The sequence below is a fragment of the Rothia sp. 27098_8_29 genome, from assembly GCF_041432785.1.
In the GTDB taxonomy this organism is placed as follows: domain Bacteria; phylum Actinomycetota; class Actinomycetes; order Actinomycetales; family Micrococcaceae; genus Rothia; species Rothia mucilaginosa.
This window is the reverse complement of record NZ_JAPWAI010000002.1, coordinates 115,344-173,014: the sequence shown is the minus strand read 5'-3', so window position 1 is coordinate 173,014 and position 57,671 is coordinate 115,344. Positions and strand designations below refer to the sequence as shown.

Annotated in this window: 48 protein-coding genes and 2 riboswitches (2 of these 50 cut by a window edge); of the genes, 25 read left to right on the top strand and 23 right to left on the bottom strand. The window is 59.7% G+C overall.

Annotated elements, in window-relative coordinates:
• Positions 1-160, bottom strand: partial view of an ammonia-dependent NAD(+) synthetase gene (gene nadE / locus O3649_RS05730; RefSeq protein ID WP_070629280.1) — the 5' portion only. 674 nt of this gene lie to the left of the window's left edge; the window shows 160 of its 834 coding nt (coding positions 1-160); its start codon is at positions 158-160; its stop codon lies off the left edge, out of view.
• Positions 161-459: 299 nt separating this feature from the next.
• Here nadE and O3649_RS05725 point away from each other — a divergent pair, with 299 nt between their 5' ends.
• A complete protein-coding gene (locus tag O3649_RS05725; RefSeq protein ID WP_070629316.1) occupies positions 460-762 on the top strand; it encodes a recombinase in 303 nt (100 codons plus the stop codon).
• Between the two features lie 119 nt (positions 763-881).
• Here O3649_RS05725 and O3649_RS05720 read toward each other — a convergent pair whose 3' ends face one another.
• From O3649_RS05720 to O3649_RS05700, 5 genes are all read right to left on the bottom strand, one after another.
• Complete coding sequence (locus O3649_RS05720) at positions 882-1,277, bottom strand: type II toxin-antitoxin system death-on-curing family toxin (protein ID WP_080974499.1); 396 nt, start codon at positions 1,275-1,277, stop codon at positions 882-884.
• Entirely contained in the window at positions 1,277-1,540 is a 264-nt protein-coding gene (locus O3649_RS05715; protein ID WP_049340141.1) for a type II toxin-antitoxin system Phd/YefM family antitoxin, read from the bottom strand. Before O3649_RS05715 ends, O3649_RS05720 begins: the two co-directional genes overlap by 1 nt.
• 129 nt (positions 1,541-1,669) lie before the next feature.
• Positions 1,670-5,710, bottom strand: a complete 4,041-nt coding sequence (locus O3649_RS05710; RefSeq protein WP_294632651.1) for a S8 family serine peptidase — start codon at positions 5,708-5,710, stop codon at positions 1,670-1,672.
• Positions 5,711-6,157: 447 nt separating this feature from the next.
• Positions 6,158-10,144 (bottom strand): S8 family serine peptidase, encoded by a 3,987-nt coding sequence (locus O3649_RS05705; protein WP_371573213.1) that lies wholly within the window; start codon positions 10,142-10,144, stop codon positions 6,158-6,160.
• A 244-nt stretch (positions 10,145-10,388) separates the two neighbouring features.
• Positions 10,389-14,336, bottom strand: coding sequence for a S8 family serine peptidase (locus O3649_RS05700; protein ID WP_371573273.1), 3,948 nt, complete (start codon positions 14,334-14,336; stop codon positions 10,389-10,391).
• 400 nt (positions 14,337-14,736) lie between these two features.
• Between O3649_RS05700 and O3649_RS05695 the strand changes: the two genes are divergently transcribed.
• The 7 genes from O3649_RS05695 to O3649_RS05665 all read left to right on the top strand — a co-directional run bounded on the left by O3649_RS05695 (position 14,737) and on the right by O3649_RS05665 (position 22,037).
• Entirely contained in the window at positions 14,737-15,408 is a 672-nt protein-coding gene (locus O3649_RS05695; protein ID WP_049340154.1) for a hypothetical protein, read from the top strand.
• Positions 15,405-16,055 carry a hypothetical protein gene (locus O3649_RS05690; protein WP_049340156.1) on the top strand — a complete coding sequence of 217 codons (651 nt, stop codon included), beginning with the start codon at positions 15,405-15,407 and terminating at the stop codon, positions 16,053-16,055. The genes O3649_RS05695 and O3649_RS05690 overlap by 4 nt, the downstream gene beginning before the upstream one ends.
• A gap of 99 nt (positions 16,056-16,154) precedes the next feature.
• Positions 16,155-17,135: a hypothetical protein gene (locus O3649_RS05685; RefSeq protein WP_070629271.1), complete on the top strand. Its 981-nt coding sequence runs from the start codon at positions 16,155-16,157 to the stop codon at positions 17,133-17,135.
• Between the two features lie 183 nt (positions 17,136-17,318).
• Positions 17,319-18,536, top strand: a complete 1,218-nt coding sequence (locus O3649_RS05680) for a pyruvate ferredoxin oxidoreductase (RefSeq protein WP_070629269.1) — start codon at positions 17,319-17,321, stop codon at positions 18,534-18,536.
• Positions 18,537-18,814: 278 nt separating this feature from the next.
• Entirely contained in the window at positions 18,815-19,279 is a 465-nt protein-coding gene (locus O3649_RS05675; protein WP_070615428.1) for a DUF4870 domain-containing protein, read from the top strand.
• A 235-nt stretch (positions 19,280-19,514) separates the two neighbouring features.
• Positions 19,515-20,807: an adenylosuccinate synthase gene (locus tag O3649_RS05670; RefSeq protein ID WP_070629267.1), complete on the top strand. Its 1,293-nt coding sequence runs from the start codon at positions 19,515-19,517 to the stop codon at positions 20,805-20,807.
• A gap of 204 nt (positions 20,808-21,011) precedes the next feature.
• Positions 21,012-22,037 (top strand): magnesium and cobalt transport protein CorA, encoded by a 1,026-nt coding sequence (locus O3649_RS05665; RefSeq protein ID WP_371573209.1) that lies wholly within the window; start codon positions 21,012-21,014, stop codon positions 22,035-22,037.
• Positions 22,038-22,074: 37 nt separating this feature from the next.
• On the opposite strand, the gene O3649_RS05660 is transcribed toward O3649_RS05665, so the two are convergent.
• The 3 genes from O3649_RS05660 to O3649_RS05650 all read right to left on the bottom strand — a co-directional run bounded on the left by O3649_RS05660 (position 22,075) and on the right by O3649_RS05650 (position 25,366).
• The gene (locus tag O3649_RS05660) at positions 22,075-22,758 is read right to left on the bottom strand and encodes an integrase (protein WP_371573207.1); all 684 of its coding nucleotides are present in this window, start codon (positions 22,756-22,758) and stop codon (positions 22,075-22,077) included.
• 258 nt (positions 22,759-23,016) lie between these two features.
• Entirely contained in the window at positions 23,017-24,069 is a 1,053-nt protein-coding gene (locus tag O3649_RS05655) for a FecCD family ABC transporter permease (protein WP_371573205.1), read from the bottom strand.
• Positions 24,070-24,094: 25 nt separating this feature from the next.
• Positions 24,095-25,366, bottom strand: a complete 1,272-nt coding sequence (locus tag O3649_RS05650; RefSeq protein ID WP_371573203.1) for a FecCD family ABC transporter permease — start codon at positions 25,364-25,366, stop codon at positions 24,095-24,097.
• A 123-nt stretch (positions 25,367-25,489) separates the two neighbouring features.
• On the opposite strand from O3649_RS05650, the gene O3649_RS05645 reads away from it, so the two are divergent.
• Together O3649_RS05645 and O3649_RS05640 are read left to right on the top strand one after the other, a co-directional pair.
• The gene (locus O3649_RS05645; RefSeq protein WP_315328922.1) at positions 25,490-26,512 is read left to right on the top strand and encodes an iron-siderophore ABC transporter substrate-binding protein; all 1,023 of its coding nucleotides are present in this window, start codon (positions 25,490-25,492) and stop codon (positions 26,510-26,512) included.
• Between the two features lie 280 nt (positions 26,513-26,792).
• Positions 26,793-27,692, top strand: coding sequence for a YwqG family protein (locus tag O3649_RS05640; protein WP_371573201.1), 900 nt, complete (start codon positions 26,793-26,795; stop codon positions 27,690-27,692).
• Between the two features lie 92 nt (positions 27,693-27,784).
• Here O3649_RS05640 and O3649_RS05635 read toward each other — a convergent pair whose 3' ends face one another.
• Complete coding sequence (locus O3649_RS05635; RefSeq protein ID WP_371573199.1) at positions 27,785-29,386, bottom strand: ATP-binding protein; 1,602 nt, start codon at positions 29,384-29,386, stop codon at positions 27,785-27,787.
• A 396-nt stretch (positions 29,387-29,782) separates the two neighbouring features.
• Here O3649_RS05635 and O3649_RS05630 point away from each other — a divergent pair, with 396 nt between their 5' ends.
• The 6 genes from O3649_RS05630 to O3649_RS05605 all read left to right on the top strand — a co-directional run bounded on the left by O3649_RS05630 (position 29,783) and on the right by O3649_RS05605 (position 35,793).
• On the top strand, positions 29,783-31,243 hold the full coding sequence (locus O3649_RS05630; RefSeq protein ID WP_371573197.1) for an O-acetylhomoserine aminocarboxypropyltransferase/cysteine synthase family protein: 1,461 nt from the start codon (positions 29,783-29,785) through the stop codon (positions 31,241-31,243).
• Positions 31,243-31,749 (top strand): CoA-binding protein, encoded by a 507-nt coding sequence (locus O3649_RS05625; protein WP_005509183.1) that lies wholly within the window; start codon positions 31,243-31,245, stop codon positions 31,747-31,749. The genes O3649_RS05630 and O3649_RS05625 overlap by 1 nt, the downstream gene beginning before the upstream one ends.
• A gap of 299 nt (positions 31,750-32,048) precedes the next feature.
• On the top strand, positions 32,049-33,053 hold the full coding sequence (locus O3649_RS05620; RefSeq protein WP_371573195.1) for an Abi family protein: 1,005 nt from the start codon (positions 32,049-32,051) through the stop codon (positions 33,051-33,053).
• Positions 33,054-33,535: 482 nt separating this feature from the next.
• Positions 33,536-34,354, top strand: a complete 819-nt coding sequence (locus O3649_RS05615; protein ID WP_049338280.1) for a transporter substrate-binding domain-containing protein — start codon at positions 33,536-33,538, stop codon at positions 34,352-34,354.
• A gap of 22 nt (positions 34,355-34,376) precedes the next feature.
• Positions 34,377-35,051: an amino acid ABC transporter permease gene (locus tag O3649_RS05610; RefSeq protein WP_049338279.1), complete on the top strand. Its 675-nt coding sequence runs from the start codon at positions 34,377-34,379 to the stop codon at positions 35,049-35,051.
• Positions 35,044-35,793 (top strand): amino acid ABC transporter ATP-binding protein, encoded by a 750-nt coding sequence (locus O3649_RS05605; RefSeq protein ID WP_371573192.1) that lies wholly within the window; start codon positions 35,044-35,046, stop codon positions 35,791-35,793. The genes O3649_RS05610 and O3649_RS05605 overlap by 8 nt, the downstream gene beginning before the upstream one ends.
• Positions 35,794-35,892: 99 nt before the next feature.
• Here O3649_RS05605 and O3649_RS05600 read toward each other — a convergent pair whose 3' ends face one another.
• On the bottom strand, positions 35,893-36,684 hold the full coding sequence (locus O3649_RS05600) for a trimeric intracellular cation channel family protein (RefSeq protein ID WP_371573190.1): 792 nt from the start codon (positions 36,682-36,684) through the stop codon (positions 35,893-35,895).
• Positions 36,685-36,931: 247 nt separating this feature from the next.
• Here O3649_RS05600 and O3649_RS05595 point away from each other — a divergent pair, with 247 nt between their 5' ends.
• Both O3649_RS05595 and O3649_RS05590 read left to right on the top strand, forming a co-directional pair.
• Positions 36,932-37,132, top strand: a complete 201-nt coding sequence (locus O3649_RS05595) for a hypothetical protein (protein ID WP_371573187.1) — start codon at positions 36,932-36,934, stop codon at positions 37,130-37,132.
• A gap of 97 nt (positions 37,133-37,229) precedes the next feature.
• On the top strand, positions 37,230-37,880 hold the full coding sequence (locus tag O3649_RS05590; RefSeq protein ID WP_371573185.1) for an L-alanine-DL-glutamate epimerase: 651 nt from the start codon (positions 37,230-37,232) through the stop codon (positions 37,878-37,880).
• Between the two features lie 138 nt (positions 37,881-38,018).
• Here O3649_RS05590 and O3649_RS05585 read toward each other — a convergent pair whose 3' ends face one another.
• From O3649_RS05585 to O3649_RS05575, 3 genes are all read right to left on the bottom strand, one after another.
• Complete coding sequence (locus O3649_RS05585) at positions 38,019-38,459, bottom strand: GNAT family N-acetyltransferase (protein WP_371573183.1); 441 nt, start codon at positions 38,457-38,459, stop codon at positions 38,019-38,021.
• Positions 38,460-38,604: 145 nt separating this feature from the next.
• Complete coding sequence (locus tag O3649_RS05580; protein WP_070634571.1) at positions 38,605-39,135, bottom strand: carboxymuconolactone decarboxylase family protein; 531 nt, start codon at positions 39,133-39,135, stop codon at positions 38,605-38,607.
• Positions 39,136-39,138: 3 nt separating this feature from the next.
• Positions 39,139-39,720, bottom strand: a complete 582-nt coding sequence (locus O3649_RS05575; protein ID WP_005509190.1) for a peroxiredoxin — start codon at positions 39,718-39,720, stop codon at positions 39,139-39,141.
• A 226-nt stretch (positions 39,721-39,946) separates the two neighbouring features.
• Here O3649_RS05575 and O3649_RS05570 point away from each other — a divergent pair, with 226 nt between their 5' ends.
• Positions 39,947-40,579: a GNAT family N-acetyltransferase gene (locus O3649_RS05570; RefSeq protein ID WP_371573180.1), complete on the top strand. Its 633-nt coding sequence runs from the start codon at positions 39,947-39,949 to the stop codon at positions 40,577-40,579.
• A 36-nt stretch (positions 40,580-40,615) separates the two neighbouring features.
• Here the strand turns inward: O3649_RS05570 and O3649_RS05565 are convergent, their stop codons facing one another.
• The gene (locus tag O3649_RS05565) at positions 40,616-40,933 is read right to left on the bottom strand and encodes an acylphosphatase (RefSeq protein ID WP_049327397.1); all 318 of its coding nucleotides are present in this window, start codon (positions 40,931-40,933) and stop codon (positions 40,616-40,618) included.
• Positions 40,934-41,198: 265 nt separating this feature from the next.
• Here O3649_RS05565 and O3649_RS05560 point away from each other — a divergent pair, with 265 nt between their 5' ends.
• Both O3649_RS05560 and O3649_RS05555 read left to right on the top strand, forming a co-directional pair.
• Positions 41,199-42,770 carry a DHA2 family efflux MFS transporter permease subunit gene (locus O3649_RS05560; protein ID WP_371573177.1) on the top strand — a complete coding sequence of 524 codons (1,572 nt, stop codon included), beginning with the start codon at positions 41,199-41,201 and terminating at the stop codon, positions 42,768-42,770.
• Between the two features lie 355 nt (positions 42,771-43,125).
• Positions 43,126-43,509, top strand: a complete 384-nt coding sequence (locus O3649_RS05555) for a hypothetical protein (RefSeq protein WP_371573175.1) — start codon at positions 43,126-43,128, stop codon at positions 43,507-43,509.
• Between the two features lie 145 nt (positions 43,510-43,654).
• Here the strand turns inward: O3649_RS05555 and O3649_RS05550 are convergent, their stop codons facing one another.
• A complete protein-coding gene (locus O3649_RS05550; RefSeq protein ID WP_060824001.1) occupies positions 43,655-44,263 on the bottom strand; it encodes a DUF1269 domain-containing protein in 609 nt (202 codons plus the stop codon).
• A 625-nt stretch (positions 44,264-44,888) separates the two neighbouring features.
• Between O3649_RS05550 and O3649_RS05545 the strand changes: the two genes are divergently transcribed.
• The gene (locus O3649_RS05545; protein WP_371573173.1) at positions 44,889-46,016 is read left to right on the top strand and encodes a zinc-dependent metalloprotease family protein; all 1,128 of its coding nucleotides are present in this window, start codon (positions 44,889-44,891) and stop codon (positions 46,014-46,016) included.
• Between the two features lie 103 nt (positions 46,017-46,119).
• Here the strand turns inward: O3649_RS05545 and O3649_RS05540 are convergent, their stop codons facing one another.
• Positions 46,120-46,971 (bottom strand): transcriptional initiation protein Tat, encoded by an 852-nt coding sequence (locus O3649_RS05540; RefSeq protein ID WP_371573171.1) that lies wholly within the window; start codon positions 46,969-46,971, stop codon positions 46,120-46,122.
• A 233-nt stretch (positions 46,972-47,204) separates the two neighbouring features.
• On the opposite strand from O3649_RS05540, the gene O3649_RS05535 reads away from it, so the two are divergent.
• Complete coding sequence (locus O3649_RS05535) at positions 47,205-48,290, top strand: C4-dicarboxylate ABC transporter substrate-binding protein (RefSeq protein WP_371573169.1); 1,086 nt, start codon at positions 47,205-47,207, stop codon at positions 48,288-48,290.
• A 163-nt stretch (positions 48,291-48,453) separates the two neighbouring features.
• On the opposite strand, the gene O3649_RS05530 is transcribed toward O3649_RS05535, so the two are convergent.
• From O3649_RS05530 to O3649_RS05515, 4 genes are all read right to left on the bottom strand, one after another.
• Positions 48,454-50,568 (bottom strand): AMP-binding protein, encoded by a 2,115-nt coding sequence (locus O3649_RS05530; RefSeq protein WP_371573166.1) that lies wholly within the window; start codon positions 50,566-50,568, stop codon positions 48,454-48,456.
• 444 nt (positions 50,569-51,012) lie between these two features.
• A complete protein-coding gene (locus tag O3649_RS05525; protein WP_049340216.1) occupies positions 51,013-51,855 on the bottom strand; it encodes an ABC transporter permease in 843 nt (280 codons plus the stop codon).
• Positions 51,855-52,919 (bottom strand): aliphatic sulfonate ABC transporter substrate-binding protein, encoded by a 1,065-nt coding sequence (locus O3649_RS05520; RefSeq protein WP_044150835.1) that lies wholly within the window; start codon positions 52,917-52,919, stop codon positions 51,855-51,857. The genes O3649_RS05525 and O3649_RS05520 overlap by 1 nt, the downstream gene beginning before the upstream one ends.
• 64 nt (positions 52,920-52,983) lie before the next feature.
• The gene (locus tag O3649_RS05515) at positions 52,984-53,820 is read right to left on the bottom strand and encodes an ABC transporter ATP-binding protein (protein WP_012904246.1); all 837 of its coding nucleotides are present in this window, start codon (positions 53,818-53,820) and stop codon (positions 52,984-52,986) included.
• 4 nt (positions 53,821-53,824) lie between these two features.
• A riboswitch (SAM riboswitch) is annotated at positions 53,825-53,921 on the bottom strand.
• A 175-nt stretch (positions 53,922-54,096) separates the two neighbouring features.
• Positions 54,097-54,205: riboswitch (SAM riboswitch) on the top strand.
• A 114-nt stretch (positions 54,206-54,319) separates the two neighbouring features.
• Between O3649_RS05515 and O3649_RS05510 the strand changes: the two genes are divergently transcribed.
• Both O3649_RS05510 and O3649_RS05505 read left to right on the top strand, forming a co-directional pair.
• Positions 54,320-55,747 carry an LLM class flavin-dependent oxidoreductase gene (locus tag O3649_RS05510; protein WP_296546985.1) on the top strand — a complete coding sequence of 476 codons (1,428 nt, stop codon included), beginning with the start codon at positions 54,320-54,322 and terminating at the stop codon, positions 55,745-55,747.
• A 122-nt stretch (positions 55,748-55,869) separates the two neighbouring features.
• Positions 55,870-56,313 (top strand): YchJ family protein, encoded by a 444-nt coding sequence (locus tag O3649_RS05505; protein ID WP_012904244.1) that lies wholly within the window; start codon positions 55,870-55,872, stop codon positions 56,311-56,313.
• A 216-nt stretch (positions 56,314-56,529) separates the two neighbouring features.
• On the opposite strand, the gene O3649_RS05500 is transcribed toward O3649_RS05505, so the two are convergent.
• Both O3649_RS05500 and O3649_RS05495 read right to left on the bottom strand, forming a co-directional pair.
• Positions 56,530-57,213 (bottom strand): hypothetical protein, encoded by a 684-nt coding sequence (locus O3649_RS05500; protein ID WP_005507246.1) that lies wholly within the window; start codon positions 57,211-57,213, stop codon positions 56,530-56,532.
• A gap of 140 nt (positions 57,214-57,353) precedes the next feature.
• A protein-coding gene (locus tag O3649_RS05495) for an NCS2 family permease (protein ID WP_005507245.1) crosses the window boundary here: on the bottom strand, positions 57,354-57,671 show its 3' end. Its footprint extends 1,131 nt past the window's final position; the window shows 318 of its 1,449 coding nt (coding positions 1,132-1,449); its start codon lies beyond the right edge, outside the window; the stop codon is at positions 57,354-57,356.

Genomic DNA, 57,671 nt, shown 5'->3' with positions numbered 1-57,671 from the left:
TACCGCCGCTGATACCCAGTACCAAGCCGCGGCTTCCGGTGGCTTCCAGGTAGTCGCAGATGAACTGGATGCGGCGCTCCACTTCTTCGCGTGCCTGCTCTTCGGTCATGTTGGGCTTGACGCCCATTTCACGGATGATCTGTGCCTGTAATTCACGCATGACTTAAGTGTACGCTCCACCTTATAGCCCGTGCGGTGAACCACCGAGGGAGGCGAGGTAGTGTTCCACACGGTGCGTTCAGCGCGGCGCACGCGGCGGGTTCAGTATCGTTTCAGCCTCCCGCCAGTTCCGCAAATACACAGCATACTCACCGGTAAAAACCCTGTGCGACAACCCGTGCGGCTGTTAGCATGAACATACGGTTCAAATACCGTTCAAAACAGCCGGTGATGAGGGAAAACGCCCCCACACCCGCTACGCCACAGAACACGTCAACCAAGGACGGTGAAGACAGCACCATGGCAAAAACAAAAACTGAACTCTACGACGAGCTCGTAGACATCGAAACCAGCCTCGAAAACCACCCGCTCACCTCCGGGAAAATAGCGGAGGCGAACATCATCATCGAGCAGATGAAGGAGCAGGGCGCCACCCCGGAAGAAATCAATGAGGCACTCATCCAGCAGGGGCTGCCCTCCCTTGTGGAGATTGGTAAGAGTACCTTGCTGCAGTCTTTTAGCCTCTGGAAGCTCAATCACCGCAAGTTAAAGGTGGAAGCCGCCATTGAGAAGCTCAACCGTAAAGAAGCCCGCCGCCACTAACTAGCCCGCCTCGGGCAGGGCGAGGCAAGCAAATACCCCCGGCAGATGCGTACAGCATCCACCGGGGGTATTTCTTTTAAAAAGGTAGTTTTTTCATGCTCCTGGAAGCGGCAATGCGCTCACTCGAGACTGGAAGTGAGATGCGAATGAACGTATTGAGTAAACTCTTCAATACTGCAGACATGAGTGACTAATCCGATGACTTTGTTATAGAGATGAGTAGAGTCATCTACTAAATAGAGACCGTGACACTCTAGAAGGCCACCAAGGAGCGCAACCGCTACACGCTTATTGCCATCAACAAAAGGATGTTGACGAATAACCTCTACACAGAGATGAACAGCCTTATCTACAATGTGCGGATATAGCTCTTCTCCACCAAAAGTTTGGTAAGGGCTCTGAAGAATTCCTTCGAGAATATCAAGGTCTCGAACGCCTGCAGACCCTCCAAAGCGGTTGATAAGCAACTGGTGGATAGCTAAAGCAGTATCAACGGAGATATGTGCAGAGGACATCACTGGCTCAGACGTTCAAAGACGCTTTCGTAACGGTCAATGAAGCTAGTCGCTGCCCCTAAAATCTTCTCCTGATCGATAGTTTCAGAAGAAGTCTTCGCTACGGCTTCTTTGTTATCAGAAGTGGAATCTACTCCCAGAGGAACAATCTTGAAAGCAGGCTGATTGCGCTTAAATACAGTGATTTCTTCACCTTCCTGAATGACCTGATTAGTCACGGAAGTGAGATTGGCACGTAGTTCAGAAAATCCAACGGTGAGCATAGTATCTTTCCTTTGTACTATTTCTTGTACAAATTTTAGCACTATATCTACTGATGAAGTCAGCCCACAGAAAAGGCCGTGCCGGGGTAGAAAACTCCACCCCGACACGGCCCTCACATCCGCATCTGACTAGCGGTTATTCAGCACGCGCACGTTATAGCGGTGCAAGAACGCCGCCATCGCGCCACGCTCAATCGGCTGAACCGGACGGAACGAACCATCAGCCCAACCCGTCGTAATACGCTGCTCAGCCAACCACGAAATCTCACGATAGAACTGGCTACCGGTCGACACGTCACTAAACGGCGACGCCACCGGAGCAGAATACGCCGGCGAACCCGCAAAACGGTAGAAGAACGCCGCCATAGCATCACGATTCACCGCAGCATTCGGACGGAACGTACCATCCGACCAGCCGGTCGTAATACCGCGGGCACGCATCCACTCAATCTCCTTGAAGAACGGGTGATCGCGCGGCACATCCTTAAAGCTCGGGGTGCTCGGCGCAGTGAACTGCGGCGAACCCGCCATACGGTAGAAGAACGCCGCCATCGCGCCGCGCTCCACCGAACCGTTCGGGCGGAACGTGCCGTCCGGGTAGCCGGTCGTAATACGACGCTGAGCCAGCCAGTTAATGTCATTCACGAACGGGTAATCCGCCGGAACATCCGTAAAGTGCGCGCTCGCGGCGGTATCCTCAGAGTTCGACGAGACACGCAGAACCTGCGCACGTTCACCCGCAGCACCGTTCGTACCGGACAGGTCGCCGGTCGCATTGTGCATGTGCAGGAACAGTGCAGAAACGTTCTTCGCGTCGCCGTTACGGTGCGCCACCAGCTGAGTCTCCGGCGCATCCACGAACAGGTTCGGCACGCCCGCCGAATCGCCACTGAACCACAGCTTCGGTGCCGCATAGTTGAACACCACCGAATCAGTCGTATCAACCACAGTCGTAGCGGAGAACGCGCTCGAAGTGGTCACCGAGTACGAAATCTCGGTCGACTCAGCCTCGGGGTCCAGGCCCAGAACGCTCAGCGGAACAGTCATCACCAGAGTGTTCGAATCCATGATGTTGGTGTCCGTATCACCCCAGGTGCCGTTCAGCGGGTACAGGGCGTTCTCGATAGCCTGCCACTTGCCGTTGCTGCGCTTAGAAACCTTCACCAGCGGGTAGTCCAGGCCCTTCTCACGCACCGTCTGCAGGCGGTAGTCGCTCGTGCCGTCCTTGTCGGTGTCAACGAACACGTAGTAGGTGCCGCGCGGGGTCACCTCCTGCCAGTTACCCCAGGTGGAAATACCGAAGGACAGGTGCGCCTGCGAGGTGTCCGCACCGGCAGCCTTCAACGCCGCCACGTTCGAGGTGGCACCCACATACTGCAGGTCCATGCGGGAATCCGAACCCACACCCAGCTTCGCGGTCGGGATGCGCGGGCTCGAAGCACCCAACTCAAAAGCACCCAGCAGGGAGCGGTAACCGCCCTGATCCACCGCGGTACCCTGCAGGGTCAGGGTCTGCTCGGTCGCGCCGGAACCCTGAGCGTCGAAGGCGATATCGGAGCCAGCAACACGCATCGCGGAGACAGGCTTCGGTGCCACATGCAGCGGCATGCGCAGGGTCTTCACCGCAGCCGACGAGTCAGCATCGGTCAGGATCAGGCGGCCCGAAGCGCTCGCAATGTACTGGCGGGCACCCGAAATGGTCACCGTACCGGTCGAGTAGTTCACCGAATCCTGGTTCGGGTACATGGACGGGTCGCGAGTCTTCTCCAGCTTCGACGGGTCAATGCGCACCGTCACGGTGAACGTTGCCTTCTGACCGGCACCCACAGACACGGACTGCGGGTAGGAGAACTCCACACCCGGGATGCTCGTGCTGCCCTCATAGTTCAGGGTGTAGGTGTGCGCCACCGAGTCGGTGTTCTCAACGCTCACGCGGTGCTGCAGGGTCTGCACACCGGCGTTCGGGGTGTACTCGAGCACGCCGAAAGTGTCCGAAACCTGTTCGGGGCGTGCCGCGTTGAACAGCATGACGCGGTCAGCTACCGCCGCACGGGTGTTGATGCGGCCGGTACCCACACGGTCCACCGCGTAAGGGTTGCCCCAGGCGTCCTGCATGTGGTGGTCGGCGGTGTTCATGATGACGGTCTTAAGCATGCGCGGACCGTACTCCGGGTGCGCCTGCATGATCAGCGCCGCAACACCGGCAACAAAGGGCGTGGACATGGACGTACCGGTCTTCACGCTCGAACCGGTGCCGCTACCAACCTCGATGGAGGAAATGTTCGTGCCCGGTGCCGCAACGTCCGGCTTGGTGATGCCGTGCGAACCGTGCAGGCCACGCGCGGTGGAGGTGTTCGCCTGATCCAGCTTGCCGTTGGGCACGCGGATCGAGTCGCGCAGGTTTTCGCCGAGCTGCAGGGTCAGCTCACCCGAATCAATCTGCGCGGAAAGGCGCTCCACCTGGCTCTTTGCCAGGCGCACGCCCGGAATGGAGGAGTTACCGCCGATAGCGGTGTCACCGACCTCAGTGTTCGAGGTGAGCACCACGCCGGTCGCGCCAGCCGCCTGCAGGTTGTCGAAGCGTACCTTCGAACCGCAGGGGGCGGTGCCGTCAGCGTCCGCCCAGTCGATGAGGGCCCACTTGCCCTTCAGAGCGGCGGCTTCCTCTTCGGTGAATGCCTCGCAGGCGTAGCGGTTGCGGGAGGCGGCACGCACCACGGTGCCGCGCAGCTGCTCCTCGGTCGCCTTCGAGTAGTCGAAGTTCACCGAGTAGTCACCGTAGGTGTCCGCCTCGTTCGCGGGGGCGAGAATCTTCACGCGGTCCACCAGCTGGGTCGAGCCGATGGAGTTCGCCACGGTCAGGCCGTAGGCGCTGGTGCCGGGGCCACCCGAGTTGGAGTAGGTGTCGCCCACGGCGTTGTAGTTGTTGGCGTTACCCGCCGCAACCACGGAGAGGATGCCCTCGCGGTAGAGGGAACCGACCGCGTAGTTCACGGTCTCATCGAACACGCCGAACTCGTTGCCGAGCGACAGGTTCGCGATGTCGGCGCGGTCGGAGAAGTCGCCGTCGTCGTTGGGGTCGAGCACACGGTCCAGGCCCTTGGGGACGAACGCGGTGGTGCCCTTACAACCGAAAATGCGCAGGCCAATCAGCTGGGCGTCCGGCGCGGAGCCGGGGCCGATCTTCATGTCCTTGAGCTGCTCTTCGGTGAGCTTGGAGTAGTCGCCGTGGAAGGTGCTGCCGTCCGCGTTCACACCGTAACCTGCCGCGGTGCCCGCCACGTGGCTACCGTGGCCGCCGCAGTCGAGCGGGTTGTTATCCGGGTGGGGAGTGGAGGTTTCCTTCTTACCGGAGTTGTAATCGTCACCGACCAGGTCGTAGCCGCCAAGGAACTTCTTCGGATCGTAGGTGCCCTCGGGAATCGTGTCGGAAGCCTTCGCCTTATCGAAGGCTTCCTGCGTGCCGGGGCCACCCAAATCGGCGTGCGTGTAGTCGATACCGGTATCGAGCACGACAATCTTCACGCCCTTGCCGGTGTAGCCGGTGGAGGCGGGGTTCGCCGGGCTCTTCGCCCACACGGAGAGCGTGTCCGTATCAATGAGGGTGCCGCTGTTCTGCGGTGCCATATCCTCAATGATGCTGATGCGTTCCACATCGTCGCGGTTCGCGAGCGCACGAATCTGCTCGACGTTACCGTAGAGCGCCACGCCGCGCATCGTGTTGTGGGTGGTGTACAGGACCTGCGCGCCGGATTCCTTCGCCGCGGAGGCGCCCTGCTGCTGCACGCTGGCGCGGATTGCCTGCACCTGTGCTTGCGCGTTGACGGGTGCCTGCGCGCGGGAGCGGACCGCGTCCGGCTGGGTCTGGGCGTACGCGCCCTGACCCTTGAATCGGACGAACACGGCGCGTTCGCCGGTGGCGCCGTCCAGGCTGGGGGAGAGAACTTCGTTGTTGTTCTCGCCGGTGCCGGTGTTCTGGTGGGGTGCGTCCCGGTCTGCGCCGCGTACTACGCCCGGTGCCGCGTAGGCGGCGGTACCGAACGGCAGGGCGGTCAGCCCGAGGGTGAGCCCCAGGGTGAGTGCGCCGCAGCTGCGTGCCAGCTGCTTGAGGCGGCCCGGCTGTGTGTGCCGGGCGGCTCGCGCGGGGGTAGCTTCAGGGAATGTTGCCACTGAATGCTCCTTTTTAGTGATGGTGCGTTTCTTAGCGGTTTCTGCACCGAGGTTCTGCGCGGAGAGTTATACGCCGAGAGTTCTACTCGGAGAGCTGTACGGCAAGGGTTCTGCACCGAGAGTGCTACGGTGCGTCTGCACTGTGTTTCCAGTGCGCCTCCAGTGCGTCTGTGCGGCGTAAACGTCAAGGTTCATGCCGATGGTGAAGAAACCTTCACTTATTGTCTCAACGATTCTTTATATAACCTAGTCAAACTCGTATTACGGAACATTACGCGTAAATAACAAAGCACCCAACCACAGAAAAAGGGAGCCGCACCGCCGCAGATAAACTGCAACGGTACGGCTCCCTCGGTAAAACCTGCTGAGGTAGCACCTACAGCGGTAGAACCTTACGAGCCCTTAGGCTCTGAGATTTTAGCTCCCGGAACCCTAGAATTCAGGTTTTTAGATTTCAGGGCTTTCCTTCAGCACACCCGTGCTGTAGCGGTACACGAACGCCGCCATAGCGTCGCGGTGCACCGGCTCCACGGGGCGGAACGAACCATCGGGCCAGCCGGTGGTCACGCCCTGCTCAGCCAGCCACGAGATCTCGCGGTAGAACTGCTTGTCGGTCGGAACGTCCGTGAAACGAGCCTGCGCGGGGGCAGTGTACTCGGGCGAACCCGCGTAACGGTAGAAGAACGCAGCCATCGCGTCACGGTTCACCGAACCCTCCGGGCGGTACGTACCATCGGGCCAGCCGGTCGTGATGCCCTGAGCCTTCATCCACTCAATCTCCTTGTAGTAGGGGTGGTTGAGCGGAACATCCGAGAAGCTCGGGGTGGACGGTGCGGTGTACTGCGGCGAGCCGCTCATACGGTAGAAGTACGCAGCCATGGTTGCGCGGTCCATGTTGTTCAGCGGGCGGAAGGTGCCGTCCTGGTAGCCGCGGTCAATCTGACGGGCAGCAATCCACGTGATTTCACGGTAGAACTGGTTATCCGCCGGAACGTCGGTGAAGCGTGCATCGTGGATGGTACGAGCCACCTTCACGACCTGCGCACGGTCGCCAGCGGCAACACCGTTAGCGGTCTTACGGCCGCTCAGGTCACCGGTCGCGTTGTGCATGTGCAGGAACAGAGCCTGACGCTCCTTGTTGTTGTTCTTGCGGTGAACGGTCAGCTGACCGCCGTCACGGTCCACGAACAGGCCGGGCACGCCCGACTCCTCACCGGTGAACCAAACACCGGGGTTGAAGGGGGAGTACTCGATAGCCGAGGTGGTGTCCACGTAGGGGTTGCCATCGTTGTGCCAGGTGTCGGTCTGTACCGTGTACTTGATGCTCTGAGCCTTCTCAGCGGTCAGGCCCAGGTCCTTCAGCGGCACACCCAGAATCATGGTGTTGGTGTCCATGATGTTGGTGTCGGTGTCGCCCCAGGCGTTGTTCAGCGGGTAGCGAGCCACCACGGTGGATGCGTTACCGGAGATGGACCAGACCTTCACCAGCGGGTAATCCAGACCCTTCTCGCGGGTCACCTCCAGAACGTAGTCGGCGGTGGAGTCGTTATTCGTATCAATCTGCACCTGTACCTGACGGCCCCAGTGCATGCTATCCCAGGTGCCCCAGGTCGAAATACCGAAGAACAGAGAACCATCGTTCGGGTTCTTGCCGGCAGCCTTCAACGCCGGAGCATCCGAGGATGCACCCACATACTGCAGGTCAACAGACTGGTTCGACGGCAGCTTCAGCTGACCGGACGGAATACGGTCACTGACCGCACCCAGCTCAAACGCACCCAGCAGCGAACGGTAACCGCCCTGGTTCAGGGTCGTACCACGCAGAGTCACCGTGGACTCCTTATCGGCAATACCCTTGTAGTCAATACGGGACGCATCAACACGCATCTTCGAGACAGGCTTCGGCGCCACGTGAATCGACTGGCGGATCGCCTCGCGACCATTCTCAGAGAAAATCAGGCGACCAGAAGCGCTCGCAATGTACTGGCGCTTACCAGCAGCCAGAGTCTTACCGTTCGTCCAGTCCTGAGCAACCTGGTCGGCGCTCATCGCCGGGTCCATGGTCTTCTCCAGCTTGGACGGGTCAATACGCACGGTCACGGTCACGTTCTTACGCTCACCGGCACCCACGCTCACCTGCTGCGGGTAGGAGTACTCCACACCCGGGATGGTCGTGCTTGCCTCGTAGTTCAGAGTGTAGGTGTGAGCCTGCGAATCGGTGTTGTCCAGCACGATTTCACGCTGAACAGTCTGAATACCCGAATCGGGGGTGTACTCCAGCACACCAAACGCGGTCGAAACACGCTCGGGGGTCTTCGCATCGTACGCGATAACCTTCGCGTCCACGGCTGCGCGAGCATTCACCATGCCCGTACCCACACGATCCACCGCGTACTGCGCACCCTGCTCATTCTTGATCGGGGTGGACGCGCCGTTCATCAGCGCAGCCTTAATCATCTGCGGGTTGTAATCCTGATGCGCCTGCATCACCAGAGCGGCAACACCGGCAACATGCGGGGTCGCCATGGAGGTACCGGTGAAGGAAACACCCTTATTACCCGTGCCCACAGCGGCAGAGACAATCTCAGTACCCGGTGCCGCAAGGTCAGGCTTAATGAAGCCATCAGAACCGTGCTGACCGCGAGCACTCGAGGAATTCAAATCAAAAGCGTGCGAGTGAGGACCGCGGCCCGAAGCCTTGTAATCCAGGTTCATCTCAACGGTCACCGGACCGGCAGCCAGAGCCTTCTCCAGGTCCTTCGTCGAAGAAGCAGTCAGACGCAGACCCGGAATGGTCGCATTACCACCAATGCCGATGGTGTAGCGCTCAGCCTTACCGGCCATCACCACGCCAACACCGCCGGCAGCCTGAACGTTATCGAAACGCACCTTCGAACCGCACGGGAACGTCAAATCGTCCTGATCCCACTCGAAGTAAACCCACTTACCCTTCAAAGCCTTCGCCTCTTCAGCGGTGAAAGCCTCGCAAGCGTAACGGTTACGCTTCGGCGCGGCAACAACCTCGCCGCGCAGCTGATCAGCGGACGCCTTCGAATAATCGAAGTTCACCGAATAATCACCCTGCAACCACTCCAAACCAGTCTTCGTGGTCACGCGGGCACGGTCAATCGGCTGAGTGGAGCCGTAGGCGTTCGCCACCGACAGCGCCGCAGCCGCATTCGCCGGGCTACCCGAATCGGAGTAGGTGTCACCCACACCGTTGTAGTTATTGGCGTTACCGGCAGCAGCCACAGTGAACACACCCTGGCGCGCCATCGTATTAATCATGTACGACTCAGGGTCGTCAGCCGGAGCGAACTCGCCACCGAGCGACAGGTTCACAATGTCGGCGCGGTCAGAGAAATCACCGTCACCATTCGGGTCCATCACGGTATCAAGCGCCTTCATCACAACACTCGAATTGCCGTAGCAACCGAACACACGAATCGCCAAAATCTGAGCATCAGGAGCAGTACCGGGGCCAATGGACATGCCCTTCAGCTGCTCCTCCGTCAGGTTCTTGTAATCGCCACGGTAAGTCGTACCGTTCGCCGTCACACCATAACCGGCGGCAGTACCCGCCACGTGCGTGCCGTGACCGCCAGAACCGAAACCATCCGGGCGGCAATCCAGCGGGTTATTATCCGGCTGCGGAGTCGACTTCTCAGCCACCGACGCATTGTAGTCATCACCGACCAAGTCAATGCCGCCAATGAACTTATTACGATCAATCAGACCCGAATCAGCGGACGGAAGCTCCGTCATCGCCTTAGCCTTCAGGTACGAATCCACCGTACCGGGGCCACCAAAATCAGCGTGCGTATAGTCAACACCGGAGTCAACAACCGCAATCTTCACGCCCTTACCCGTGTACCCCGTATTCTCACGAGTCCACGTGGCAAGAGTCTTCGTATCAATCTCGCTACCGGAGTTCATACGCTCCTTCGCGATAATCGGCGAAATACGCTCCACATCCGGGCGCTCCGCCAACGCACGAATCTGCGCAGCATCACCAGTAATCGCCGCACCACGCATCGCATTATGCGTGGTGTACATCAGCTTCGCGCCAGAAGCAGCCGCCACAGACTGAGCCTGCGACTGCACCTGGGCTGCAATAGCCTGCACCTGCGCCTGACGGTTCGCCGGCGCCTCCTTACGTGCCAGAACAGCCGCGGACTGGGTCTGCTCATACGCGCCCTTGCCCTTGAACTGCACATACACGGTGATTTGGCCTTCAGCCTTCTGCAGGCCCGGGCTGATACGCGAGGCAGCGTCACCGGATGCGCTCGCAGTGCTTCCTTCGACCTGCTGGGGGCTCTGAGCGTGAGCTGCAGAGAAAGTGGCGGGAACGCCGAGAGTAAGGGCAAGAGCTGCACTCAAACCGGTCGCACCGACAGCCTTCATTCTGCGGCGTGGCGCATGAGGCGTTGTCATGGAATCCTCCTTCGGATTTTCTATTTTTCGATGGTGCTGTGTGCTCTGTGGTTGTGTATCGGTGATGTGCGGAGGCGGCCCCACCGGCAGACGACGAGTGAGTGCGTCCGCCGGTGAAACCGCCACCAAAACTTGAGAGGTTCCGGGGTTTCAGGCCCCGGAGCCTGCCGGTTCCAGGTACCCCTCCCATCCCATGCAGGGGGCGGGAGGGGACCCGAACCGTTCGCTACCGGTTAGCTACCGTCTAGCGGCCGGCCTGGTTAGCAACCTTCTCGGTGTAGCGGTAGATGAACGCCGCCATTGCGTCGCGGGCAATGGGGGTCACCGGGCGGTAGGTTCCGTCCGGCCAGCCGGTGCTGATGCCCTTCGAAGCCAGCCACGTGATTTCACGGTAGAACTGGTTATCGGTGGAAACATCGCTGAAGTGGCTGGTTGCGGGCAGGTCCACGTGCGGGGAACCCGCTGCACGGTAGAAGAACGCAGCCATGGCGTCACGGTTCACCGGTGCGGAGGGGCGGAACGTGCCGTCCGAGTAGCCGGTGGTGATGCCCTGAGCCTTCATCCACTCAATCTCCTTGTAGAAGGGGTGCGTGGTGGGCACGTCCTTGAAGCTCGGAGTGGAGGGGGCAGTGAACTGCGGGGAACCCTGCATGCGATAGAAGAACGCCGCCATTGCGCCACGTTCCACGGACTCCAGCGGGCGGTAGGTGCCGTCCGGGTAGCCGGTGGTGATGCCGCGCTGAGCCAACCAAGAGATCTCGGTGTAGAACTGGTCGGTGTTCTTCACATCGGTGAAGCGGGACGGAGTGATGTACTCGGTCTGCTGCTCCTTGATGTTCAGCACCTCGGCGCGGTTGCCCTTGGCGCCGTTGGTACCGGAGAGGTCGCCGGTGCCGTTGTGCAGGTGCAGCAGCAGCGCCTTGGCGGGGGTACCGGATTCGCCGAGCGCGGGGATTGCGTCAGCGGAGCGGTGCGCCGTCAGGGTGGTGGTGGAGGCATCCGGGTGAAGGCCAGCCACGGCGGAGGAGTCGCCGCTGAACCACAGCTTGGGGCTGAAGGGGCGGTACTTGATCCAGCCGGTTTCGCTGACGTTACCCCACTCGTACTGGGTGGTTGCGCTGACTCGGTACTGGATGTCCGGGTTGTTTGCGCTGGTCAGGCCCAGGTCCTTGAGGGGTGCACTCATGATGAGGGTGTTGGTGTCCATCATGTTGGTGTCCACATCACCCCAGGCGCCGTTGAGCGGGTAGTAGCCGAGCTCGACGAGGTTGCCGTTCTTGTAGCCGTAGAGGCGAACCAGCGGGTAGTCCAGGCCCTTAGCGCGGTCGGTGACCAGCTTGTAGTCGGCGCGGTTGTTGCCGTCAGTGTCGATTTCTACGGTAAAGGTGTTCTCGTAGGAGACAACATCCCAGTTCGCCCAGGTGGAGATACCGAAGCGCAGGGTGCCGTCATCGGCGTTGCCGCCGGCTGCCTTCAGTGCGGGCGCATCCGAGGAAGCACCGACGTACTGCAGGTTCGCCTTAACGTTGCTGTTCAGCGACAGGGAGGTGGGAGCCACACGGTCCACGCTCGCACCGTACTCGAACGCGCCGAGCAGGGAGCGGTAGCCGCCCTGGTTGACCTCGGTGCCGCGCAGCGAAATCTGGGACTTGGTCCAGCCGGTGTCTGCCTTCTGAGCCTCGTCGCTGGAGGGCTTCTGGGTGAAGGTGACGGTGTCTTCGGCAGCGTGCATGGTGCTCACGGGCTTGGGTGCCACGTGAACGGGCAGACGCAGTGCCTTGGTGCCGTCTTCGGTGAGGACGAGTCGGCCGGATGCGCTCGCAATGTACTGACGGTACTGTGCGGGAACGGTTTCCTTGCCGGTGTAGTAGTCAGTTGCGTTCTGGGTGGTGTCCATTGCTGCGTCGCGGGTCTTCTCCAGCTTGGACGGGTCGATGCGCACGGTGACTTCGAACTTCTTAGTTTCACCGGGTGCGAGGGTGACCGCGGAGGGGAAGGAGTATTCCACGCCGGGAATATTAGTGCTTTCAGCGTAGGACAGGGCGTAGGTGTGCGCCACGGAGTCGGTGTTCTCGACCGTCACCTCGCGGGTGAGGGTCTGAACGCCAGCATCCGGTGCGTACTCGAGTACACCGAAGCTCAGGGACACGGTGCCACTCTTGTCAGCGTTGTAGACGAGGGACTTCGACTGCACGGCAGCGAGGGTGTCGACTCGTCCGGCGCCCACACGGTCCACCGCGTATGCGGCACCGGATTCGGTGCGCACATCGTGGGTTGCGGTGTTCATGAGGGCGGACTTGACCTGTGCGGGGGTGTAGGTCGGGTGGCTCTGCATGACCAGGGCGGCGGAGCCGGTCACGTAGGGTGCCGCCATGGAGGTGCCGCTGAAGGTCACGGAGTTGTTACCGGTCGCTACCGCCGCGGAGGTGATGTACGAGCCGGGTGCCGCAATGTCGGGCTTGGTGTAGCCGTAGCTGCCGTGGAAGCCGCGGGCACTCATGGGGTTCAGCTGATCCAGCTTGTCGGTGTCCACGCGCAGGGAGGACTTCAGCTCGTTGCCGAGGCGCACGGTCAGGGGCTTACCTGCCGCTTCTGCTGCGGTGATCTGTGCACGCAGGTCCTTAGCGGCGGATGCTGCCAGGCGGAAGCCGGGCAGGGTATCGTTACCGGCAATACCCAGGCCGGGTTCTTCGTCATTGCCTGCAAGCAGCACGCCCTTGGCGCCTGCCGCCTCCAGGTTGTCGAAGCGCACCTTGGAGCCGCAGGCGAGCTCACCGTCGTCTTTAGCCCAGTCGATGAGCACCCACTTGCCCTTTACAGCTGCCGCTTCGTCGGCGCTGAGGGCGTTGCAGGCGTAGCGGTTGTTCTCGGAGATTGCGGTGAGTTCACCGGTGAATTCCTTGGTGCCCGCCTGTGCCCAGGGGTAGGAGACGCTGTAATCGCCGCGTACCTTGCGGGTGGTGCCGGTGGCGGGGTCGGTCAGCTCTGCCGCATCCACAGCACGGGTGGAGCCGTAGGCGTTAGCTACGGTGATTGCGCTGGCTGCGGTGGCGGGGTGACCGGAGTTGGAGTAGGTGTCGCCGCGCAGGCTGTAGTCGTTGGCGTTACCTGCGGAGATCACGGAGAGCACGCCGGCGCGGGTGAGCGCGTCAACGGCGTAGGCTTCGGGGTCGTCCTGCGGGGAGAATTCGCCACCGAGGGACATGTTGACCACATTCACACGGTCGGAGAAGTCACCGTCACCGTTGGGGTCGAGGGCACGGTCGAGCGCCTCGATAACGACGTTGGTGCTGCCGCTGCAACCGAAGACGCGGAAGGCGTAGATTTCAGCGTCGGGGGCGACGCCGGGGCCAATCTTCATGGTCTTGAGCTGCTCTGCGGTGAGCTTGCTGTAGTCGCCGGTGAAGGTGGTGCCGTCGGAGTTCACGCCGTAGCCTGCTGCGGTGCCCGCCACGTGGGTGCCGTGGCCGCCGGTGGTGCAGTCGAGCGGGTTGCCGTCGGGGGTTGCGGTGTTGCTGCCGTCGTAGGCGTCACCGACGAGGTCGTAGCCGCCAGCAACCTTGGTGCGGTTGATGAGTCCGGAGTCTGCGGAGGGCAGCTCGGTGAGCTTGGATGCCTTCTCGTAGTCTTCGAGCTTGCCGCTACCGCCGAAATCGGTGTGGGTGTAGTCGATACCGGAGTCGATAACGGCAATCTTCACGCCCTTGCCGGTGTATCCGCCTGCACCGGCGGGGTTGGTGGTGCCGGTCCAGGTGGCGAGGGAGCCTGCGTCAATAGCGGCACCCGCGTTCTGGCGGTACTTGGGCAGGATGGGCGAGATCTTCTCTACGTCGGAGCGGTTGGCGAGTGCCTTGATGGACTCGGCGTCACCGCGCACTGCCACGCCGCGTACTGCGTTGTGGGTGGTGTAGAGGACCTGCGCGCCGGACTGGCTGCTGACCTGCTGTGCCTGGCTCTGCACCTGGGAGGCGATTGCCTGCACCTGCGAGCTGGTGTTGACGGGTGCCTGCACGCCGGCGCGTACGCCTGCGGGCTGGGTCTGTTCAAAGGCGCCCTTACCCTTGAAGCGGACGAAGGCGGTGACGGTGCCGCTGGCGTTCTTCATGCTTTCGCTGAGTACCTGCTTGACGGCGTCGGGGTCTTCTGCGGCGTGGGCGGTGGTGCCCAGTGCTGCGAGGGGGCTCAGCGCCATGCTGAGGGTGAGTAGCCCGCTGCCGATTCGGCGTCGGTGCGACCGGCCGCGGGGGTTTGGGGAGGCGGTGTGTGTCACGGTGCTCCTTTGCTTGGCTCCCGGGGTGTTTCTGGGAGGCTTGTGGTGTTGTTCTGGTGGGTTCCAGCTGAACTTGAACACACTAGATGTGAACTAGGATACACCCCAAAGTGGCTTGTGAAGCGTTTATTACTCCTAAATGCATCAAAATGTGGACATGTTCGACTCTTTTCTTTTTCACGTTTTTCATTTGCATTTGGGTTCAGGTTCTTTTCAGGTTCGGTTGTTACTGTAAAACCATCTATTGAACATCTATCAAAAATGATGGGATAGGGAGGGTCGAACCGTGGTCAAACGACGCATTTCCCCGAAAGAGTCTGTCATGCACAGCTCCCACCTGCTGGCAGCCGGCAGCGCGCTGGAGGTCGAACCGGTCCCGCAGTACGGTCGACCGGGCCCCCTCCTAATTCCCATGAAACTGCTCAACGACCCCTCCGGTCATCAGGGGCAGATGAGCGCGGTCGCCATTCAGCAGCACCTCCCCGACGGGATAGGCCCGCAACGGAAAATCGTCGAGAAAATCTTGGCTGGCCCGGAACACCCGGTGGGCTATGTTCCGCTGAGTGAACAGCTGAAAAACGTGCGGTACACCAGGGCGATTTGGCCTTGTCTGGAGTCCTTGGTTGTGGTTCTCCTGGTGATTCTGCTGAACCCGTTTACGCTCGCTTCTTTGCTCTTTAATTCCCGTGCTACAGACACTGAATTCCTCGAAACAATCGTTCTCTTCCTGGTATTTTCTGGGGGCGTTATAGTTCTCTGGCTTATCCCTATTCTTTGGGCGGGTTTGCTGATCTCTGTGGTGAGTAAAGCAGTACGAAAGATTAGTGCTGCGTTGCGTGAGGGTACGACCTATGAGGATTTCTGGTTTTTCCTCGTGTATAACCGCCCTGTCGACAAGGGCTCCATGTACCGGTACGAGCTGGATGAAGAACCCAATCAGAAAATTATTGGCCCAAAAACACATGCCGCATTGAGCTCTCAGGAGTCGTCATGACCACTAATAACAACCAGCCCATCGAGGACCAGCTGGAGTTCTCGGATGAGCCGGTTCTGCTGATGTCACCGAAGGTCATCCACGGTCGCCCCCGCCCGAGGCTGCGGTGCATCGACAGGGGAGAGGTGCAGGGCATCCTGACCGAGGGCACGTCATCTGCCTGGAAAGTTGGCAAGGTGGTGGGCTATGTTCCCATCGAGAAGTCGCGCGAAACCTTCGACGCGAAGGGCTTCTTCACCGATTGGGACGGCTTCACCTTGTATGTGCTGGGACCGGTACTGCGGATGGCGTTCTGGTCGTCTCTTTTTATCGCGCTGGTGAGTCCGGTGCTCCTCTCCCAGAGCCATATAGAAATCAGTGAAGGCATGGAGCTGGCGCTGATAAATATCTTCGCGCCGTTCTTTTACTTTCCGCCGCTGATTCTGGTTGGGGTCGTTGTAGGAATCTGGTTGCTGTTTCTCAGTGCAGGAAAGTTTCTGAAGGCCGTTGAGGATGCCGTCGAGTCGATGCGCCTGTTCATTGGGCAGCACAAGATTCAGCAGGATTTTCAATTCCGGCTGGTGTACGAGTGCACCCCGCTTGACGGTGGTTCAGCCACGGCGTTGCTGCACCGCATCCTTGAATCGCACCATGAGGAGGAATCATGACCGCCAATAGTAGCCGGGGGATAGCCCCCGCACACTGAACACACAATGTAGACAACACAACAGACACATAACAGCAGACAAGCATTGGAGGAGGTCACCGTGGTGGAGCATAGCGAAGCACCGAAAAACCCTCAGAACCCAACCGAGAAGAGCGATAGCGAGTATCAGCCGCTGTGGGATATGGATCAACCCGCCCCCGAATACTCGGCTTTGCTTCTTCACGGAACGCCGGTTCCCGCACCGACCGGGGATATTCCCGAGCCGGTGAAGGAGGTCCTGGAAATACAGAAGGCTCGTTCTGCATCCGCGCCTGCTGTCCCATCGGTTCCTGCAGCACCTGATTCTGCGGTGCCCAACCCTGCAGCGCCCAATTCTGCGGCGTCTACTCTGGCGGTTTCGGCTCCTGCGCCTTCTGTGCAGGCTGCGTACTTTTTCCCTTCGGCGATGGGTCACCCGGTGCTGAACCGGCCGCTGTATGGCCGCCCGGGCCCCACGATGCGCCGAATGTCCCCCATGGGCACGGATACTGGTGCATCTGCATACCAGCAGGTGCCAAGTGTGTTTCCCACCTGGCAGGAGGGGAAAGTAGCGGGTACACCACGACCTATTGGGTACATCTCAGCGACCCCACTTGCGGGTAAGGTGCGTGTATCAGACCTGTGGTGGAAGGCGTGGCCTGAGTTCATAGTGCTCTTCTTCGTGGGTGTGGTGTTTAATCCCCTGACTTATCTTCTGTTGGCTACTGTTACAGAGGATCCTAGCTTCGGTGGGTTTATTTTCTATTTCTTCCTGATGCTTTCTCTGGCGACATTTGGTCTTCCCCTGTTCTTGTGGGCTGGTGCGCTGATTTTTGCGCTACTCCGAGTGAGCCGAAAGTATCGGGCGCTGAAGTGGAAGGCCATGCCTCTCGGGTCGTTCTGGTTCTATCTGGTGTATGACCGCTTGCCTAGGGACGCCGAGGAGATGCAGTGGATCCTGGGTGCGGCGTCTTCGATGTCTTCGGTGGTGCCAGCCCCTCAGCCGCTGAGTGCCCCGAGCCCTACCTCAAGCCCTGTTCCAAACTCAGCTGATGCATCGTAGTCGACTTCCCGTGGGTCCCTGGGCTCCAGTGGTGCTAAACCCCCGGCAGTGTTAACACGTGCATGTTTGCGCTTGTCGGGGGCTTTTTCTCAGCTTTTATCAGGCAGGTTTCAAGGGACTGCCCAGCGCACGCTGGTACGGTGGTGCCACTAGGAGTATGTCTGGTAAGCGAAGGAGACGACCATGGCAGACCGACCCATTGAAAAGAAGGAAACTGCAAAGAAGGACGAGGCATACCAGCCCCTCTGGGACACCGACCAGTCCGTCCCGGAATACATGACGCTACTCATGGATCAGCAGACGCAGAAAAATGAAGACGCTACGCTCCACCAAGCATCCGACAACGAAGACGAAGAGCTAGAGCACCCCGACCCCGATTATGAATACGTTTACCCGGGTGCCCCCAAGCGCTACGACTCCGCGCGGAAAGACTCTCATGACACCGACGACAATGACACCGACGACATCGAAGAGCCGGAAGACGACGCATCAGAAGATACCCCGGAAGACACTCACGAATCCCGCAAGGACGACGATGCGAACCACCCGGTAGCGCTCGCCTCCACTCAGCCCGCTCAGTCCGCTCAGTCCGCTGGGTCCGCCCAGCCTGTACTCTCTGCCCGTGAGCGGGCGCAGGCAATGCAGACTCAAACGACGCACGCATACGGTGAATATGTTCGGCTAGAATCCCTCGGTTTGAGCCCGGGCGCTATCCTGCCGGTCATCCCCGATCTGCTCTTCGGCACCCCCGACTCAAAACTCATCGAAATGCGCCTGCTCGACCGCTCCCACGACGAGTCCGCACCCATGCAGGCGTGCGCCGCCCACCTGAACCCGGTCAAGGCTGAGGAGAACCCCATATCGCGGGCGGCAATGCTGCAACCGGTGGGCTACGTTCCAGTGAATAGGCCGCCGACAAGGTACAGCGTTGAAGGCTTGAAGAAGGAACTTGCCCTCTCGAACATTTGGCTTGCTGCCCTGCTGATACTGAACCCCTTCGTGTTGGCGCCTCTTGCCAGCATCGTAGACCCCGAATACGGGTTTATGGTCGCGTTCATTTTTATAGTGATTGGCGTGGGGTCAATCTTTGTGCTGCCGATTCTGTGGATCATGGGCATTGTTCGCCTCTTCAAACGCCGGAATCAGATAAATGACCTCATCGAGGAGGGGCAGACCCCGCCCACCGAGTTCTGGTACTACCTCGTGTACAACCGCCTGCCGGAAGGCTACACGGGCGTCAACGGCTTCACGAAGGAAGAAGAGGACTCTTTCTCGGTGTACGAGTTTCTGAAAAAGCAGGAACGCGCAAAGCTACACGAGGCTGTAGTACCGCGCGAGGCCTCCGCACTACAGAAGCCCGCCGCGCATCCCGCGCTCGCTGATGAAGAGAAACAGGACTAACCCCAAGCCAGCCCACACTGTATAACGACCTGTCCCTCCACGCACGTACCACCGCGTGGAGGGGCAGGGGCGTCTTTTTTGTGTCATATTCGGGTTTCTTTGTCTGTTGTCCGGCGAGGGTTAATATTCCATTTACTTTGCCTTGATAGGGTGAAACCATCACGAGCGTTGCGACTAAGCAGAGCGAGGCGGGCACCCTCCGAGAACGGCGAGTTAGCCTGCCGCCGCACCTCAACGATTAGCTGTATCCACTCATCGATAGATTAAGGAAAAGAACGATGTCCCAGAACCCTGAACAGTACAACCAGTACTCCCAGCAGGCACCCTCCTACTCGCAGGCGCCGGGTCAGCCGTCCAACGGTTACGTAGTCTCCTCCAAGGACGACCAGAACATGGCGATGCTCGCGCACCTGGCTTCTGCAATTCTGTCTCTGCTGTCCTTCGCATCCGCAAGTATTCTCGCGCCGCTGGTGATGTGGTTCATCTACAAGGACAAGCCCGGCTACGGCTTCACTAAGGAATCGGCACGCCGCGCGTTCAACTTCAACTTCTCCCTGTGGGTCATCAGCATGGCTTCCTGGCTGCTGATTATTCTGACCTTCGGCATCCTGGGCATCATCCTGTGGGTTGTCCCGCTGGTTGTGGCTATCCTGATGGTTATCTTCCACAGCCTGGCTGCTCTGGCCGCAAACCGCGGTGAGCAGTACACCTACCCGATGACCTTCATCGAGATCATCAAGTAGTCTTCATAAGCTCATACCGGTAGCGCCCCCGTCCGAATATCGGATGGGGGCGCTACTGTGCCCGGTGAGGCTCACCGGCACCGGATCCGGAACGCCTACCGCCCCGTAACACGGGACTTAAAGGGACGGGCACGGTATCATTAGAAGAGGTGTGCCTACCCGGATCATGAGGCGGTAGGTCGCCGCCGCGCCGTGAAATCCGGTGCGTATCTTCAAGGCTTTCAAGGAGCACAAAATGTCAGCTGTCGTGATTGTGGGCGCCCAGTGGGGCGATGAGGGTAAGGGTAAGGCAACCGACCTGCTCGGCCCCCGCGTAGACTACGTGGTCAAGCCCAACGGCGGTAACAACGCCGGTCACACCGTGGTGGTGAACGGCCAGAAGTTTGAGCTGAAGCTGCTGCCCGCGGGTATTCTGAGCGATAACGCCGTCCCCGTGATTGGTAACGGCGTGGTTGTTAACCCCGAGGCTCTTTTCGCTGAGATTGACGGCCTTGAGGCCCGCGGCGCTGACACCTCCCGCCTGAAGATTTCCGCTAACGCACACCTGGTCGCACCCTACCACCAGACCATGGACAAGGTGACCGAGCGTTTCCTCGGCAAGCGCGCTATCGGCACTACCGGCCGCGGTATCGGCCCCGCCTACATGGATAAGGTTGGCCGCCTCGGCATCCGTGTTCAGGACATCCTGGACGAGTCGATCCTGCGTCAGAAGGTTGAAGGCGCACTGCGCCAGAAGAACGAACTGCTGGTGAAGGTCTACAACCGCCGTCACGTTGAGGTTGACGAGATCGTCGAGTACTTCATGTCTTACGCTGAGCGCCTGAAGCCGATGATTGTGGACACCACCCAGCTGCTGAACAAGGCGCTGGACGAGGGTAAGACCCTGCTGATGGAGGGCGGCCAGGCAACCTTCCTGGATGTTGACCACGGCACCTACCCGTTCGTGACTTCCTCCAACCCGACCTCCGGCGGCGCGTGCGTCGGTTCGGGTGTGGGCCCGACCCGCATCTCCCGCGTGATCGGTATTCAGAAGGCGTACACCACCCGCGTGGGTGCTGGCCCCTTCCCGACCGAGCTGTTCGATGAGATGGGCGAGTTCCTGCGCACCACCGGCGGCGAGTTCGGCGTGAACACTGGCCGTCCGCGTCGTTGCGGCTGGTACGACGCCGTGCTGGCGCGTCAGGCTGTGCGCATCAACGGTTTCACCGACCTGTTCATCACCAAGCTGGACGTTCTGACCGGCCTGGATAAGATCCCGGTCTGCGTGGCTTACGACGTTGACGGTGTGCGCCACGACGAGATGCCGATGACTCAGACTGAGTTCCACCACGCTAAGCCGATTTTCGAGTACTACGACGGCTGGACTGAGAACATTTCGGATGCGAAGAGCCTGGATGAGCTGCCCGAGAACGCCCGCAAGTACGTGCTGAAGCTGGAAGAGATTTCCGGCTGCCGTATCTCCGCGATTGGTGTGGGCCCGGATCGTGACCAGACTATTGTGGTTCGCGACCTCATCAACGAAGACTAAGCGCAATAGCTCAATACGTGAAAGCCCCCGGAAGGTGCCTGCACGGTACCGGCCGGGGGCTTTCCCATACTATCGACAGGAGCGTGATCGGAGACTTATCACATGGCGGATGGGAGGCGCCTGCGGGTGACTGCGGAGAGGTGCATCCCGTATGCTGGGTAAGGGCCACAAAAGTGGTGCTAGTGCGTTCAGAGGAGAAAAACGATGTCCTATATCACCGGAGCTATCTACCCGAGCTCGGACCGCCCTCAGCTGGGTGCCACCGAGGAAGAAACCCTCCGCGCCTACGCGGACGAGAACACCGCCGTAGCCCTCGGATACGCCAACCCCGACATCCACGAACTACACGCCCTGCAAAAAACCTTCAACCTGCACGAACTCGCCATCGAAGACGCCGGACGAGGCCACCAGCGCGCCAAACTAGAACGATACGGCGACTCCCTCTTCACCGTCATCCGCCCCGCCATCTACCTCGACAAAGAAGAAGAAGTGCGCCTCAGCGAACTGCACCTCTTCACCGGCCCCCGCTACACCCTCGCACTCGTTCGCGACGAACAGCGCATCAACGACAAGTTCAACCTGCTCTACGCCACCCCCGATGCATCCCCCGCCCGACTGCTGCACCGCATCCTCGACAGCACCGTCGACAGGTACGCCCCCGTGCTCGAGGGACTCGAGAACGACAACGACGAGATTGAAGACATCCTGTTCTCCGCGCACGACCGCCAAGACGCCAACTCCCTGGCGCAGCGCATATACGAGCTACTCAACCAGGTGATTGACTTTCAGCGAGCCTGCCGACCCCTCGAACCGATGATGGGTCGCATCATTGAAGGCCTACGCACCGGCGCGCTCGACCCGTCCCCCTACCCGGGCGCGAGCCAGGGCGAGGTTGAAGACGAGGCCGTGGAACTTGCCCGCCAGTTCCGTAATGTGCTCGACCACGTGGTGCACACGAAGGAACGCCTTGAGGATCTTCGTAGCTCCCTCGAAAACGCCCTGCGCGTGCACGACACCCTGCTCGGTCAGCAACAGAACGACGACACCAAGAAAATTTCCGCCTATGCGGCGCTACTCATGGTGCCCACCATTGTTGGCTCGGTGTACGGCATGAACTTTGAGGTCATGCCCGAGCTCAAGTGGGAGTTCGGCTACCCCGCCGCGCTGCTACTCATGGTGGGTTCCTGCCTGCTTCTCTACTGGTTCTTCAAGAAGAACAAATGGCTCTGATATGCTCGTATGCCGCATAAGGCATACACGATATACCTTATGCGGCACGGTCGTACTGGGCACGCATTGCGCGGCGGCAATCACGACGCTCACGCTTGAACTTCTTACACACAGCCTCCGAATCAGCAAACATGTAGAAGTCCTCCGGCTCAGCCGACAGACCCAAAGTCGACAGCTCAACCAGCGACAGCATCGCGTAGAACATCTCGCGGCGCAGCTCAAAATTGCAGACACCCGGAGCGGACTCCACCGCAAACACGCCGCCGGTGCACTCCAGCGCTCGCATCGCCCAGTGCTGAGTCCACAGGTCACCATTGACCGGGCTCACACCCAGGCGAGTCAGCGCCAAGCCGGTACCCTGCACACGCTCAAAGCGCAGGCACATCTCCAGGTCCTTCTCCAGGGGGAACACGAACAGCAGCGCGTTCTGTGCCGCCGCACGCAGCTCAGCCAGGTTCGCCTCGTAACCGGAAGCACCCTGAGTCAGGTGACGCATCACGCGGCCCATCGTCGAAGACGCCGGCGCGGTGCGGAAGCACGAACCGTCAGCCACCAGCTGCTCCAGAACGCCGCGGAGCTCCTCCACGTTGAAACGCTCCATACGGACGATGGTGCCCGCCTGCATCAGCAGGTTGAACTCTGCATCACGGCACAGCTGCTCATCGGCGGTGCAGGAAATCTCTGCGTTTGCGTACTGGCTCTCGTGAATGGTGTTTTCCATGACCGTTCCTTCCGTAGATGCTGAATCAACCTAGCGGCAACACCGCAGGAGACGGTGTGCCCGGTCGGAAGGATCGTCCCTTCCAACACCTACACTCTATGAGCGACCCCTGACACGATAAGCAGTTTTTAATCTACCCCGGGGTATAACTGGGAAAATTCTGAAAAATTCTGAAAGCTGCCCGTGAAACGCAGAAAACCGGGTGCCCCCCCCACAGTGGGGAACACCCGGCCACTCACACCAAATGAGGCAGCAGATTTAGCGCTGACGGTACAGCAACCACAGCATATACACGCCACCCAACGCGCCCGTCACCAGGCCCACCGGAATCTGGAACGGCGCCAACGCACGAGCCGACACAAAATCAGCCAGCACCAAAATCACCGAACCCAGTAGCGCCGATTGCCACATCGCCATGCCCGGAGTGTTCCACAGGCGGCGCGCAATCTGCGGGGCAACCAGTGCCAAGAAACCAATCGGGCCCGCAACAGAAATTGCCACAGCCACCAGGAGCACGGCGGCCGCCACCAGCATGTTCACGGTCCTCTTCACCGGCAGGCCCAAACCCGCCGCCAAATCGTCGCCGAGCTCCAAGACGCGCAGGCGATGCGTCAGCATCAGCACCAGCGGAATAGCCACCAGCAGTAGCACCGCCTGCACCGACATCTGATTCCACGACAGCGCATTCAGTGAACCGTGCTGCCAGGTCTTCGCCGCCTCCGCCTTCTCCAAATCACCGCGCGTAATCAGGTAATCATTCACGGAACTGAGCATCGCACTCACCGCAATACCAATCAGCACCATCTTCTGACCCATCGTCGCGCCACCGCGCGCACCCGCCAGAAGCATCACCACAGCCGCCGTCGCAAAACCGCCAATAATAGCGCCCATGCCCATACCCACGCCGGTAGAACTCAACGACCCAATCAGCACCACAGACAGGGCACCGGTCGCCGAACCCACCGTGAAGCCGATAATATCCGGCGAGCCCAGAGCATTACGTGAAACTGACTGAAAAATAGCGCCCGACAAGCCCAAAGCCGCACCCACCACCACGGCGGCAAGCATACGCGGCAGACGCTGATTCAACACCAGCTGACGCTCAATCTCCGTGCCCTCACCCTGAAAAATCAGGCGAAACACCTGATCAGGGCTCATCTGATAACTACCAAACACCAGGGAGGCGACCGCCGCCACCACAAGCACCGCCACCACCAGCAGGGTACGCGGAATAGGGGTGCGGTAACGCCCAGGGATACGCACAGACCCGGCAACAGCAGACCCGGCTACAGAACGAGACACAACGCTCACAATAAAACCTCTCAGAAACCGGGGCCTACAAACCAGATACGCCAGTCGAACCAGACGAACCACGCACAACAGGGCGCTGAGCACGATGAGGACCGTGCTCCGACACGTGAGCCGGACCCGACTCATCGTGCGCCTGCGCCTTCGAACCCATGCGGCCCTTCTTCGCACCGCGCGCACCCGTACTCAACCGCAGGACCAGAACCATCAGCACCGGGGCACCAATAAAGGCGGTCACAATACCCACCTCAAGCTCACTCGGCATCACCAGAACGCGACCCAAAATATCGGAGGCAAGTACCAACACCGGGCCGTACACCAGCGACAGCGGCAGCACACGCGCAATATCGGAACCCACCAGCAGACGCACCACATGCGGCACGACCAGACCCACAAAACCAATCGGGCCCGCAACCGCAGTCGCCGCACCACACAGCGCCATGATTGCAATAATCGTCGCGCCACGCACCATCGTCACCGGCACGCCCAAGCCGGCTGCCGCATCCTCACCGAGTGCCAGGGCACGCAGAGGACCGATCAGCATGAACGACAGCACCATACCCAATGCCACAAAGGGCAGCGCCGAGAGAACCTGCTCAAAGGTGCGGTTCTCCAGCGAACCTACCACCCAGAAACGGTGCGAATCAAAAGCCTTCGAATTAAACATCGTGATAATGCCGGTAATCGTGCCCAGGCAAGCGTTCACCGCCACACCCGTCAGCACCAGACGCGCCGTCGAATCCAGGTTCGGCTTAGAATCCACCAGACCCATGACGAACACCAGCGCCGCCGCTAGACCCGAACCCAGTAGAGCCAGCCACAGCTGAACGAACGGGGAGGACACCCCAAAAACGCCCACACCCACCACTACGGAGGCGGCAGCACCCGAGTTCACACCCAGCAGACCCGGCTCAGCCAGCGGGTTACGGCTCAACGCCTGCATGAGCACACCCGACACCGCCAACGCGGCACCCACCAGTAACGCCGCGGCGGTACGCGGGGCACGCTTCGCCCAAATCAGCTTCGACTCGATAGTGTTCGCCTCCGGGTGGAGGAAACCGTCAATGGAGCGATCCAGGGGGAACATGCGCGAACCCACCGCAAACGACAGGGCGCAAAGCAGCACCAGCAGAACGCCGCCAATAATGAGCGCAACCGCCAGACGCGAGATAGACTTGCCACCCTGACCGCCCGAGGAGGCGCCAGATACGGCGTCCGAAGAAGCGGAGAGGGCACGAATTTTCGCCAGGGAAGCTACGCTGACGGCGGGGCCGGAAGAGGTGGTGGTCTGGTGGGTCATATGCCTTGGAGGTGGTGGGGGAGCGGTGCGCTCCCGTGCGGACGGAGGATGCTTAACGTATCAATAGATGAGTATTAAGTATCGCATATGCATATATGAGGTTATCCTAATAATATGGCAAATATGACGAACAAGATCACCCGCCGCTCCTTCGGTGCACTCGCACTCGGTTCCTTCGGTGCCCTCGCCCTGGCAGCTTGCGGTTCCTCCAACACTTCCGGCTCTTCCTCCTCCGCGTCTGCTTCTGCGACCGGTAAGAAGGTTGCACCCTCCGCCCTGCCCTCCGGCATGGGCACCACCACCGTTGACGGCGAATTCCCCCGCACCGTCAAGCACTTCCGCGGTGAAACCACCATCAAATCCGCACCCTCCAAGGTCGTGATTCTCTCCACCGGTCAGCTCGACGGCGTGCTTTCCCTGGGCATCGTGCCCGTCGGTGCGGCAACCGCCGGTGACGCCGACCTGGTCCCCGCCTACCTGAAGACCAAGTTCTCCGATAAGTCCGCAGAGCTCGACAAGATTGCCAAGGTCGGTAAGCGCACCGACCCGGACGTTGAGGCCATCGCAAACCTCAAGCCCGACCTGATCCTCATCAACAACACCAACAAGAAGGACGAGCTGTACGAGTCCCTCGCCAAGATCGCGCCGACCGTGGTCACCGAGGGCACCGGCGTCAACTGGAAGCAGGACTTCCTGCTGATTGCCGCCGCGCTGGGCACCACCGAGAAGGCTGAGAAGCTCATGGAGGAGTACAACACCAAGGCGAAGTCGGTCGGTCAGAAGGCCGGCAGCGAGAAGACCTTCTCCTTCCTGTACACTTCCGCTGACCGCACCCGCATCTTCGCGAAGTCCTCGTTCGTGGGCTCCATCTGCGCGGATGCGTCCCTGGCACGTCCCGCAGCTGCGCAGGTCGAGAAGACCTCCATCGACTTGAGCTCCGAGCAGCTTGACCAGGCTGACGGCGACTACCTGTTCTACGGTGTGCAGGGCGGCGACGAGTCCAAGCTGACCGGTGAGGCGCTGTGGAGCACCCTCAAGGCTGTTACCGAGAAGCACGCGCACAGCGTGGATTCTGACATGTTCTTCCTGAACGCTGGCCCGGCTGCCGCGCTTGGTGTTCTGGAGACCATCGAGAAGGCTCTCTAAAGGTTCTAGCCTCTCGTAGAGATTCGTAGAGATTCGCTGGGAAGCCCCGCGTTCTTACCTCTCATGCCTGCGCATGAGGGTGAGGAGGCGGGGCTTTCTGCACGCTTGGCACCTGTTTTCGCACCTGATTGTCGCCGCCGGATGCACTCGTGACCGGAATTGGTGCGCGCCCGCCCGAAATAGGGTCTAATGGGGGTAGAAGGCGCAGCGGTACCGTAGCCCCGCGCCTGACACACCGAACCTTCCACACCGATTAATTCACCGACGAAACGAGCACACAATGCCGAAGAACAAGCCCTCCGAAGAGACTCTGGCGCAGGCACGCCGCGTCATCGACGCACTCAACGAGCGTGGCGCCCGCAAGCAGGCAATCCGCCTGAAGGTGAGCCGCCCCGACGCGCCGCTGCCGCAGACCGCGTCCAAGTTTGGTGGCCGCCCGTACCTGCCTGCCGGGGAATCTGCGCCGACCAATGAGAAGGGTGAGCCGCTGGGCATGATTGCGCAGATTAACTGCGCCGACCTGCCCGAAAACGACATCTACCCGGAGACCGGTATGTTGCAGTTCTGGATCAACCCCAACGATGAAGAGTGCTTGTGGGGTTACGACTACGAGAACCCGCTCTCGCAGAAGAATCACCGCGTCGTCTACTACGAGATGCTGGATGAACCGAACCCCGATGCCCCGTTCCCGACCGTGAACTGGGATGACTACGGTTGGCCCTTTGGGCGTGACGGCAAGGGTACCGCTGAGGAGGTTGTTGAGTACGCACTTGCCTTCGAGCCCTGGGAGCAGGGCTTCCTGGATGGCGGCTTCGAAATCTACGACCAGTTCGCTGACGCCTGGGATGAAATGTACCCGGACCAGAAGCTGCCCGAGGAACCGAACGCACGCGATGACGCCTCCTACAACCTGCTGGAGCCCTTCGAATCGGAGGAGAGGGATTACTCGCATATCGGCGGCTACCCCTCGTTCGTGCAGGAGGACCCGCGCGACGAGTTCGAGGAGCTGCGCGGCCACACGGTGAACCTGCTGACCATCGAATCGGAGTGGGGCGAGGACGCTGAGGAGGGCGTGTACGTGATGTGGGGTGATGCCGGTGCGGCGAACTGGCTGATTACTCCGGAGGCGCTTGCCGCCCGCGACTTCTCGCAGGTCGTCTTTGAGTGGGCTTGCGGCTAAACGTGGTTTTGGCTGAATAGTCGAAGGGGAGGGAAATAGAGAATAACCGCTCTACTTCCCTCCCCTTTTTGTGTACCTTTTATCGGGCACGTCTAAGCAGCGCGATACTTACGGTTCTTACTACGCGGCGGAGCTGTAGGAACAATCAGCTTCGCCTCCACAAGACGGCGCAGATCATTCGTAATGGAGGTACGTGAAGCGCCCCGACCCCAATGCTCTTGGATATACGCCGTGGAAACAGCCTTGCCCTGTGCACGCAGGCCGCACACAATACCAGCCTGGCGTTCGCTGAGGCCGTCAAGCGACGCATCGGCGCCCGCCGGTTCGACGGTGTCGGCTGAATGTTTGCCCGTGGAATGGGTTGCTTGCTGAGTCTTATCCTCAGGCGCGGTCTTCTGTTCCGTAGAAGACACATCCTGCGGGGGCTGTATCAGAGTGACCTGCACATAGAGTAGACGGTCAGCAAACTGGGGAGCGGGCAGACCCGCCTCCTTCAGCGCGCGCAGAACCGTGGGAATACCGGAAGCCCTATTCTCTGCAATCAAACGCCCCGTACCAGGGTCGGGCAAATCAGTCAGAATGCTTGCCAAGTAGCTGTTGCGGGTTGAAGAAACACCGGGCTGACCGAAATCTCGGATAGTCACAGCACCGTAGATACCACCCGGGCTACGCACCACCAGGCGGTTGGTGTAGAGCTCAACCTGCACCTGCGAGCCGCGCGCACCCGGCGAGTAGTCGCGGTGCATGAGGGCGTTGACCAAGAGCTCGCGGATAGCCTCCAGCGGATACTCGTAGCGCTCAACCCGCCCGATACCGCTACTGTTGAGGCCCTCCATCGTGGACGTTTTGCGCATATTGCGAACCAAAACGCCCATAGCTTCATCCAACATGGAGGGGATAGGCCCGGTACAGCTGTGATTGTCCAGAAAACGTCGACCGTCCTCAGTGACCTCACCAAGCTCTTCACCGGGAAGAACAACAACGCTCATCATCAGCTGCGGGAAGAACGCCTGCGGGTAGGATCCCATGGCGAGAAGCGCCCCAAGAGTGGGCACTTCTCGGCCCTCAGAATCGATGCGTAGAATGCGTGCCTGCAGAAGAACCTCACGGTCAGAAAGCGCCGCAAAAACGCGAGGTTGCTCCTCGCGGAGGCGAGCGACATAGGCACTCACAAGGGTGGGGGAGAGGTCCTTGAACCTTGCCTCGCTGACCAGCTCCTCGTCGTAGCGGGGCTGACTGCGGCTCTCTAGGAGGCGGTCAATCTCGTACTTGGTGAGGCGAATATCGGCCTCACCGACGCGCTGGTAGGAGCCGTTATACATGCCGTGTGCTTCGATGTAGTAGGGCTTCTGTGTCGGGTCGCCGGGGAGCACATCGATGCGCACAATACGGTGCTGCTCGTCTGCCGCCTCAATCTGAATATCTACCGGGGGTCGAGGCGTGATCTTGGAACGGATTGCCTCAACGGATGCGTCGTGGACTGCCTGTGCGTTGAAACCTTCAACTGGTTGTAGACCTTCTGCCGGGTCGGTCATGCCAAGAAGAATGGTGCCACCGTCGCCGTTGGCGAAGGCACTAACGGTTTCAAGAACGGACTTGGGGAACCCGCCAGCTGCAGCTTTGACTTCTACTCGCCCGTTTTCAGCCTGGCTACGGCGTAGGTTTTCGATGAATTCGGCGGTGTTTGTTTCCATGCATGCTCCCGATGGCTACTTCTTGGTGAACGTCATAGCAACGTCATAACAGCATCATAACAATTTCTGCGATGATGTTGCTATGATGAAGTATTTTCCTCGCGCCTTGAACCTTAAAAACCCCGGATTTGCAGGCTAAAACCGGGCATTCCTGTCGGTCTCATTGACCGCGCATCATAACAACCGTCATAACAACTTCTGTTATGACGGCTGATATGATGCCCCGCTAAGACCCGTACGGCAGTCCCTGCTCACCGAAAATAGCCCGTCATAATCCGCAATAAACGACATATAGGTACCCGCACTTGGTGCACCCCGCCACCGGTGGCACAGTATAAAGTCGAGCCACTATCGACTCCCCGCACACAGGCGGGCAGATACACCAGGAGCAAACCAATGGCTGAACACACTTTCGGCTTCCGCACCCGCGCACTACACGCGGGCGGCACCCCCGACGCTGAACACGGTGCCCGCGCGGTCCCCATCTACCAGACTTCCTCCTTCGTCTTCAAAGACGCTGACGACGCCGCGAACCTCTTCTCCCTGCAGAAGTACGGCAACATCTACTCGCGCCTGTCCAACCCGACCGTAGCCGCGCTGGAGGAGCGCATCGCCTCCCTCGAAGGCGGCATCGGTGCGGTAGCGACCGCATCCGGCATGGCTGCCGAGTTCATCACCTTTGCGGCTCTGTGCCAGCAGGGCGACCACATTGTGGCTTCTTCGCAGCTGTACGGCGGCACCGTCACCCAGCTGGACGTATCCCTGCGCCGCTTCGGCATTGAAACCACCTTCGTGCCCGGCACCGACCCCGCCGACTACAAGGCGGCACTGACCGAGAACACCAAGGCGATCTACACCGAGATCGTGGCGAACCCCTCCGGTGAGGTTGCCGACCTGGAAGGCCTTGCAGAGGTCGCCCACGAGGCGGGTATCCCCCTGGTCGTGGACGCAACCCTGTCCACCCCCTACCTGATCCGCCCCATCGAGCACGGCGCGGACATCGTCATTCACTCGGTCACCAAGTTCCTGGGCGGTCACGGCACCACCCTCGGCGGTATCGTCGTCGAATCCGGTCGTTTCAACTGGGGTAACGGCAACTTCCCGTCCATGACCGAGCCGGTTCCCTCCTACAACGGCGTGTCCTGGTGGGGTAACTTCGGTGAGTTCGGTTTCCTGACCAAGCTGCGTTCTGAGCAGCTGCGTGACTTCGGTCCGTCGCTGAGCCCGCAGTCCGCGTTCAACCTGCTGCAGGGTGTTGAGACCCTGCCGCAGCGCATGGACGCGCATCTGGCGAACGCTAAGCAGGTTGTTGCCTGGCTGGTTGAGGATCAGCGTATCGCCTACGTGAACTACGCCGGTCTGGAAGACCACCCGCACCACGAGCGTGCGAAGAAGCTACTGCCGCTGGGCGTCGGTTCCGTGTTCTCCTTCGGCGTGAAGGCGACCGAGAAGGCTTCCGGCCGCCTGGTCGGCGGCGAGTTCATTGGCGCCCTGCAGCTGGCAAGCCACCTGGCGAACATTGGTGACGCCCGCACCCTGGTGCTGCACCCGGGTTCGACCACGCACCAGCAGCTGACCGCTGAGCAGCTGGCTGCTGGCGGTGTCGGTGAGGACCTGATCCGCATTTCCGTGGGTCTGGAAGACATTGAAGACATCATTTGGGACCTGGATCAGGCGCTGACCTACGCGACCGGCCTGAGCCACGCCGGTGAGCGTGTGGGCGAGTCCAGCGCAGACAAGGTTGTGGAGGCTGAGGAGGCGGTTGCCGCCGCTAAGGCCGCCGAGGACGCTGCCGCCGCTGAGGCTGCTGCTGGCGCATCCTGCTCCCTGCCTACTACCACTCAGGAGGAGAAGTAATGACTGAGAAGCGTACCTGGGTGGGTCCTTCCGCCCCTGAGCGTCTGAACATTCTGCGTAATACCCGCACGATTGCGATTGTGGGTATGAGCGATAAGATTTCGCGTGCCTCGTACTTTGTGGCAACGTACCTGCAGTCGGCGTCGCCGTACAAGCTGTATTTTGTGAACCCGATTCTGGCGGCGAAGGGCAAGCTTGTGCTGGGTCAGCCGGTGTACCCGTCGCTGCAGGACCTGCCGGAGGTCCCGGATCTGGTGGAGATTTTCCGCCGTAACGAGGACCTGCCGGGCGTGGTTCAGGAGGCTGTGGATCTGGGCGCGAAGACCGTGTGGATGCAGTTGGGCTCCTGGAGTGAGGAGGCTGCCGCGATTGGTGAGGCTGCCGGCCTGAACGTGGTGATGGATAAGTGCGTGAAGATTGAGCATGCGCGTTTCCACGGTGGCCTGCACCTGGCTGGTTTCAATACGGGCGTGATTTCTTCGAAGCGTCAGGTGCTGTCGAAGTAAGCAGCCTGTGCTGTGTAAGCCGCTGCAGCTTGTAATTACAAAAAATCAGGCGCTCGTTAGCGTTTGAATGGAGAGGGGCGTACCCGGGGTGATTCCCGGGTGCGCCCCTCCTTCTTTGATGCTGACGCAGTGATATAAGCAACCATAAGATGACCAGGGAAAACACCCAGATTCCTTGAGAGCATGTAGCTCCAATGTTATTGTTGTAGTAACAGTCCCCCCTCCGCCTCTGATTCAAGCGCATCTCGAGGGGGTCCTTTTTTATGTTCGGTTCTACGGCGAACCGAGTAAGGAGAGCAGTGGCTTTGCCCAAGGAAGCATGCGTATTTCTGCCTTCACTGGACGACCAGAGGAAATACCTTATTGCCAAGGGTTACTTTCCTCAGGGAACGACCCTGAGCGATGATGACCGAGACATGCTTGCATGCTCTAATTTCCACTACCTTCTGGGATACTTTCGTAATTACAACAAATACAAGAGCGAAGGGCTTCTACCCGAAAACCCAGGCATCTCGGATGTTTTAAATCTTGTGCGCATGGATGTGAAGGTCTCTTCCCTCCTGTACGGGTACATGAGGCAGAGCGAACAAGCGATTCGAGCTGCATGGGTGGATGTATTTTGCACTTACCGTAGCCCCCATGAGTACCTCAACCCGAATGCATATATCTGCATGAATCAGGACAGGCCGGTAGATGCGCTCATCAAAGATATGATGCGGCATATCCTGCGATACCGTGAACCGTATGTTCGCGAGCGTATTGAGGAGTGGTGGAAATCCTGCGGAAAAAGTTCCTCTAAAAACCCCTCTGAAAACTTGGATGACTGGGAAGACGTTGAGGAGCTTCGAGAGATGATGCAAAAAGAGCTTCCCCTGTGGTCTGTTGTTGATTCGTTTTCTTTGGGACTTCTTTCCCACGCCGTGGTCCAAAGTTATGCATCAGAAACCTCCGCTGACTCTGGAGATCCTGAAAAGTTGCTGCTCTACAAAAAGACCGCAGAGCGTATGGGGGTGAACCATAAGCACTTTGAGGGCCGTCTTAGGTCTCTGACCACTCTGAGAAACCGTGTAGCTCATGGTTCTCGCCTCTGGATGATGCCGACGACTGATACCTCTGCAAAGCCCAAAATTTTTGCTAAGGACCTCCGCGAGGCGGACCCGAAAGGTATGTTGGTCAGCTTCGCTAACGTTGCTCTTTTGCAGGGAAACACCCGTCGTCAGAGGGAGGCGTGGAAAGCGATAAAAGCTTTAGTGGAGCAGAATGAGAGCTACCGCGTTGGCGTAGGTTCGCAGAAAATCTTCTAAAAACAGCGACAGTCCCGCAGCTACCTCGCATTATGATGCTGGCGTTCTCACGGGGCTAAGAGAGGGGCGTACCCGGGGTGATTCCCGGGTGCGCCCCTCCTTCTATGCCCGGTGTAATACCCGTGTAATGCCCGGCAGGGCATCCGGCGTGTTTAGGCGAGATTGAGGGCGTAGCGTCGCCCCTAGTGGAGGGCAGTTCAGCTTTAAGGTAAACCTACCCTTATGTTCTGGGGTGCTGAGCCGGTATCCTAGTGTGGAGCCCGGCGGCCGGTACTCAGCACACACGCGTACCGACCGCCGGGTTTTCCTCTCTTGCAGATTGTGACGGAATATTACGTTGAATTCTTTCCCACCGGGAATAGCTGTACGATAGCCAGCGTTGCACCCGCAGAGAGGGGCACACCGCACGATGCCCCGGGTTACCGCAGGGTGACAACCCGCAACTACAAGAGCATCAACCACCACACGAAAGAAGAAACACTATGTCCGCAATGATTAACCGCCGCACCGTCCTCGCAGGCTCCGCATTCACCGGCCTGGCTGCACTGCTCGCAGCGTGCGGTTCGTCCAGTAGCAGCACCGCATCCAGCACCAACAAGCTGGAGGCCATCAAGTCTGCTGGCAAGATCCGTGTGGGCCTGGAGGGCACCTACCGCCCCTTCTCCTTCCACGACTCGAACGGCGCCCTGGTCGGTTTCGAGAAGGAAATCATTGACCTGGTCGCTAAGGATCTGGGCGTGACCGCAGAGTTCACCGAAACCCCCTGGGATTCCCTGATCGCCGGCGTGGACGCTGACCGCTACGACATCGTCATCAACAACGTTTCTGCAACCGACGAGCGTAAGCAGAAGTACGACTTCTCCGTACCCTACCTGTACTCCGAGCCGAAGGTCGCCGTGAAGAAGGACTCCTCCCTGCAGAACGTGAGCGAGATTTCCGGTCACTCCTCGGCGCAGTCTGAGACCTCGAACTTCCGCAAGATGGTGGAGGCGAAGGGCGCCTCGATCGTGGTTGTTTCCGGTTTCGACGAGGCTATCGAGCAGGTCCTCTCGGGCCGTGCAGAGATGACCGCGAACGACTCCGTGTCCTTCGCTGAGTACTTCAAGGAGCACCCGGACGCCAACCTGCGCCTGCTCTCCGGTGACCTGGGCACCGGCAGCAACTCCTCCATCCTGCTGCCTAAGGGCCAGGACGCCCTGCGTAACGCTATCGACGAGTCGCTGAAGAAGCACCTGGAGAACGGTGACATCAAGGCGATTTACGAGAAGTACGTGGGCGAAGACCTCTCCCCGAAGAACTAATTAAAGGAGCTGAGTTCCGTTCATGGAACGCTACCTGAATCTTTGGGCTGAGTCCCTGCCTCAGCTGCTGGGCTCGACCCTGGCAGTGACTATTCCGCTGTCGCTGATTTCTTTCGCGGTGGCACTGCTGGTGGGCATCATCTCCGCCGGCGCGCGCACGAGCCGCTTCGCCCCGGTGAACTGGCTGGCCTGGCTGTATATCTGGGTCTTCCGCGGCACCCCGCTGCTGGTGCAGCTGTTCATCGTCTTTTACGGCCTGCCGAAGGTCGGTATTGCCCTGGACGTGTGGAGCGCCGCGATCATCACGATGAGCCTGCACACCGGCGCGTACGTGGCGGAGACCTTCCGTTCCGCGGTGGCGGCTATTCCGCGCGGCCAGTTTGAGGCGGCGGCAACCCTGAACTTCACCCGCATGCAGACCCTGCGCCACGTGGTCATTCCGCAGGCTGTGCGCATCGCGCTGCCGAACCTGGGCAACAACTTCATCGACCTGATTAAGGGCACCTCGCTGGTGTCGGTCATTTCGATGGTTGACCTGTTCCAGACCGGTAAGCAGATCGCGTCGCGTACTTTCGAGCCGCTGGCAATGTACTCCGAGGTCGCCATCATTTACCTGGTGATTTTCACTCTGCTGACCGCCGCGCAGTCGGCCCTGGAGAAGTACAGCAACCGTTACGTAAGGAGCAACAATGCTTAGCGTTGATTCCCTGTCGAAGAGCTTCGGCGATACGCAGGTGCTCAAGAACATCAGCCTGGACATCCCCGACGGTGAGACCACGGTGATTCTGGGCCCCTCCGGTAGCGGTAAGTCGACTCTGCTGCGTTGCCTGAACCTGCTGGAAACCCCGCAGTCAGGCACGCTCACCATTGACGACGCGCAGGTGGATTACAGCCAGAAGCTCACAGACACGCAGGTGCGCGATATTCGTTCCCGTTCGGCGATGGTGTTCCAGCAGTTCAACCTGTTCCCGAACTACACGGCGTTGAAGAACGTGGCGCTCGCCCCGACCCTCAACGGCACCCTGAGCGCTCAGCAGGCGCAGGAGCGTGCCCGCGAGCTGCTGGCGAAGGTGGGTCTTGCCGACAAGGTAGATTCCTACCCGGACGCCCTCTCGGGTGGTCAGCAGCAGCGTGTGGCGATTGCCCGCGCCCTGGCGCTGGAGCCCTCTTACCTGCTCTTTGATGAGCCGACGAGCGCCCTGGACCCCGAGCTGGAGGCGGAGGTCATCCGCGTGCTCATGCAGCTGGCGAAGGAGGGCCGCTCCCTGGTCATCGTGACGCACAATATGGCGTTTGCGAAGAAGGTTGCGGACCGTATCGTGTTCCTGGAGAACGGTACCCTGCGCTATAACGGTGAGCCGAACGGCTTCTTCGCCTCGGATGATGAGCGCATCCGCAAGTTCCTGACCGTGTACGACAGCACCGAGTACACGATTTAGCCGTACTGCATATAGTAAATATGGGCTGTTTTCTGCCGTCAGATAAGCATCTGACCAGCGGAAACCAGCCCATATTCTATATTCAGCATATATTGGCTTTTATTCCGAAAGCCCCTTGGAGCGGCGGTACTCCTCCAGCTGCTCAGCGTTAATAACCTCAAGCTGCTCAGTGAGCGGCTCACCGGGCGACCAGCCCTCATTAGCGACGGTGCGGTCCTCCTGCTTACCAAAAGCGAAGAGACGCGGGCGAGGCACACGCAGCTCCGCCGGGGTGGTCGGCAGCTGCCAATTCTTCATATGGGAGAGCACACCCAGCACCAAACACAGCAGAATGGACAGGCCCATCGCCAGGTTCGGACGATGGAATAGGCCCGTCACAAGGGCGGTCTCAGCGGCACCCACAAACGCCACAGTAGCGTACAGAGAGTTACCACCAAAGATCGCCGGAATACGGTTGACCATAATGTCACGGATAACGCCGCCACCGACCGCGGTGGTCACACCCAGTGCGATAGCGGGCAGCCAGTGCAGACCCAGGTTCAGGGACTTAATGGTGCCGGTTGCCGCCCACGCGCCCATACCGATGAAGTCAATGATGAGCATGGTTCGGGTCGCCCAGCGGGCACTCAAATCGATACTGTACGCCAGAATCGAGGAGCCGATAGCACCCACCCAGTAGCCGCCGTCGGTGAGCGCCACGGGCAGACCAGAGTTCAGCAGGATGTCACGGATCATACCACCGCCCATGCCGCAGGCGACCGCGAGCAGCAGGAAGCCCACGATGTCGAATCGGAAGGCGCGCGCCACAGCACCGCCGAGCAGGCCGTTAGCAACAACGGCGGCAATGTCGACGATGCGGAATACCTGATCTGGGTCAAAGAGCTCGTGCATGGGCGTTCTCCTGCGTACGTGATGCGTGTGCTACGGGTGCCGGTAGGGGGAGGCGCGCGCAACGGGGGGGGTCGGGTGACGACGTTATCACCGCATCCGGCTCTGTTTGCCTGTGCGCGTACCTGAATTGGCACCGATTTATTGTAGACCCGCCGCCGCTCCTACTCCTAGTTGAAAAGTGCTCATGACGAGCTCTGAGATGGAATCAAGAAGCTTGTGGGCGCGCTAAAAGGTGGGCGTAGAATGAGTGAATCTCCACCCCCCCAAGGCCGTCATGATTGTTTTTGCGCTGGGTTCTTTCCAGTATGGTAGCGGCATCATTTCTTCGCTACTGCTGGCGTTGAGCCCCCTGAACGCGGTGGAGTCCATGGCGGTGATGATGCTTGCCGGCACGGCGCTGTCGGCGCTCATGGTGTGGTTGCCCTCGCGTAGCCGGAACGCTCGCTAAGCTGGAGCTAGACGAATACTAGAGGCAGGTGGCCCGGTCGTTTGATAGACCGGGCCACATCGCAAATCGTTATCTGCGTAAGGTGAAAGGAGCCGCTGTGGCGGTATCTCGCGACGAAGTTTTCGGGGCCCTGCAGGGAATCGTACCCCGTCTGGAGGAGGCGCTTCCCGGCTGGTCGGTGCGCCCCAATATCACGGGTACCGGCGCGGTGGGGCTCTACCTGGACGGCCCCGCAATCTACCGGGACGGCGAGCCCCTGGCCGGCGTGAACGCCGAGGGTGAGCCGGTCGTTCGGCACCTGTGCGGTACGATTCAGACCGCCGACCGCGGCCTGCCGCAGGAGCTCGGGCAGGTACGCTACCAGTACATCCTGGGCGTGAGCGTGGCGGAGCACGAGAGCGAGTATCCCGAACTGGCCGACCTGGCGAGCGTGGGGGAGCCGAGTTGGGTTCCTGCGCTGAGGGCCCTGGAGGCGCTGGTGGAGTCCGAGGGGCGTGAGGTGCTGTTCATCAGTCGCGGCGGGTACGTGCCCGGCCGCCGCGCCCTGGGTAAGCGCCGCGTGGCGCTGCGTCGAGAGCTCTTCCCCGGTAAGCCCTGGCTGGGGTTGGGCACGATTGATTGGTGCGCGGGCGTGCGCTCGACCCCGGTGTACGCCGAGGACCTGGCGGCTCTGGTTGCTGCGGCGACGCGCCTGGCGAGTAGCTGGGATGCAGCCCTGCGCACTGTCTCTGCGGACAGCCAAAAGTAGTTAAAACAAAGCGGCGCCTCCGCCCCGAAAAGGGAAGGATGCGCCGCTTGTTTTAAGCTCTAACGCTGAGTAAGTTTAGCCCAGTGCCTCAGCCAGCTTGAACGAGTCAATCCGTATCAAGCCGCATGCGATATTGCCTTATCGATAGCATGCAAGGGTGATGCACCCTGCTACCTCTACGGGGGCATAACCGTAGCGTTTGTAGAGCGCAACAGCGTGTTCACTAGCGGTGTCGGTAGTAATGAGTCGCTGTCGAATGTCTTCTCGGTCAAAGTCCTCAATGACACGCTTTAGAAGCGCAGAACCAACGCCCTGACGCTGGGCGTGCGGATGCACCAAAAGGTCCTGAATGTAGGCGATAGAGTGACCGTCCCCGACGGCGCGTACTAGCCCGACGAGTCGTCCTGTTTCTTCTGCGGTCGCCTCTCGTGCGGTGTAGAGATACCGCGACCCTTCCAGCATCGGGATGAGGCGTTCGGGCGTTTTGGTATAGGCGCTCCAGCCGACAGAATCGTAAAGCTCAGTGAGTTCTTCCACGCTGGGAAGGGGGCTGGTGGAGCCCAAAATACAGTACCGCATACAGGCATTGTATAGCGCCAAATCGGAGGAGTTAGGAAGCTGCCGCCCAACACGTTGCGGGGCTTGACGCGCACATAAAAGCGGCGCATCCGACCCGTAAAGGGGTGGATGCGCCGCTTCTGTGTAAGCTCTAACGTTTAGTGGTTTAGCCCAGTGCCTCAGCCAGCTGAATGCCCTGTGCCACGCCACCGAGGGTTGCAGCAATACGGATCAGGTCGTTGACCTGCTCCTTGGTTGCGCCCTCTTCACGCAGGGTGTGCTCGTGAGCCTCAACGCAGTGGGAGCAGCCGTTGACTGCGGACACTGCCAGTGCGAACATCTCGAAGTCCAGCTTCTCAATGCCACCGTTCTTACCGATAATCTGCATGCGCAGGTTTGCACGCTGGTCATCGTATGCACCGTGCAGGAAGCCACGGGTGCGGTAGAAGATGTTGTTCATGCCCATGATGGTCGCAGCACCCAGAGCAGCCTCGTAAGCGGTGTCGCTCAGGTGCTCCTTAGCCTCTGCAGCAATCTCAACAACAACAGAGTCAACCTTGGTTGCTGCTGCGGTTGCGAGGATTGCGCCCCAGAGCTGCTGCTCGGTGAGAGAGCTAATGCGGGGCAGGGAGGACAGGTTGAGGTTCATGTCCTTCGCGTAGGAAGGCAGAGCCGAACGCAGGTTATCGATGCTCATGGATTACTTCATCTCCTTGAATGCGTCGATGGTTGCTGCACCCTTCTTCCAGTTGCATGCGCACAGCTCGTCGGACTGCAGTGCGTCCAGCTGGCGGAGCACCTCGTCGGTGTTACGGCCGACGGAGTCAGCGGTAATGGAGACCGACTGGATGGTGTTGTGGGGGTCGATGATGAAGGTTGCGCGGTCTGCAACGCCGTCCTTGTTCAGGATGCCCAGTGCTGCGGTCAGTTCGCGCTTGAGGTCGGATGCCATGACGATGGGCAGGTCCACGAGCTCTTCGTGGGAGCGGCGCCATGCGTAGTGGGTGTACTCGTTGTCAACGGAAACACCGATCACCTGGGTGTCGCGTGCCTCGAACTCGTCAGCGAGCTTGCCGAATGCTGCGATCTCGGTGGGGCAAACGAAGGTGAAGTCCTTCGGCCAGAAGAAGACGACGCGCCAGGTGTCTTCGTCCAGACCCTCGGAGGAGACGGTGGTGAAGTAGTCTTCGGGCTTGGTTGCTTCGATGTCAGCCAGCTTACCGGGGACAACGCCGGTGAGCTCGTATGCGGGGAACTGGTCGCCGATGGTCAGAACTGCCATAGTGTTCTTCTTTCTGCTTCGTGCCGCGCGGATTCGTTGCGCGGCGCTTGTTCTAAGTGGTGCCCATTGGGCGGGCTCGATAACTATTTTATTATGAATAATTCATAATAATCAAGTGATGACGGGTGAAAATGCGAGTATTAAGTCGTGATTTGCGTCACTGAATATTCTGGGATGTTCACAAAAGCTTTTCCGACGCACAAACCCGAGGGTTTAAGCTCGAACCATGACCCCCGAACACAGCGACTTCTCAGAACACAGCGAACATGCAGAGCCCAATCAGCCCGAACTCATTACCGAACGCCTCACCCTGCGCCACCTGCGCGAGGCGGATATCCCCAACATCGTGGAATCCTGCCGCGACGAAGAAACCCTCCGCTACACCCGCATTCCCTTGAACTACACGCGCGCCGACGCCGAGGACTACCTGCTCACCACTGCCCGCCAGATTGCCGCCGGGCAGATCCAGCGCTGGGCGATTGACGCTTCCGGCGTGTTTGCCGGAACCATTGAATTACGCCTGGCTGACGGCACCCCCGAAAGCCCCGGAACCCGCGCCGAACTGGGCTATTACGCCGCCCCGAAGGCGCGCGGAAAAGGCTATATGACCGATGCGCTGCGTGCCGTCCTCGGCTACGCTTTCGACCCGCTTGGCTTGGGTCTTGAGAGTGTGCGCTGGACCGCCCTAGCGGGTAACGAGCCCTCGGAACGGGTGGCGGTTAAGGCGGGTTTCACCGGCATCTACGACGATATTGACCCGAGCTCCGGCCGCCCCGACGAGAACGGCCACCCGGTGCAGCATCGGGTGCGCCGCGCCGATATGACCCGCGCCCAGTTCGCGGCGCTCTGGTCTGACTAGCTCTGGGCTAGCTAAACCGCGCTACTTTAGTCCGCGCTACCTGATGCCGAAGCCGCGGAACGAGCCGGACGGCTCCTCCCACTCGACGAGCACCTCATCCACGCGCCCGGCGGTGTCGTCACCGCGCAGCACATCCACCAGGCGTGCGCAGGAGGCGGCAGTACCTTCCGCAACGACCTTCACGCGCCCGTCGTCGAGGTTCTCGGCGTAGCCGGTTAGGCCCATGGGCTTGGCGGTTCCGGCGCACCACCAACGGAAACCGACACCCTGCACTTTGCCGCTGACGAAAGCGACGAGGCGGATTTCGGCGGGTTCTGCCGGGGTGCGGTCGGTGAAGAAATCAAAGAAACCCATGGGTCCTCCCGGGGTCGTCTCATTGGGGGTGGTCTGATGGGGGTGAGCGCCAGTGATGGCGCCCGGATTAGCTTCTATAGCTTCAGTCTAGAGGGTGCGGGGTGCCTGTTGCCTGGTTGCCGCGCGTACGCGCCGTGAAGAGTTGAATAAGGGTAAAGCAACCGAAGCCGCCCCCTGAAAAGGAGTAACATTAGGGGCATTCACTCAGCGGCAATGCTGAACACACGGACATCTACCCGCATACAACCCATCCCCTGGAGGACCATTGAGTTCACGCCCTAAAAAAGCGCCTCTCGTCGGTAACCCGGCGAAGACACCCTACAAGCCCTGGCCTGCTCTCTGGTCCCTGGTTGTTGGCTTCTTCATGATCCTGGTGGATGGCAATATCGTCACCATCGCCCTGCCGCACATGCTGCAGGATTTGGAGGCGTCCCTGTCGGCGGGTATGTGGGTGACGAGCGCCTACCTGCTGGCATACGCGGTGCCGCTGCTCATTACCGGTCGTATGGGTGACCGCTTCGGTCAGAAGAACCTATACATGATTGGTATGGGTATTTTTACGCTCGCCTCCCTGTGGTGTGGTCTGGCGGCGGACGTTGAATCGCTCATCGCTGCCCGCGTGGTGCAGGGCCTAGGCGCATCGCTGATGACCCCGCAGACGATGTCTCTGATTACGCTGATGTTCCCGCCGAATGCGCGCGGTGTCGCCATGAGCATTTGGGGTGCGACTGCGGGTGTCGCCTCGCTGGTCGGCCCGATTCTGGGCGGCGTGCTGGTGGACACCCTCGGCTGGGGCTGGATCTTCTTCATCAACATTCCGGTTGGCCTGGTCGGCCTGTTCTTGGCGTGGCGTAACGTGCCGGTGTTCGAGCAGAAGAAGCACAGCTTCGACTGGTTGGGCGTGGTGCTTTCGGCGGTCGGTCTGTTCCTGCTAGTTTTCGGTATTCAGGAAGGTGCCACCTACGACTGGGGCACCATCACTGACTCGTTCATGGGTACCGGTATTGCGGTGAGCGTGTGGGGTCTGATTATTGCCGGCATTATGGTGCTGGGCCTGTTCATCGGGTGGCAGGCCATTAACCCGCGTGAGCCGCTGGTTCCGCTGAGCCTGTTCAGTGACCGTAACTTCTCCGTGTCGAATGTGGCTATTTCCGCTATGGGCGTGGTTGCGATCAGCATGGCGTTCCCGCTGACCCTGTACCTGCAGCAGGTGGAGGGCCTGGACCCGACCCAGGCTGCGCTGATGACCGCCCCGATGGCGTTGTTCTCGGGCGTGTTGGCGCCGGTGGTGGGTGCGCGTCTGAACCGTAACGACCCGAAGTGGATTGCGGTAATTGGTTTTACGCTGATGGTTGTTGGTTTTGCTCTGCTCCGCCCAACGATGGTTGCGGACGGCAACCTGTGGCTGATGGTTGGCCCGATGATTATTCTGGGTGCGGCGAATGCCTGCATTTGGGGTCCGCTGTCGGTGTCGGCGACCCGTAACCTGCCGCCGCAGCGTGCAGGTGCCGGTTCGGGCGTGTACAACGAGACCCGCCAGATGGCGTCGGTGCTGGGTTCGGCTGCGATTACCACGATTATGGCTTCTGCGATTACTTCGCACCTGTCCGCGCTGGGTCCTGCTGCCGCAGCGGGCGGTAGCTCTCACGGCGGTGCTGGAGGCGGCGTACTTCCGCAGATTCTGCGTGAACCCTACGCGGCGGCAATGGCGGATTCCATGATGCTTCCGCTGGTCGCGGCGGCAGTGGGCGCGGTCGTGTGCCTGTTCTACGCCTCCAAGAAGACCTCCGAGGCGAAGGGCGCCGCACAGAACGCTGAGGTGGAGGCCACTAAGTAGAAGGCTTATCAGAGCGCTTTACGTCATAAACGGTGCATAACTTGAGATGCGGTGCAAATACCGGGACAAACTAGATGCACTCTGTGTATGATGAGGCGGGTCACCGTCGAACAGAAGAGAACCAAGAACGGTTCCTTTGCCTCCACCGGAGGGTTCGGCAGTGACCCGCTGTCTTTTAAACGCCGTACTCACTTGCGGCACACCGGTTACATGCTGGCGGCAGCGACACACATGACCACTGAACCACGCGGTAGCCGCCTGATACTCACCATAAAACCGGACCCGTACGACCCATACCGTGCGCAACGTCAGATGATGCAACCTCCCGCGTGGTCAAGATATGAAGAGAGATCCTATGTCTTTTCTGACCTCAAATCGCGTGGTGCGTACCGCGCTCGCTTCGGCGGCACTGCTGGTGCTCGGCACTGTTGCTGCCCCCGCAGCACAGGCGTACAACCCGGACATTGATGGCGACGGCATCCCCAACACCTGGGAGATGAAGGGCTACGACGCCGACGGCGACGGCAAAATCGACGTCGACTTCCCCGCAATGGGTGCAGACCCCAAGCACAAGGACATCTTCGTCGAGATGGACTACATGGCAGGCCTGCTACCCAGCGAAGATGAACTGGACCGCATCACCAAGATTTACGCCGACCTGCCCCTGCGCAACCCCGATGGCACCACCGGCATCAACATCCACCTGGAGAAAGAGAGATGGCTAAAATCCCCACCTTGAGTTTGGTATTTTTGCCATTGTCTTCCTTGATTTGTTCAAGATCTTGAGCCAAAATCCTCACTTCCTCTTTCTAAAATCTAGTTTTTAAAAAAATAGGCTATCTACCAGAAGTAGATAGCCTATTTTTTATGAGATGCTTGGGTGCTTACGCTTTCAATTTGTCAAACTTTGCTTTGACATTCGCCTTGAATTCTTCAAGCTTAGCCTTGCGTTCGGCTTTACGTTCAGCCTTCATCTGTGCACGCGCCTGGTTGTAGAGGTCTTCTTGGACTTGCAGAGCTGCTTCGATTTCGGCTACGACGGTTGCTACATCCCAACGCACGATTTGGGTGTCGTACTTGGTGAAGTAAGCATCGATGACTGCTTCGTTGTCTTCTTGCACCAAGGCAACAACGGCTGTTTCACCGTTAGTCAATTTTTGAGAAACAACGTCAATCAGGCCAGCTTCTGCCGTATCAACGGTATCACCAGCAACCAAACCATAGAGGCTACCAATACCATAACCAAACAAGACGCCGATAGGACCACCCAAAAGCCCGATAACTGCACCGAGCAAGCCACCTTCTAGGGTTGCATCCGTCGTTGAATCTTCAAAATCATAGCGTTCTTTTTCAACGATATGACCGTTTTCATTTTTGACCAGGGCGATTTGAGCAACCTTGGTCGTCTGAGTTTGGCGGAAAGCCTTCAAATCTGCAAAGGACTGATAAGCTTCGCTTTCGGTGTTAAAGACTGAAATTACTAGGTTTTCCATAGTTGGTACCTCGTTCCTAAAGACTATATATACATTGTAATACAGTTCTCTTTTTTGGGAACTACTTTTTGCGACAATTTACCTCGGCGGCAGCCGGTAGGCTGAGTCCTAAAGCAGAGGGGCCCGGCATCCAGTATGGATGCCGGGCCCCTCTCTGCTTGCTGTGGCGTTAGCGGCTGATGGTTGCCGAGGTGGTGGGTGCCGTGGTGTGCCTGTTCTACGCCTCCCGGAAGGCTTCGGAGGCGAAGGGCGCCGCACAGAACGCTGAAGCAGAAAGCACCAAATAGAAGGCTTATCAGAACGGTTTTACGTCATATTTGGTGCATAAACCTGAAAAATGGTGTTATACCGGGAAAATCTAGATGCACTCTGTGTATGATGAAGCGGATTATTGTTGCTCTGAGGTGTCAAAACCTCGTGAGGGCGCAATGACCCGCTGTTCTTTTAAACGGCATCCCGTACCACCATGTTTGTTCGAGATGCCTCACCGCAGCGCACATATATACACTCTCCGCATAGACTGTGCCCAATGATCCAATAATTCACTCAACGCTGCCTCCGGCAAACATATAATCACGAGGGTCCTCGCGCGCATTTATGCGAACGAATACGAGAAGAGATACAAATGGCTTTCTCATTTTCTACCCGCGCGGCACGTACCGCGCTCGCCTCGGCGGCGATGCTTGTGCTCAGCTCGGTTGCTGTCCCCGCAGCGCAGGCGTACAACCCCGATATTGACGGCGACGGAATCTCTAATATCTGGGAGATGAAGGGTTACGATGGCAACCTTGATGGCAAACCGGATATTGACTACCCAGGCATGGGCGCCAACCCGCTGAAGAAGGACCTCTTTGTCGAGATGGACTACATGCCCGGTCTGCTTGCTAGCGAAGAAGAGCTCGACCGCATCACCGAAATCTTCGCGAATATGCCGATTCGCAACCCCAACGGCACCACCGGCATCAACATTCACCTGGACGCCGGTAGCGCCCGCAGCGCCAAGTATAACCTCGGCGGTGGTAACGAAGTCCCCTATCAGCAACTGGATAGCACCATGGAGAAGTGGCACGAGATCCGAAGGGCTAACATGGACCCGGACCGTGGATCTTCCTTCCACTACATGATTTGGGGTGACGCTCACGATGAATACGGCTCCTCGGGGCTGGGTTACATAGGCGCTCCAGGGTTCGTCGTGACTGTGGGCCCGCGCTTCTGGGGCAAGTCGGCAACCTCCGACGTGCGCGTGGCGACCTTCGTGCACGAGCTGGGTCACAACCTCGGCTTGCGTCACGGTGGTACCGAGGATGTGAACTACAAGCCGAACTACATGAGCATCATGAACTACCGTTACCAGCTTAGGGGCATAGAACGCCCGGACGGTACGAAGTACTTCGGCTACTCGACCCGCGTCTACAAGGACCTGGACGAGAACAAGCTGGATGAGAAGACCGGCTTTGGCCGCAATGCATACGGCCTGTTCTATAAGGGAGCTCCCGCCTGGGAGTCTATTGACTTCAATGGCAACGGCAAGATTGATGACGAGCCGGTGTCGGTCGACCTTAACCGTGATGGTGAGAAAACCATCCTGACCGCACCGAATGACATGAAGAATATAAAGCTGCCGGCTACTGATGTGGATTATAACGAGGACGGTGCGAATTCTTCCGAGCAGAAGTTCTCTGGAGAGATTGAAGAGAACGAGATGACCGCCGACCGTGCGCGTGCCGAGGGTCTGGTTCCCGCGAAGGACTAAGCGGTAGCAGTCACCGGCGGTGCCCAGTAGGATAAGCCTTAAACACGGCGAGGGGCCCGGCATCCGTTATGGATGCCGGGCCCCCTTGTTTATGCTCGGTACTTTAGCGGGTGATGGTTGCCGAAGCGCGCAAACCAGCCAGATCCTTGAAGGTGTACTCGCCGCCCTCGGTCAGCTGCATTGCGACGCTACCGCTGGTGATCTGAGCGGTGGTGGTCAGAGTGTAGCTGGAGGTCACCTCGGTGAAGTACACCGGAACCAGCGAAGCCAGCACCTGTGCGTAGCTCACGCCGTCCTTCGCGGTGGCTTCCAGGTAGTCGGAGGTGCGGATGTCCAGTACGCCGGTCCAGACGTTGTCCTCGATGACCGGCTCGTAGAACTTCGCAGTGTATGCGATGCCGTTGAACGCAGCCACGGCGGGGTTGTTGGTCTTCGCGCCACCCTCGCTCTTAGCGAGTGCCGGGATCTCAACGTCGTTATCGACGTCCCACAGCAACGGGTCGGTGACGTCCTCGGCGGTGGGGAAAGTGAACTCGAAGGTCACCTGCAGGTGCGCCTGAGGGTACAGCCAGGAGCTGCCCTGGAACTCGCCCTTGGAGTTGATGGGTGCGGAAATCCACAGACCCGCGCCACCGTACAGGCCTGCGCCGACGCTACCGCCGGGGGTGAAGGTGCCGCCGCCGCGGCTCTGCGGGGTGGTGGAGGTTGCGGTGATGTTGGGTACCTGCACGGTGTAGGAGTCCAGGCCGTAGCGGGTATCAAAGTCGTTGGCGGGGTTCGAGTTGAACGCCTGAGTGAAGACACCGAACTTCAGGGTCGGGGTTTCTAGCGCATCGGTGGACGCCGCGTAGGCGGGTACCGCCGCTGCGGTTGCGATGACGGGGGTGCTCCACGCGGCACCCTTGATGAGTGCGCGGCGGTTCAGGCCATTAGTGGTGTTCGAGGAAGAAGTCATGGGATCTCTCTTGTCATTAAAAATGTGGTGATGCGTGTGAGTTGAATTACTGATACTCTAATGTAATTCAGCTCATCTTCAAAATTATCTCAACTTTTACTTCAATGTATGAACATTGCGGCACCCAGCTCACCTAGCGCGTGAAACGGGAGCATCATGGAAACCGTGGAGAACGCCCTCCCGGAAAACTCCACAGAAACACCACCGGTCACCACACACTTAAGGAACACAACATGGCATTTATGAAGAGTGCACGCGTCACGCTTGCCTCCCTTGCAGTGCTCTGCCTGGGCACTATCGCAGCCCCCGCAGCAAACGCCTACAGCCCCGACATCGACGGCGACGGCATCCCCAACACCTGGGAGATGAAGGGCTACGACGCTGACGGCGACGGCAAAATCGACGTCGACTTCCCCGCAATGGGTGCAGACCCCAAGCACAAGGACATCTTCGTAGAGATGGACTACATGGCAGGCCTGCTGCCCAGCGAAGATGAACTGGACCGCATCACCAAGATTTACGCCGACCTGCCCATGCGCAACCCCGACGGCACCCACGGCGTGAACATCCACCTGGACGCAGGTGACGCCCGCAGCGCCAAGTACAACCTCGGCGGCGGCAACGAAATCAGCTACCAGGAACTCGACAGTGAGTTCAAAGCGCTCCACCGCATCAAGGCAACCGAAGGTAAGTTCAACCCCGCCCGCGAAGGCACCTTCCACTACATGATCTGGGGCGACTACTACGACAACAGCTACTCCTCCGGTATCGCTAACTTTGGCGGTCGTAACTTTATGGTCACCGTCGGCCCGCACTTCTGGGGCAAGGCAAGCAGCGACATCCGCGTGGCAGTGTTCGTGCACGAGCTCGGCCACAACCTCGCGCTGAGCCACGGCGGCTGGGACGAAATCAACTACAAGCCCAACTACTACAGCGTCATGAACTACCAGTACACCCTCACCGGTGTGCCCATGGCTGACGGTAGCCGCTACTTCGGCTACTCCACCGCCGAGTACCGCATGCTCAACGAGGCGAAGCTGTACGAGGCGCGCGGCTTCGGCCCCCGCGCGGCTGGCTTCCTGTACAAGGGTAAGCCCGCCAACCAGCCGATTGACTTCAACGGCAACGGCAAGATCGACACCGAGCCGGTGTCCGTGGACCTGAACGGTGACGGCATGATCACGAACCTGGGTGCGGCAAACGATGTGAAGATGATCCGCTTCCAGGCGACCGAGCACCCCGAGAAGGACAAGGGCCCCGAGCACATTGAGCCGAGCGGCATTACCGCCGAACACGCTCGTTCGCTGGGTCTGATTTAAGTGGTGCAACGCCAACAAAGAGCCTTGTCAGCTCAGTAAAATGGCATAGCAAAAGGTGCGGATATCGAATCATCATTCGGTATCCGCACCTTTACTCTATGTAGCTTTTAGCTCAGCTCAGTGCTCAGCGCAGCGTGCAGCTCAGCAACAGAGCCTAGAGGGCCTAGCTCACGCGGCCGGTATCCACCAGCACCTGTGCGATGTGGCCCAGCGCCTCCTCATTCTGCAGCGAAGAAACATCGCCCAGCGAACGACCCTGGTACAGCTCACCGAGCAGGCGGCGAGTAATCTTACCCGAACGGGTCTTCGGGATATCGGCAACCGCCACAACATCCTTCGGCTTAGCAATCGGGCCGATGTGCTCACGCACGTGTGCGGTCAGCGCTGCCTTCAGCTCATCCTCAGTCAGGTCCTTACCCTCATCGGTGAGCGTTACGTAGGCGACCGCCTGGTGACCGGTCAGCTCATCCTCCACGGGGCAGACACCAGCCTCAACCACAGCCGGGTGAGTCACCAGAGCCGACTCAATCTCAATCGTGGACAGGCGGTGACCCGAAATGTTAATCACGTCATCAATACGGCCGAGGATGTACACGTTACCCTCTTCGTCTTCCTTCGCGCCGTCGCCAGCGAGGAACCAGCCGCGCTCGCCGTAGTGACGCCAATAAGAATCCAGGAAACGCTGCGGGTTCTGCCACACGGTACGAGCCATCGAGGGGCCAATCTTATCGACCACGATGAAGCCCTGCTTGCCGGGTTCGACCGGGTCGCCGTGCTCATCCACCACGCGGGTGGACACGCCGGGAACGGCGCGGGTAGCGCAACCGGGCAGGGGAGTGCAGTGCGGGGTACCCTCCGGGTAGGTGCCCTCGGGTGCGAATGCCGGGTCGTGCGGGCGCGGGGAGCACACGGTCGAGCCGGTCTCGGACTGCCACCAGGTGTCGATGAAGGATGCGGTGCCGCCGCCCACGTGCTGACGCAGCCAACGCCACGCCTCCGGGTTGATGGACTCGCCCACCGAGCCGAGCAGGCGCACGGTCGAGAAATCGTACTTGCCGGGCTCCGGGCCGTTCGGGAACGCACCCATGAGGGAACGAATCAGGGTCGGCGCGGTGTAGTAGTTGGTCACGCCGTAGCGTTCGATGACCTCAAAGTGGCGGCCGAAGTGCGGGGTGTTCGGGGTGCCCTCGTAAATCACCTCGGAGACACCGTTGACCAGCGGGCCGTAAATTTCGTAGGTGTGCGCGGTCACCCAGGCGAGGTCGGCGGTGCACCAGTGAACGGTGGACTCAACCTTTTCCGGGTCGTTGACCGCGGACAGCTCGTCCGGGCGCAGCACACCGTTCTCGTCCACGTAATCCGGCAGCAGATCGTAGAGCAGCGCGTGAGTGTACGCGGTCTGCACCAGGTATCCAGCCATGGTGTGCACCAGGCCCTTGGGCTTACCGGTGGTGCCGGAGGTGTAAATGATGAACAGCGGGTCTTCTGCGTCGTGCAGTTCGTAGGCGTGAGTATCCGGCTGGTCGTCCACCAGGTCGTGGTACCAGACGTCGCGGCCCTCAGTCCACGGCACAGCGGCGTGCGCCACCGGGTCGGAGGCGCTGGTGCGGTCCACCACGATCACGTGCTCGATGTTGTTCTCACCGGAGCATGCTTCGTCGGCGTTGACCTTCACGGGAACGACCTTGCCGCGGCGGTTCTGACCGTCGGTGGTGATGAGAACCTTCGCGCCGGTGTCTTCCACACGGAACTTCAACGCCTCAGCGGAGAAGCCACCGAAGACGAGGGAGTGGATCGCGCCAATACGCGCGCAGGCGAGGGTGAAAATAATGGTTTCGGGGATGACGGGCAGATAGATGACCACACGGTCACCCTTGCGCACGCCCAGGGACAGCAGGCCGTTCGCTGCCTTCGCGATGCGGCGCTGCAGCTCGGCGTAGGTGATGGCTTCGCGGTCGCCGGGTTCACCTTCAAAGTAGAGGGCGACCTTGTCGCCGCGGCCCGCCTCCACGTGGCGGTCCACGCAGTTGTAGGCGACGTTGAGCTTACCGCCCTCGAACCACTTAATTTCGGGGATGCTGAACTGTTCGATGCCTTCCTCATCGAAGCCGAGGGACTTCGGCTTCTCGAAGCGGTGCGCGGTGTGCCAGGGCTCAGCCCAGGTGAGGCGCTGCGCCTGCTTCTCCCAGAACGCGACGCGTGCCTCGTCAGATTCGAGGGCGGGGTTCGGGGTGGGGTTCAGCGGGTCGGTGAACGAGTAGGGGGTGGGCAGTCCCATTATTCTCCCATCGGTTGCTGGCATTAGCACCCTTGCTCGCCGTGCCGCTGTCTGTGTGACCGTGGGGTCTGTGTGTGCGTTGGCGAGGGGGTTGCTGCGACGTCACGGAGCCAGGTCTCTCGGTCGCTCTGGATGGTTTGCCTTCTTAGTAAAGCGCGCTCCGGGCCAGGAAGCAAAGGAGCCCGTCATATTCGGCATGCTGTGTATCGGTTCGTAATATTCCGAAATATTTAAAGACCCCGCCCCGCGCTCACTGCTGTGGGGCGCGGGGCGGGGCACATCATCATCATTCAGTAGGCGACAGGTTTCCCCGCCGACTTCTTTCTCCGGCGCGTAGCGATGATTAGCTCACCTTCAGAGGAGCAACCACACGGCGGACATCTCTCCTAAAACTCAGCGCGTGCTGAGTGTTGCGTTTAGCTGTGGTGCTAATTGCTGGTGGCGTTAGTTGCTGGGGTACTTCGCCTTCACCCAGCGCTCGAAAACACCCACCAAGGCGTCGGTAATCTTACCGAGCACCGCCAGCGCCACAATAGCCAGCAGCAGGCGGTCGGTGCGGCCGTTGTTCTGCGAGTCGGTCAGCAGATAACCCAGGCCCATGGATGCACCCAGCAGCTCAGCGGCGACCAGGAACAGCCACGCCTGAGCCAGCGCCAGACGCAGACCCGAAACGACCGACGGCAGAACCGCGGGAAGCTGAACCGTGGTGAACAGGCGCAGACCCTTCAGGCCGAAGGCGCGTGCCGCCTCCACAAGCTTGGGGTCAACGTGCGCCAGAGCCGCAGAAACCGTGGTGTACACCGGGAAGAATGCACCAATAGCAACCAGGGTTACCTTGGAATTCTCGCCGATACCGATCCACAGCAGAAGCAGCGGAACCCACGCCAGGGACGGCACTGCACGCAGCGCACCAATGGTCGGTGCGGCAATCAGACGCACCGGCGCAGACAAACCAATCAGCGCACCCAGCACCAGGCCGAGCACGGCACCAATACCGAAACCAATCAGCACACGCTGAGTAGAAATCGCCACGTGGCGGCCCAGTTCGCCGCGCTGCGCCAGCTCAACACCGGCGCTGACCACACGGTCGGGGGAGGGTAGCTGAACCTGGGTGAACACGCCGTTGGTGCTCAGAATGTACCAGAGGGCAATCAGCGCCAGGGGAAGAATCAGGCCCAGGTACTGCTTACCGGCGAACGGGTTCGACGGCAGCTTCACGGAAGAGACACGCTTCTCGGCACGCTCAGCGCGAGCGCTGGAGGCGGCGGTAACCGTTGCGGCGGTCATTACTTCTCAACCACCTTTGCGATCTTCTCGACGGCTGCGCTGTCAGCCTTCTTCGCGAACTGATCGTCCACAATGCTGTTCAGTGCCTTGTCCACGTCGGACTGGGAGGGAACGTCGCCGGACTCGACCAGAATCGGGCCGACACCCTTGAGAACCTCAACCTGCTTAGCGCCCGGAACCGGGTCGATATCCAGGTGGGTGCGCTCCATGACGACCTGGGCGGTCTCGTGCTTAATGCCGGACTCCTCCTCGACAATCTTCACAGCCTCTTCGGGGTTCTTCTTAGCCCAGGCGCGAGCGTACTCGTACACGTCCACGATGGTCTGTGCGGCGGTCGGGTTGGACTGAATGAACTTCTCGGTCGCGTTCAGGAAGCCGTAGGTGTTGAAGTTCAGATTGCGGTAGAAGAGCACGTCGCCGCTTTCCACCTCGGCGGCAGCCATAATCGGGTCCAGGCCGCTCCACGCGTTGACCTGACCGTTATCCAGGGCGGTGCGGCCGTCGGCGTGCTGCAGGTTCTGAATGGTCAGATCCGAAGCGGAAATACCCTCCTGCTTGAGTGCCTGCAGCAGCAGGAAGTACGGGTCGGTACCCTTGGTCACGGCAACGGTCTTACCCTTCAGATCCGCAACCTTGGTGATGCCCGAATCCTTGCGGGTCACCAGTGCCGACCACTCCGGCTGCGAGTAGAGGCTAATGACCTTGATGGGGGAGCCATTAGCGCGTGCCAGCAGCGCCGCCGAACCGGCGGTCGAGCCGACATCAATATTGCCGCTACGCAGCGCCTCATTCGCCTTGTTCGAACCGGCCGACTTGACCCACTCAACCTTCTTACCCTCCGCGGCAAGGGCGGTCTCAAGCCAACCCTTCTTGCGGATAATCAGGGACAGCGGGTTGTAGGTCGCGTAGTCAATGGTCACGGTGTTCTGATTGCCACCACCGGCAGCACCGGAGGCGTTAGCGGAACCGGAACCTTCGCCAGCGCAGGCGCTGAGCAGAGTAGCAAAAGCGGCGGCTGCGGCAAGGGACTTGAGGGCGGTACGACGAGACGGGGAGTAAGTCATGATGAAATCTTTTCGCTTCTGAAGATGATGATGTGATGTGTAAGAAATGCGTTTCGTGGCGGCTTTAGGCGTTATCTTCCACGCCGAGCTCAGCCAACAGTTCGCTACGCAGCGCCGTGATCTCTGCATCGGCGCGGTCACGCGGGTGAGAACGGTCAACGGTCACAATGCGCTGGATGGTGGCGGGCGCCTCCGGGGTGTCCTTACCGAGGACAATCACCCGGTCAGAGAGGTACAGCGCCTCTTCCACATCGTGGGTGACCAGCAGAATCGTGGTCGGGTCTTGACGGTGCACGTCCAACAGCAAATCCTGCATGTTGATGCGGGTCAGCGCGTCCAGAGCACCGAAGGGCTCGTCGAGCAGTAGCACGCCGGGGTTGCGTGCGAGCGCTCGCGCCAGGGACACGCGCTGAGCCATACCGCCTGAAATTTCCTTGGGACGGTGGGTTGCGTATTCGCCCAGGCCGACCAGGTCGAGCAGGCGCGCTACGGATGCTGCGCCTTCAGATTTTTTGGTGCCCTGCGGCAGTCCGAGCGCCACGTTGTCGGCGACGGTGCGCCAGGGGAGCAGGCGCGGTTCCTGAAAGCCGATAGCTACGCGGGGGTCGAGGCCGGTCACTGCCTTCTCGCCGATACGCACGGTACCTGCGGTGATGCGGTTCAGGCCTGCTGCTGCACGCAGGAGAGTGGATTTGCCGCATCCGGAGGAGCCGATGACGGAGATAATCTCGCCGGGGGCTGCGGTGAAGGAGACTCCGCGAAGAACTTCGTGGGTTCCGCCGGGCACGGGGAAAGATTGTCCGACGCCTTCAAAGCTCAAGGGGACGGCGGCGGTGGATACGGCACGGCGGCCGTTCTTTTCACTGGTGGGTACGTCAGTTACTGCACTGTTGAGTGTCATGTCACTTCCATCGTTCCTGGCGTTAGCACCGGGGGCGGAAGAATCCGTGCCGGTTGCTGCGACGTCGTGGAGCCAGGTCTCTCAGTCGCTCTGGATGGTTTGCTTCTCCCACCCTATGGGCTGTGGCGTGCCTCAATCAACCCGGCGGGCGCGTATGAATTTCTATGACCGTATATTTCGCATTTATCACGAAATATTTCGGTTCCACGTCACAAAAAGATTTTTTCGTCACAAACGTGACCTCCCTCCCGTGCGCCCCGTACACTCAAACCACGAGATCATGAGTCCCGGCGCTAAGCTCTGGCTAGCCGGGCGGCAACCCTCTCCCGTAGCGGGGTGCCCCAGATGATGATCTGGCCTCAACGTTACGAGGCAAGTACGGCGCGAACGCGCCACCTGCACGAAGGCCACCACCGAACGCAGAAGGCAAGAAGGAGGCGGCGCGCGGGGTGCAGGGCACTAACCCGATCGTCCCCGATCATTCGCGAAAGGAAAATCGATGGCTGAGCAGAAGAAGCGCATCGTAGTTAACGCATTCGAAATGACCTGCATTGGTCACCAGAGCTTCGACCTCTGGCGTCACCCGCGTTCCCGTGCAACCGAGTACAACACCATCAAGTACTGGACTGACCTGGCTAAGACCCTTGAGCGCGGCCTGTTTGATGCCGTGTTCATCGCTGACGTTGTTGGCATCTACGACGTGTACAAGAACTCTGCCGCTCCCGCCATTGAGGGTGCCGCTCAGGTTCCCGTGAATGACCCCGCAACCCAGATTTCTGCAATGGCTGCAGTGACCGAGCACCTCGGCTTCGGTGTGACTGCTGCCGCTACTTTCGAGCAGCCCTACACCCTGGCTCGCCGCTACGCCTCCCTCGACCACCTCACTGAGGGCCGCGTCGGCTTCAACGTGGTGACTTCATACCTGCCGTCGGCTGCTGAGAATCAGGGTCTGCCCACCCAGATTCCGCACGACGAGCGCTACGAAATCGCCGACGAGTTCCTGGACGTCTGCTACAAGCTGTGGGAAGGCTCCTGGGAAGACGGCGCAGTCGTCAAGGACCGCGAGCGCGGCGTCTACGCTGACCCCTCCAAGGTCCACCCGATTGGCCACAAGGGCAAGTACTTCTCCGTGCCCGGCATCTCCCTGACCGAGCCGAGCCCGCAGCGCACCCCCGTGATCTTCCAGGCTGGTGCATCCAGCCGCGGCCAGAAGTTCTCCGGCAAGCACGCTGAGGCTGTGTTCATCAGCGCCCTGCGCCCGGACCTGACCCGCGTTGTGACCGACCGTATTCGCGCCGCTGCCGAGGAGCAGGGCCGTAGCCGCGACGACGTCAAGATCCTCGCAATGCTCTCCGTCATCGTGGATGAGACCGAAGAGAAGGCAAAGGCAAAGTACGAGGAGTACAAGAAGTACATCAACCTCGAATCTGCACAGGCTATCATCGGCGGCTGGTCCGGTGTTGACCTGTCCCAGTTCGACGAAGACGAGGTCCTGAACTACGTGCAGACCGAGTCGATTCAGTCCTTCCTGACCCCCTTCACCCTGCAGGCGAAGGACAAGAAGTGGACCCGCAAGGCTATCGCCGAGCACACCACCATCGGTGGTATGGGCGAGGTCATCGTTGGTGACCCGGTTCAGGTTGCTGACGAGCTGGAGCGCTGGATCGACGAGGGTGGCCTGGACGGCATCAACCTGGCGTACCACGTCTCCCCGGGTTCCTTCGAGGACTTCATTGAGTACGTTGTGCCCGAGCTGCAGAAGCGCGGCCGCTACCGCACCGAGTACGAGGGCAACACCCTGCGCGAGAACATCTTCGGTAAGGGCCACACCAAGGTTGCTGACTCCCACCCGGCTGCTAAGTACCGCGGCGCATACGTGGGCAAGCCTTCGGCTGCTGACACCCCGGCTCGCGCAATCGCTGAATAAGCGTTGCCGCTGAAGCGTGCCGTGTAGGTTCGCTCAAACTTAACGATTGAAAACAAGAACGCCCGTTCTGTTGGAGGATTTGTATCCCCCGGCGGAGCGGGCGTTTCTTTATACTGGGTGGCATGACTGAACTAAACCAGGTTGAACTTAACCACGATGACCGCTGCCCCTGCTCGAGCGGCGAGGTGTACGGCGCCTGCTGCGGCAGGTTCCTGGGCGAGTTTGCCGCCTCCGGCACGTTGACTGCTCCCGCACCGGAGCAGCTGATGCGCTCGCGTTTTACCGCGTTTGCGACAGGGGATGCGGCGTACCTGCTGGCGAGCTGGCATCCGAGCACTCGCCCGCCCGCTTTGGAGTTGGAGGATGACATCCGCTGGTATCGTCTGGATATTCTGGGTGCTTCAGGCGGCCCGTTTGATGCGTCCGGTACGGTGGAGTTCGTTGCGTATTACCGTTCTGTGCCGGGTGTTCCTGCGGAGGAGCGGGTGAAGGGCAGCATGCATGAGCTGTCGCGCTTTGAGAAGGTGGGCGGCGCCTGGTTCTATGTAGATGGAGACGTCCGCTAAATCTCGTAATTTTCCCTGCCCCTGTCTCGTGCAGAGTGCGGGTATAGAAGAAATGGCAGAATCATTCCGAAACCGGAACGATTCTGCCATTCCTTGTTTTAGTTAGCTTCTGTCTTTTAGAAGATTTTCAAAGTCAGCCTGAGATATCAGCCAGACCAAGCAAAGAGGCACGCTCTGCCCCAATAGCAGGAATCAAAATAGGGGATGTGGTCATGACTAAGACGCTTTCTTGAAAACAGAATCTTGAAGAATGCGCTCTGCCTCAGCGGAGCTTCGCGGATCCCCCAAATCTAGAAGATCTACCGCCACATGCAAGGGCAGAATATGGGGCGGCTCATCGCATTCACGCAAGATAATGTTCGCCGAATCTACAGACGCCGGAAGCAGGTTGTACAGAAAAATGATGTTCTCTAAATCCTGGCTTGAAACATATGCATCAACCATTGAGCCGTACACCTGAGAAATATCGCTACTAATGCCGGTAAGCGACAATGCAGAGTCTTCCAAAATTGCAGGAATTTCAGCGGGAGGAGCCTGCAGATGATGCACTTTCAGACCGCGGCGAGCTCGGTATCGCTCAACAGACGCAGGTCCTTGCACCTGAATTGCTGAGGCGCGTTCTTTTGCCCTGCGGCGTTCCTCAGCCGATAGGACAGATGACTGACCATCGCAGTAACGCGCCAAAGCGTTGAATGCATCAAAGGAAATAGGACGGCCAGCATTACTGCGGTGCGCAGCGGGAAGAGCGTCGACAACCCAACGGCTTCCCAATTTACGACCTTGGAGCATTCCACGTTCCAAGCGGGCGCGCACGCTTCGCTCTGAAACCTTAGCTTCTTGAGCATACTCTTGAACGGACATCATGGCAGAATCATACCGAAAACGGAATGATTCTGCCATGATTTTCTCGCACCGGGGAGCGATAAGGAACATGCAAGAGCGAACCAGATACGCCAAAGGCAGGCCCTTCGGCAGCTTGAAAACTTACATTCTCAGCCGCATCAGGAACCTGCCTTCAGCAAATATGTAGACTGTCGGACTTAGCTAGTCCAGCCGTTAATGATGCCCATACCGAAGTAGATCACGAACACCGCGGAGACCAGGTACATCAGCCAGTGCACGTCCTTGCCGCGGCCCTGCACCAGGCGAATGAAAGTGTACGCCACGAAGCCGGCACCAATACCGTTCGCAATCGAGTACGACAGCGGCATGAAAATAATGGTCAGGAACGCCGGAATACCCAGACCCCAGTCGGTCCAGTCAATATTCACGGCCTGGCGAATCATCAGGAAGCCGACCACGACCAGCGCCGGAGCAACCGCCTCGAAAGGAACGATGGTGACCAGCGGCGAAATGAA

Coding starts and splice junctions, on each gene's coding strand:
- O3649_RS05725 (WP_070629316.1), top strand. CDS start 460: ATGGCAAAAACAAAAACTGAACTCTACGACGAGCTCGTAGACATCGAA.
- O3649_RS05720 (WP_080974499.1), bottom strand. CDS start 1,277: ATGTCCTCTGCACATATCTCCGTTGATACTGCTTTAGCTATCCACCAG.
- O3649_RS05715 (WP_049340141.1), bottom strand. CDS start 1,540: ATGCTCACCGTTGGATTTTCTGAACTACGTGCCAATCTCACTTCCGTG.
- O3649_RS05705 (WP_371573213.1), bottom strand. CDS start 10,144: ATGACAACGCCTCATGCGCCACGCCGCAGAATGAAGGCTGTCGGTGCG.
- O3649_RS05700 (WP_371573273.1), bottom strand. CDS start 14,336: ATGGCGCTGAGCCCCCTCGCAGCACTGGGCACCACCGCCCACGCCGCA.
- O3649_RS05695 (WP_049340154.1), top strand. CDS start 14,737: ATGCACAGCTCCCACCTGCTGGCAGCCGGCAGCGCGCTGGAGGTCGAA.
- O3649_RS05690 (WP_049340156.1), top strand. CDS start 15,405: ATGACCACTAATAACAACCAGCCCATCGAGGACCAGCTGGAGTTCTCG.
- O3649_RS05680 (WP_070629269.1), top strand. CDS start 17,319: ATGGCAGACCGACCCATTGAAAAGAAGGAAACTGCAAAGAAGGACGAG.
- O3649_RS05675 (WP_070615428.1), top strand. CDS start 18,815: ATGTCCCAGAACCCTGAACAGTACAACCAGTACTCCCAGCAGGCACCC.
- O3649_RS05670 (WP_070629267.1), top strand. CDS start 19,515: ATGTCAGCTGTCGTGATTGTGGGCGCCCAGTGGGGCGATGAGGGTAAG.
- O3649_RS05665 (WP_371573209.1), top strand. CDS start 21,012: ATGTCCTATATCACCGGAGCTATCTACCCGAGCTCGGACCGCCCTCAG.
- O3649_RS05660 (WP_371573207.1), bottom strand. CDS start 22,758: ATGGAAAACACCATTCACGAGAGCCAGTACGCAAACGCAGAGATTTCC.
- O3649_RS05650 (WP_371573203.1), bottom strand. CDS start 25,366: ATGACCCACCAGACCACCACCTCTTCCGGCCCCGCCGTCAGCGTAGCT.
- O3649_RS05645 (WP_315328922.1), top strand. CDS start 25,490: ATGACGAACAAGATCACCCGCCGCTCCTTCGGTGCACTCGCACTCGGT.
- O3649_RS05640 (WP_371573201.1), top strand. CDS start 26,793: ATGCCGAAGAACAAGCCCTCCGAAGAGACTCTGGCGCAGGCACGCCGC.
- O3649_RS05635 (WP_371573199.1), bottom strand. CDS start 29,386: ATGGAAACAAACACCGCCGAATTCATCGAAAACCTACGCCGTAGCCAG.
- O3649_RS05630 (WP_371573197.1), top strand. CDS start 29,783: ATGGCTGAACACACTTTCGGCTTCCGCACCCGCGCACTACACGCGGGC.
- O3649_RS05625 (WP_005509183.1), top strand. CDS start 31,243: ATGACTGAGAAGCGTACCTGGGTGGGTCCTTCCGCCCCTGAGCGTCTG.
- O3649_RS05615 (WP_049338280.1), top strand. CDS start 33,536: ATGTCCGCAATGATTAACCGCCGCACCGTCCTCGCAGGCTCCGCATTC.
- O3649_RS05610 (WP_049338279.1), top strand. CDS start 34,377: ATGGAACGCTACCTGAATCTTTGGGCTGAGTCCCTGCCTCAGCTGCTG.
- O3649_RS05605 (WP_371573192.1), top strand. CDS start 35,044: ATGCTTAGCGTTGATTCCCTGTCGAAGAGCTTCGGCGATACGCAGGTG.
- O3649_RS05600 (WP_371573190.1), bottom strand. CDS start 36,684: ATGCACGAGCTCTTTGACCCAGATCAGGTATTCCGCATCGTCGACATT.
- O3649_RS05585 (WP_371573183.1), bottom strand. CDS start 38,459: ATGCGGTACTGTATTTTGGGCTCCACCAGCCCCCTTCCCAGCGTGGAA.
- O3649_RS05580 (WP_070634571.1), bottom strand. CDS start 39,135: ATGAGCATCGATAACCTGCGTTCGGCTCTGCCTTCCTACGCGAAGGAC.
- O3649_RS05575 (WP_005509190.1), bottom strand. CDS start 39,720: ATGGCAGTTCTGACCATCGGCGACCAGTTCCCCGCATACGAGCTCACC.
- O3649_RS05570 (WP_371573180.1), top strand. CDS start 39,947: ATGACCCCCGAACACAGCGACTTCTCAGAACACAGCGAACATGCAGAG.
- O3649_RS05565 (WP_049327397.1), bottom strand. CDS start 40,933: ATGGGTTTCTTTGATTTCTTCACCGACCGCACCCCGGCAGAACCCGCC.
- O3649_RS05555 (WP_371573175.1), top strand. CDS start 43,126: ATGTCTTTTCTGACCTCAAATCGCGTGGTGCGTACCGCGCTCGCTTCG.
- O3649_RS05550 (WP_060824001.1), bottom strand. CDS start 44,263: ATGGAAAACCTAGTAATTTCAGTCTTTAACACCGAAAGCGAAGCTTAT.
- O3649_RS05545 (WP_371573173.1), top strand. CDS start 44,889: ATGGCTTTCTCATTTTCTACCCGCGCGGCACGTACCGCGCTCGCCTCG.
- O3649_RS05540 (WP_371573171.1), bottom strand. CDS start 46,971: ATGACTTCTTCCTCGAACACCACTAATGGCCTGAACCGCCGCGCACTC.
- O3649_RS05535 (WP_371573169.1), top strand. CDS start 47,205: ATGGCATTTATGAAGAGTGCACGCGTCACGCTTGCCTCCCTTGCAGTG.
- O3649_RS05530 (WP_371573166.1), bottom strand. CDS start 50,568: ATGGGACTGCCCACCCCCTACTCGTTCACCGACCCGCTGAACCCCACC.
- O3649_RS05525 (WP_049340216.1), bottom strand. CDS start 51,855: ATGACCGCCGCAACGGTTACCGCCGCCTCCAGCGCTCGCGCTGAGCGT.
- O3649_RS05520 (WP_044150835.1), bottom strand. CDS start 52,919: ATGACTTACTCCCCGTCTCGTCGTACCGCCCTCAAGTCCCTTGCCGCA.
- O3649_RS05515 (WP_012904246.1), bottom strand. CDS start 53,820: ATGACACTCAACAGTGCAGTAACTGACGTACCCACCAGTGAAAAGAAC.
- O3649_RS05510 (WP_296546985.1), top strand. CDS start 54,320: ATGGCTGAGCAGAAGAAGCGCATCGTAGTTAACGCATTCGAAATGACC.
- O3649_RS05505 (WP_012904244.1), top strand. CDS start 55,870: ATGACTGAACTAAACCAGGTTGAACTTAACCACGATGACCGCTGCCCC.
- O3649_RS05500 (WP_005507246.1), bottom strand. CDS start 57,213: ATGGCAGAATCATTCCGTTTTCGGTATGATTCTGCCATGATGTCCGTT.